This window comes from Vagococcus changpingensis, assembly GCF_058211775.1.
In genome coordinates this window covers 645,480-703,150 of record NZ_JBYVZB010000001.1, presented here as the reverse complement: position 1 = coordinate 703,150, position 57,671 = coordinate 645,480, and the positions used below count along the sequence as shown (strand labels likewise).

General features: G+C 34.2%; 57 protein-coding genes and 2 pseudogenes (2 of these 59 cut by a window edge). 51 read left to right on the top strand and 8 right to left on the bottom strand.

Translation table 11 applies throughout. The annotated features are described in order from the left end of the window. Positions 1 to 298: the 3' portion of a UDP-glucose 4-epimerase GalE gene (galE, locus tag AC37UB_RS03465; protein ID WP_241699161.1), read on the top strand. It extends 695 nt beyond the left edge of the window; 298 of the gene's 993 nt are visible here — the last part of the coding sequence; its start codon lies off the left edge, out of view; it ends in the stop codon at positions 296 to 298. Between the two features lie 45 nt (positions 299 to 343). On the opposite strand, the gene AC37UB_RS03460 is transcribed toward galE, so the two are convergent. Beyond that, positions 344 to 1,162 (bottom strand): metallophosphoesterase, encoded by an 819-nt coding sequence (locus tag AC37UB_RS03460; protein ID WP_242093642.1) that lies wholly within the window; start codon positions 1,160 to 1,162, stop codon positions 344 to 346. Positions 1,163 to 1,403: 241 nt separating this feature from the next. Between AC37UB_RS03460 and rimP the strand changes: the two genes are divergently transcribed. The 18 genes and pseudogenes from rimP to gnd all read left to right on the top strand — a co-directional run bounded on the left by rimP (position 1,404) and on the right by gnd (position 19,372). After that, complete coding sequence (gene rimP / locus AC37UB_RS03455; protein WP_241699159.1) at positions 1,404 to 1,877, top strand: ribosome maturation factor RimP; 474 nt, start codon at positions 1,404 to 1,406, stop codon at positions 1,875 to 1,877. A gap of 20 nt (positions 1,878 to 1,897) precedes the next feature. Then, entirely contained in the window at positions 1,898 to 3,112 is a 1,215-nt protein-coding gene (gene nusA, locus AC37UB_RS03450; RefSeq protein WP_117973026.1) for a transcription termination factor NusA, read from the top strand. A 25-nt stretch (positions 3,113 to 3,137) separates the two neighbouring features. After that, positions 3,138 to 3,437, top strand: coding sequence for an RNase P modulator RnpM (gene rnpM, locus AC37UB_RS03445; RefSeq protein WP_117973025.1), 300 nt, complete (start codon positions 3,138 to 3,140; stop codon positions 3,435 to 3,437). Beyond that, positions 3,427 to 3,732, top strand: a complete 306-nt coding sequence (locus AC37UB_RS03440; RefSeq protein ID WP_071456580.1) for a L7Ae/L30e/S12e/Gadd45 family ribosomal protein — start codon at positions 3,427 to 3,429, stop codon at positions 3,730 to 3,732. Before rnpM ends, AC37UB_RS03440 begins: the two co-directional genes overlap by 11 nt. 12 nt (positions 3,733 to 3,744) lie before the next feature. Then, positions 3,745 to 3,853, top strand: a pseudogene (locus AC37UB_RS03435) (translation initiation factor IF-2 N-terminal domain-containing protein); the annotation flags it as partial. 242 nt (positions 3,854 to 4,095) lie between these two features. Continuing rightward, positions 4,096 to 6,069: pseudogene (gene infB, locus AC37UB_RS03430) on the top strand (translation initiation factor IF-2); the annotation flags it as partial. Positions 6,070 to 6,100: 31 nt separating this feature from the next. After that, positions 6,101 to 6,448 carry a 30S ribosome-binding factor RbfA gene (rbfA, locus tag AC37UB_RS03425; RefSeq protein ID WP_490685330.1) on the top strand — a complete coding sequence of 116 codons (348 nt, stop codon included), beginning with the start codon at positions 6,101 to 6,103 and terminating at the stop codon, positions 6,446 to 6,448. Positions 6,449 to 6,573: 125 nt separating this feature from the next. Beyond that, positions 6,574 to 7,539 (top strand): Gfo/Idh/MocA family protein, encoded by a 966-nt coding sequence (locus AC37UB_RS03420; protein ID WP_158559438.1) that lies wholly within the window; start codon positions 6,574 to 6,576, stop codon positions 7,537 to 7,539. Positions 7,540 to 7,657: 118 nt separating this feature from the next. Continuing rightward, positions 7,658 to 8,575, top strand: coding sequence for a tRNA pseudouridine(55) synthase TruB (gene truB / locus AC37UB_RS03415; protein ID WP_117973020.1), 918 nt, complete (start codon positions 7,658 to 7,660; stop codon positions 8,573 to 8,575). A 13-nt stretch (positions 8,576 to 8,588) separates the two neighbouring features. Beyond that, a complete protein-coding gene (locus tag AC37UB_RS03410) occupies positions 8,589 to 9,542 on the top strand; it encodes a bifunctional riboflavin kinase/FAD synthetase (protein WP_117973019.1) in 954 nt (317 codons plus the stop codon). Next, a complete protein-coding gene (gene hemW / locus AC37UB_RS03405; RefSeq protein ID WP_117973018.1) occupies positions 9,539 to 10,675 on the top strand; it encodes a radical SAM family heme chaperone HemW in 1,137 nt (378 codons plus the stop codon). Before AC37UB_RS03410 ends, hemW begins: the two co-directional genes overlap by 4 nt. A gap of 289 nt (positions 10,676 to 10,964) precedes the next feature. Continuing rightward, positions 10,965 to 12,011, top strand: coding sequence for a heat-inducible transcriptional repressor HrcA (hrcA, locus tag AC37UB_RS03400; protein WP_117973017.1), 1,047 nt, complete (start codon positions 10,965 to 10,967; stop codon positions 12,009 to 12,011). Between the two features lie 16 nt (positions 12,012 to 12,027). After that, complete coding sequence (grpE, locus tag AC37UB_RS03395; RefSeq protein WP_117973016.1) at positions 12,028 to 12,600, top strand: nucleotide exchange factor GrpE; 573 nt, start codon at positions 12,028 to 12,030, stop codon at positions 12,598 to 12,600. Positions 12,601 to 12,647: 47 nt separating this feature from the next. Next, complete coding sequence (gene dnaK / locus AC37UB_RS03390) at positions 12,648 to 14,477, top strand: molecular chaperone DnaK (RefSeq protein WP_117973015.1); 1,830 nt, start codon at positions 12,648 to 12,650, stop codon at positions 14,475 to 14,477. Positions 14,478 to 14,619: 142 nt separating this feature from the next. Next, on the top strand, positions 14,620 to 15,783 hold the full coding sequence (gene dnaJ, locus AC37UB_RS03385) for a molecular chaperone DnaJ (protein WP_117973014.1): 1,164 nt from the start codon (positions 14,620 to 14,622) through the stop codon (positions 15,781 to 15,783). Between the two features lie 131 nt (positions 15,784 to 15,914). Then, entirely contained in the window at positions 15,915 to 16,847 is a 933-nt protein-coding gene (locus AC37UB_RS03380) for a metal ABC transporter substrate-binding protein (RefSeq protein WP_242093639.1), read from the top strand. An 88-nt stretch (positions 16,848 to 16,935) separates the two neighbouring features. Continuing rightward, positions 16,936 to 17,835, top strand: a complete 900-nt coding sequence (locus AC37UB_RS03375) for a DMT family transporter (protein WP_117973012.1) — start codon at positions 16,936 to 16,938, stop codon at positions 17,833 to 17,835. A gap of 109 nt (positions 17,836 to 17,944) precedes the next feature. Beyond that, the gene (gene gnd / locus AC37UB_RS03370) at positions 17,945 to 19,372 is read left to right on the top strand and encodes an NADP-dependent phosphogluconate dehydrogenase (protein ID WP_117973011.1); all 1,428 of its coding nucleotides are present in this window, start codon (positions 17,945 to 17,947) and stop codon (positions 19,370 to 19,372) included. A gap of 45 nt (positions 19,373 to 19,417) precedes the next feature. Here gnd and yidA read toward each other — a convergent pair whose 3' ends face one another. The 3 genes from yidA to AC37UB_RS03355 are packed head-to-tail and all read right to left on the bottom strand — an operon-like array spanning position 19,418 to position 22,432. Further along, positions 19,418 to 20,236, bottom strand: coding sequence for a sugar-phosphatase (gene yidA, locus AC37UB_RS03365; RefSeq protein WP_490685329.1), 819 nt, complete (start codon positions 20,234 to 20,236; stop codon positions 19,418 to 19,420). 3 nt (positions 20,237 to 20,239) lie between these two features. Then, positions 20,240 to 21,577, bottom strand: a complete 1,338-nt coding sequence (locus AC37UB_RS03360; RefSeq protein ID WP_117973009.1) for an HD domain-containing protein — start codon at positions 21,575 to 21,577, stop codon at positions 20,240 to 20,242. Beyond that, positions 21,578 to 22,432 (bottom strand): lipoate--protein ligase family protein, encoded by an 855-nt coding sequence (locus AC37UB_RS03355; RefSeq protein WP_490685328.1) that lies wholly within the window; start codon positions 22,430 to 22,432, stop codon positions 21,578 to 21,580. Between the two features lie 137 nt (positions 22,433 to 22,569). Between AC37UB_RS03355 and AC37UB_RS03350 the strand changes: the two genes are divergently transcribed. The 26 genes from AC37UB_RS03350 (at position 22,570) to AC37UB_RS03225 (ending at position 49,319) form a co-directional block, all read left to right on the top strand. Next, entirely contained in the window at positions 22,570 to 23,016 is a 447-nt protein-coding gene (locus tag AC37UB_RS03350; protein WP_241699152.1) for a YwiB family protein, read from the top strand. Positions 23,017 to 23,091: 75 nt separating this feature from the next. After that, positions 23,092 to 23,697: a DNA-directed RNA polymerase subunit delta gene (gene rpoE, locus AC37UB_RS03345; protein WP_117973006.1), complete on the top strand. Its 606-nt coding sequence runs from the start codon at positions 23,092 to 23,094 to the stop codon at positions 23,695 to 23,697. 57 nt (positions 23,698 to 23,754) lie between these two features. Further along, positions 23,755 to 24,096 (top strand): DUF1622 domain-containing protein, encoded by a 342-nt coding sequence (locus AC37UB_RS03340; protein ID WP_117973005.1) that lies wholly within the window; start codon positions 23,755 to 23,757, stop codon positions 24,094 to 24,096. Positions 24,097 to 24,198: 102 nt separating this feature from the next. Then, complete coding sequence (locus AC37UB_RS03335) at positions 24,199 to 25,677, top strand: aldehyde dehydrogenase family protein (protein WP_490685327.1); 1,479 nt, start codon at positions 24,199 to 24,201, stop codon at positions 25,675 to 25,677. 146 nt (positions 25,678 to 25,823) lie between these two features. Continuing rightward, positions 25,824 to 26,690 carry a class II fructose-bisphosphate aldolase gene (locus AC37UB_RS03330; RefSeq protein WP_117973003.1) on the top strand — a complete coding sequence of 289 codons (867 nt, stop codon included), beginning with the start codon at positions 25,824 to 25,826 and terminating at the stop codon, positions 26,688 to 26,690. 190 nt (positions 26,691 to 26,880) lie between these two features. Next, a complete protein-coding gene (murA, locus tag AC37UB_RS03325; RefSeq protein WP_117973002.1) occupies positions 26,881 to 28,158 on the top strand; it encodes a UDP-N-acetylglucosamine 1-carboxyvinyltransferase in 1,278 nt (425 codons plus the stop codon). A gap of 1 nt (position 28,159) precedes the next feature. Next, a complete protein-coding gene (gene rho, locus AC37UB_RS03320; protein ID WP_490685326.1) occupies positions 28,160 to 29,431 on the top strand; it encodes a transcription termination factor Rho in 1,272 nt (423 codons plus the stop codon). A gap of 90 nt (positions 29,432 to 29,521) precedes the next feature. Then, positions 29,522 to 29,785: a type B 50S ribosomal protein L31 gene (locus tag AC37UB_RS03315; protein WP_079347925.1), complete on the top strand. Its 264-nt coding sequence runs from the start codon at positions 29,522 to 29,524 to the stop codon at positions 29,783 to 29,785. A gap of 66 nt (positions 29,786 to 29,851) precedes the next feature. Next, the gene (locus AC37UB_RS03310; protein WP_490685325.1) at positions 29,852 to 30,247 is read left to right on the top strand and encodes an NUDIX hydrolase; all 396 of its coding nucleotides are present in this window, start codon (positions 29,852 to 29,854) and stop codon (positions 30,245 to 30,247) included. Positions 30,248 to 30,306: 59 nt separating this feature from the next. Continuing rightward, on the top strand, positions 30,307 to 31,140 hold the full coding sequence (nadE, locus tag AC37UB_RS03305) for an NAD(+) synthase (RefSeq protein ID WP_241699150.1): 834 nt from the start codon (positions 30,307 to 30,309) through the stop codon (positions 31,138 to 31,140). Continuing rightward, complete coding sequence (locus AC37UB_RS03300; protein ID WP_490685324.1) at positions 31,128 to 33,005, top strand: LTA synthase family protein; 1,878 nt, start codon at positions 31,128 to 31,130, stop codon at positions 33,003 to 33,005. The genes nadE and AC37UB_RS03300 overlap by 13 nt, the downstream gene beginning before the upstream one ends. Positions 33,006 to 33,247: 242 nt before the next feature. Next, positions 33,248 to 35,920, top strand: a complete 2,673-nt coding sequence (locus AC37UB_RS03295; protein ID WP_117972997.1) for a cation-translocating P-type ATPase — start codon at positions 33,248 to 33,250, stop codon at positions 35,918 to 35,920. 176 nt (positions 35,921 to 36,096) lie between these two features. Beyond that, on the top strand, positions 36,097 to 36,540 hold the full coding sequence (locus AC37UB_RS03290; RefSeq protein WP_117972996.1) for a hypothetical protein: 444 nt from the start codon (positions 36,097 to 36,099) through the stop codon (positions 36,538 to 36,540). A gap of 129 nt (positions 36,541 to 36,669) precedes the next feature. Further along, positions 36,670 to 39,006, top strand: a complete 2,337-nt coding sequence (locus AC37UB_RS03285) for an HAD-IC family P-type ATPase (protein WP_117972995.1) — start codon at positions 36,670 to 36,672, stop codon at positions 39,004 to 39,006. Between the two features lie 95 nt (positions 39,007 to 39,101). Beyond that, positions 39,102 to 39,563, top strand: coding sequence for a hypothetical protein (locus AC37UB_RS03280; RefSeq protein WP_117972994.1), 462 nt, complete (start codon positions 39,102 to 39,104; stop codon positions 39,561 to 39,563). Positions 39,564 to 39,677: 114 nt separating this feature from the next. Continuing rightward, entirely contained in the window at positions 39,678 to 40,208 is a 531-nt protein-coding gene (rimM, locus tag AC37UB_RS03275) for a ribosome maturation factor RimM (protein ID WP_117972993.1), read from the top strand. Next, the gene (trmD, locus tag AC37UB_RS03270) at positions 40,198 to 40,938 is read left to right on the top strand and encodes a tRNA (guanosine(37)-N1)-methyltransferase TrmD (protein ID WP_117972992.1); all 741 of its coding nucleotides are present in this window, start codon (positions 40,198 to 40,200) and stop codon (positions 40,936 to 40,938) included. Before rimM ends, trmD begins: the two co-directional genes overlap by 11 nt. Before the next feature lie 118 nt (positions 40,939 to 41,056). Beyond that, positions 41,057 to 41,404, top strand: coding sequence for a 50S ribosomal protein L19 (gene rplS / locus AC37UB_RS03265; RefSeq protein WP_117972991.1), 348 nt, complete (start codon positions 41,057 to 41,059; stop codon positions 41,402 to 41,404). A gap of 265 nt (positions 41,405 to 41,669) precedes the next feature. Then, positions 41,670 to 43,052, top strand: coding sequence for a M24 family metallopeptidase (locus AC37UB_RS03260; protein ID WP_117972990.1), 1,383 nt, complete (start codon positions 41,670 to 41,672; stop codon positions 43,050 to 43,052). Positions 43,053 to 43,138: 86 nt separating this feature from the next. Beyond that, positions 43,139 to 43,906: a threonine/serine exporter family protein gene (locus tag AC37UB_RS03255; protein WP_158559437.1), complete on the top strand. Its 768-nt coding sequence runs from the start codon at positions 43,139 to 43,141 to the stop codon at positions 43,904 to 43,906. 11 nt (positions 43,907 to 43,917) lie between these two features. Then, entirely contained in the window at positions 43,918 to 44,394 is a 477-nt protein-coding gene (locus tag AC37UB_RS03250; RefSeq protein WP_117972988.1) for a threonine/serine exporter family protein, read from the top strand. An 80-nt stretch (positions 44,395 to 44,474) separates the two neighbouring features. Further along, positions 44,475 to 45,416: an HPr(Ser) kinase/phosphatase gene (gene hprK, locus AC37UB_RS03245; RefSeq protein WP_117972987.1), complete on the top strand. Its 942-nt coding sequence runs from the start codon at positions 44,475 to 44,477 to the stop codon at positions 45,414 to 45,416. Next, a complete protein-coding gene (lgt, locus tag AC37UB_RS03240; protein ID WP_490685323.1) occupies positions 45,413 to 46,231 on the top strand; it encodes a prolipoprotein diacylglyceryl transferase in 819 nt (272 codons plus the stop codon). Before hprK ends, lgt begins: the two co-directional genes overlap by 4 nt. Positions 46,232 to 46,334: 103 nt before the next feature. Next, positions 46,335 to 47,345 (top strand): NAD(P)H-dependent glycerol-3-phosphate dehydrogenase, encoded by a 1,011-nt coding sequence (locus tag AC37UB_RS03235; RefSeq protein ID WP_117972985.1) that lies wholly within the window; start codon positions 46,335 to 46,337, stop codon positions 47,343 to 47,345. Positions 47,346 to 47,361: 16 nt separating this feature from the next. Beyond that, on the top strand, positions 47,362 to 48,291 hold the full coding sequence (galU, locus tag AC37UB_RS03230) for a UTP--glucose-1-phosphate uridylyltransferase GalU (protein ID WP_117972984.1): 930 nt from the start codon (positions 47,362 to 47,364) through the stop codon (positions 48,289 to 48,291). A gap of 35 nt (positions 48,292 to 48,326) precedes the next feature. Continuing rightward, the gene (locus AC37UB_RS03225) at positions 48,327 to 49,319 is read left to right on the top strand and encodes a nucleoid-associated protein (RefSeq protein ID WP_490685322.1); all 993 of its coding nucleotides are present in this window, start codon (positions 48,327 to 48,329) and stop codon (positions 49,317 to 49,319) included. Here AC37UB_RS03225 and AC37UB_RS03220 read toward each other — a convergent pair. The 4 genes from AC37UB_RS03220 to AC37UB_RS03205 all read right to left on the bottom strand — a co-directional run bounded on the left by AC37UB_RS03220 (position 49,316) and on the right by AC37UB_RS03205 (position 53,270). Further along, positions 49,316 to 50,077: an alpha/beta fold hydrolase gene (locus AC37UB_RS03220; protein ID WP_241699148.1), complete on the bottom strand. Its 762-nt coding sequence runs from the start codon at positions 50,075 to 50,077 to the stop codon at positions 49,316 to 49,318. The genes AC37UB_RS03225 and AC37UB_RS03220 overlap by 4 nt on opposite strands. Positions 50,078 to 50,181: 104 nt before the next feature. Further along, positions 50,182 to 50,943: a TPM domain-containing protein gene (locus tag AC37UB_RS03215; RefSeq protein ID WP_158559436.1), complete on the bottom strand. Its 762-nt coding sequence runs from the start codon at positions 50,941 to 50,943 to the stop codon at positions 50,182 to 50,184. 35 nt (positions 50,944 to 50,978) lie between these two features. Continuing rightward, positions 50,979 to 52,028, bottom strand: a complete 1,050-nt coding sequence (locus AC37UB_RS03210; protein WP_241699146.1) for a TFIIB-type zinc ribbon-containing protein — start codon at positions 52,026 to 52,028, stop codon at positions 50,979 to 50,981. Positions 52,029 to 52,049: 21 nt separating this feature from the next. Beyond that, positions 52,050 to 53,270, bottom strand: a complete 1,221-nt coding sequence (locus AC37UB_RS03205) for an SPFH domain-containing protein (RefSeq protein ID WP_241699145.1) — start codon at positions 53,268 to 53,270, stop codon at positions 52,050 to 52,052. A 178-nt stretch (positions 53,271 to 53,448) separates the two neighbouring features. On the opposite strand from AC37UB_RS03205, the gene dnaX reads away from it, so the two are divergent. The 6 genes in view from dnaX to AC37UB_RS03175 are tightly spaced (at most 60 nt apart) and all read left to right on the top strand, a layout consistent with a single transcriptional unit that may run on beyond the window. Next, entirely contained in the window at positions 53,449 to 55,173 is a 1,725-nt protein-coding gene (dnaX, locus tag AC37UB_RS03200; protein WP_241699144.1) for a DNA polymerase III subunit gamma/tau, read from the top strand. Between the two features lie 23 nt (positions 55,174 to 55,196). Next, positions 55,197 to 55,511 (top strand): YbaB/EbfC family nucleoid-associated protein, encoded by a 315-nt coding sequence (locus AC37UB_RS03195; protein WP_241699143.1) that lies wholly within the window; start codon positions 55,197 to 55,199, stop codon positions 55,509 to 55,511. A gap of 60 nt (positions 55,512 to 55,571) precedes the next feature. After that, a complete protein-coding gene (gene recR, locus AC37UB_RS03190) occupies positions 55,572 to 56,168 on the top strand; it encodes a recombination mediator RecR (protein ID WP_117972976.1) in 597 nt (198 codons plus the stop codon). Between the two features lie 17 nt (positions 56,169 to 56,185). Beyond that, positions 56,186 to 56,851: a dTMP kinase gene (gene tmk / locus AC37UB_RS03185; protein WP_117972975.1), complete on the top strand. Its 666-nt coding sequence runs from the start codon at positions 56,186 to 56,188 to the stop codon at positions 56,849 to 56,851. A gap of 5 nt (positions 56,852 to 56,856) precedes the next feature. Then, positions 56,857 to 57,186 carry a cyclic di-AMP receptor DarA gene (gene darA, locus AC37UB_RS03180; RefSeq protein ID WP_117972974.1) on the top strand — a complete coding sequence of 110 codons (330 nt, stop codon included), beginning with the start codon at positions 56,857 to 56,859 and terminating at the stop codon, positions 57,184 to 57,186. Positions 57,187 to 57,212: 26 nt separating this feature from the next. Continuing rightward, positions 57,213 to 57,671, top strand: the 5' portion of a protein-coding gene (locus AC37UB_RS03175; protein WP_490685321.1) for a DNA polymerase III delta subunit-related protein. It continues 462 nt past the right edge of the window; the window shows 459 of its 921 coding nt (coding positions 1–459); the start codon lies at positions 57,213 to 57,215; the stop codon falls past the right edge of the window.

Genomic DNA, 57,671 nt, shown 5'->3' with positions numbered 1-57,671 from the left:
CGCGCATATATTAGCCTTAAACTATTTATCCACACATGATGAAAGCCAAATTATTAATCTTGGTAGTAGCAATGGGTTTTCAGTAAAAGAATTGCTGACTGAAGCCATCAAAGTAACTGGAAAAGCTATTCCTTCTGAGATTGCACCAAGACGTGCAGGAGACCCGTCAATGTTAGTGGCTTCAAATGAAAAAGCGAAAACTATTTTAGGGTGGAATCCTCAATACACTGATGTGGAAACGATTATTTCCAGTGCGTGGCAATGGCATCAAAGTCACCCACATGGATACGAAAAATAGCGAGTAAATGTTAAGCCAAGGACGGTCATCGTTCTTGGCTTTTTTCTATGCCTGTTTAATAGTGGTAAAAATGAGGTGTGGATAGTTATTTAGTCTAATTGGGAATTTGCTGTTAGCTAGGCCACGACTGACAATAAGATTTGAGTCATTCTTAATGTATAAGCCATTTGTTAGTTTTGGTAACACCCCTTGATCAGGTGATAAAAGACCATCTGTTTTAGGTAAACGCCATTGTCCACCATGAGCATGACCGCTAAAAATAGCAAGAGGGCTATTAAAAGAGTTAATGTATTCATCAAATAGTTCAGGATGATGCGCTAAAACTAACGTCTCCTGATTAGTATTCATTTTCGCCATATCTTTACTTGAAAGTGAAGTGTGTCGATTACTTAATCCAACAAGGTTAAAGGCATTATTGTTGATGACTAAATTAGTGACATCATTTTCTAAATAAACCGCATCACTGGCTTTGATTTTTTGTCTCCATAAAGCATAATCTGGGTTTGTTTCTTCGTGGTTACCATTGATAACATAAGTTTGGTAGCGCGATGTTAATGTAGTTAAAAAATCAAAAAATTCGGTTGTTTCTACAGACTCAGTGCGATCAATCGTGTCACCAGTTAAAAACACGACATCAGGTTGTTCTTTTTCTAATTCATTTAATAATTGTGTTTGACTAACTCTTAATCTTGGAAACTGTAAGTCGGATAAGTGCGCAATTTTTACAGGATTATCATTAACCCGATTACTTGTGATGAAAATTGATTCAACATCAAGTTGTCTGTTTTCACGAATGCCTTCTGCCATGATAAAGAGAGGCAGTCCAATTAGTAATCCAGTAATAATTTTTTTCGTTCTAGTCATGTTAGTACTCCTTTGAAATAATCAATATCTTTAGTTAAATTAACAAAAATTTTTTAATAAAGAATTAAAAATAAAAATCTTAGAAAAATCTTAACCGTATTTTCAAAAAAAAGTTAGTAACATTGAATAGTTATGAAAAATATGCTAATATAACAATGTGTGATATGAGTGGAAAGAGTGAGCGTGTTGACGCTCACTCTTTTTGATGAATTTCTCGAAAATGTATAGGGAGGCGAAAATATTGGCAAATGTAGTCGAAATAGTCACTGACTTAGTTACTCCAATCTTGGAAGACTATCAATTTGACTTAGTAGATATTGAGTATGTTAAAGAAGGGAAAAATTGGTTCCTAAGAGTATTTATTGATAAAGATGGCGGTATTGATATCAACGAATGTGCACTAGTCAGTGAGGCGTTAGGTGAAAAACTTGACACAATCGATCCAGATCCGATTCCACAAGCCTATTTCTTAGAGGTGTCTTCACCAGGGGCAGAAAGACCTTTGAAAAAAGAAGAAGATTATGTCAATGCTATTGGAGAGTATGTAAATATCTCTTTTTATCAAGCTGTTGAAGGAGAAAAGCAGTATCAAGGTTTCTTAAAAGAAGTAACCCCAGAGACGCTCACCCTATTAGTAAAAATTAAAACGCAAGAAAAAGAAATGACATTTGATAGAAAAAATATTGCCAAAGCAAGATTGGCTATTCAATTTTAAAATGGAGGTTAAGGAAATACATGAACAAGGAAATGTTAGGAGCACTAGATGCTCTTGAACGCGAAAAAGGTATTTCAAAAAGTATCGTCATTGAAGCACTAGAAGCAGCAATGGTTTCAGCGTATAAACGTCACTATGGACAAGCACAAAATGTAGATGTTGAGTTTGATGAGAAAAAGGGGGATGTGCATATTTTTTCTGTTAAAGAAGTAACAGAAGAAGTCATGGATTCTCAATTAGAAGTTAGCTTGAAAGAAGCGTTAAAAATTAATGGTGCTTATGAAATTGGTGATATGATTCGTTTTGAGGTAACCCCAAAAGACTTTGGCCGTATTGCAGCACAAACAGCTAAACAAGTTATCTTACAACGTGTACGTGAAGCAGAACGCTCAATTATTTATAATGAATTTAGTGCTTACGAAAATGAAATTATGCAAGGAATTGTGGAACGTCAAGATAATCGCTATATTTATGTCAATTTAGGTAAAATTGAAGCCGTATTATCTAAACAAGATCAAATCCCAAATGAAGTTTATCAACCACACGATCGCATCAAGGTTTATATTTCAAAAGTAGAAAATACATCAAAAGGTCCACAAGTTTACGTTAGTCGTAGCCATCCAGATTTATTAAAACGATTATTTGAACAAGAGATACCAGAAGTGTATGATGGAGAAGTAGAGATTATTAGTATTGCAAGAGAAGCAGGAGACAGAGCAAAAGTCGCAGTGACAGCTGCTAATAAAGACATTGATCCAGTTGGAACGTGTGTCGGACCAAAAGGACAACGTGTTCAAGCCATTGTTAATGAATTAAAAGGCGAAAACATGGATATCGTGGAGTGGAATGAAGACCCTGCTGTCTTTATCTCAAATGCACTAAATCCAGCACAAGTATTAGATGTTATTTTTGAGCCAAACCAACGTGCTTGTACAGTCGTTGTGCCAGATTTCCAATTATCATTAGCTATTGGGAAACGTGGACAAAATGCGAGATTAGCGGCTAAATTAACTGGCTATAAAATTGATATTAAACCTGAATCCGAATGGGAAAAAATAGCTGCAGAAAATGAAGAAGAGTTACTTGAAGAAGTACTTGAAGCAAATGAAGAATTAGTCGTTGAAGATGTATTAGATGAAGCTGTGGAAGAAATATCAGAAGAAACTACATCAGAAGAATCAACAGAGAACGCTACAGAAGACATTGTCGTAACTGTTGAAGAAGATGAAGAATAATACCACTTTTTGGGAGGCGAAATAGATGAAACAAAGAAAAATTCCAATGCGTAAATGTGTTGTATCAAATGAAATGAAACCCAAAAAAGAAATGATTCGTATTGTTCGTTCTAAAGAAGGCGAGATTTCGATTGATCCAACTGGAAAAATGCCAGGTCGTGGAGCTTATCTATCTATGGAACCAGATGTCGTCCAAAAAAGTTGGGATCAAAAAATTTTAGACAGAGTATTAAACGATACATTAACAGATGACTTCTATCAAGAGTTGCTAGACTATGTGTCACATCAAAAAGCAAGGAGAGAATTATTCGGAAATGGAAAATAAACAACGATTTCTTAATCTCCTAGGTTTAGCAATGAAAGCCGGTAAACTTGTGACTGGTGAAGAAACAACCTTACAGTCAGTGAGAAAAAATACTGTAAATTTGGTGATTTTAGCAAGTGACGCAAGTGAAAATACCGAAAAAAAAATGAGAGACAAGTGTCATAGTTATCATACAAAATTGATTTCGCCATGCACCTCAGCCGAACTGAGTTCTGCTATTGGTAAAAATCGTATGATTGTCGGGGTATGTGACACCGGATTTTCTCGAAAGATGTGTGAACTAATGACAGAATAGGATGGTGAGAGAATGAGTAAAAAACGCGTATATGAATTAGCGAAAGAACTAAATGTTCCAAGTAAAGATATCGTAGAAAAAGCTCAGTCCGCAGGTGTTGATGTGAAAAATCATATGAGTACATTAAATGACTCAGATATTGACAAAGTCAAACACCTATTAGCACCTTCAAAAGCTAAGGGACAAGATAATAAAAAAACTGGTCAAGTACCAGCTAAAAAAAATAATCATTCTAATAAAAAGTTAGAAAATAATGATAACAGTAAGGGTAATCGAGTGAATAATCAGAATCAAAACAAACAACAACCAACGAATAAACAAAATAATCACCAAAAATCTTCAGCAAATGGAACAAAAAAACCAGCTGGAAATACATCTAATCAAGCAAATAGAAGCAATAATTCAACAGGTAATAACAATAACCAAAATAAAGGTGGAAACCGTAATAACAATGGTAACCGACCTTATCAAGGAAACCAAAACAATCGCTATAACAAAAATAATAAGCGACGTAACAATAAAAAAGGCAAACAGCAAACATCTAATAAGCCAGCTGTACCACCACGTAAATTTAAAGAATTACCAGAAGTGTTAGTTTACACTGAAGGCATGAATGTAGCAGATATTGCTAAGAAAATTTACCGTGAACCAGCAGAAATTATTAAAAAATTATTCCTATTAGGTGTGATGGTTAACCAAAATCAAGCATTAGATAAAGATACAATTGAATTATTGGCGGCAGATTATGGTATTGAAGCGGAAGAAAAAGTTCAAGAAGATGTGGCTGATATTGACAAATTCTTTGAAGCAGATGTTGTTGATCCTGATAAATTAGTCAGTCGTCCTCCTGTTGTGACTGTTATGGGACACGTTGACCATGGTAAAACAACCTTATTAGATACATTAAGAAATGCAAAAGTAACATCTGGTGAAGCAGGCGGGATTACACAACATATTGGTGCCTACCAAATTGATATTGATGGCAAACCAATTACATTCTTAGATACACCAGGACATGCGGCGTTTACTAGTATGCGTGCTCGTGGAGCAAGTATCACAGATATTACCATTTTGGTTGTAGCAGCAGATGATGGTGTCATGCCTCAAACAGTTGAAGCCATTAACCATGCTAAAGCAGCAGAAGTCCCAATTATTGTGGCGGTCAATAAAATTGATAAACCAAGTGCCAATCCAGATCGCGTGATGCAAGAATTAAGTGAATATGGCTTGATTCCAGAATCATGGGGTGGAGACACCATTTTTGTTCCAATCTCTGCCAAATTTGGGGATAATATTGAAGAATTATTAGAAATGATTTTACTTGTTTCTGAAGTGGAAGACTTAAAAGCTGACCCAACACAACGTGCAATCGGTACAGTTATTGAAGCACGCTTAGATAAAAGTAAAGGACCTGTTGTAACCTTATTAGTACAACAAGGAACACTACATGTTCAAGACCCAATCGTTGTTGGTAACACCCACGGACGTGTGCGTGTGATGACAAACGATATTGGTCGTCGTGATAAAACAGCTGGACCAGCAACACCAGTTGAAATTACCGGGTTAAATGATGTACCACAAGCTGGTGACAGATTTGTAACCTTCGAAGACGAAAAAACAGCTCGTGCAGCTGGAGAAGAAAGAGCAAAACGTGCTTTATTAGAACAACGTCAAGTGAGTCAACGTGTGACATTAGATAACTTATTCGAAAGTCTGAAAGATGGCGAAATGAAAGAAGTTAACGTTATTATCAAAGCGGACGTTCAAGGGTCAGCTGAAGCATTAGCTGCTAGTTTAACCAAAATTGATGTTGAAGGCGTTCGTGTGAAAATTGTCCATTCAGCAGTTGGGGCAATTAATGAAAGTGATATTACATTAGCTTCTGCAAGTAATGCGATTATCGTCGGTTTTAATGTTCGTCCAACAGCACAAGCTCGTACACAAGCAGAACAAGAACAAGTCGATATTCGTTTACACAGAATCATCTATAAAGTTATCGAAGAAATTGAAACAGCGATGAAAGGAATGCTTGATCCTGAATTTGTTGAAAAAATTACAGGACAAATGCAAGTTCGTGAAACTTACAATGTGTCTAAAGTTGGGACAATTGCAGGATGTTACGTAACAGAAGGCTTCATTCGTCGTGATTGTGGTATTCGTTTAATTCGTGATGGTATTGTTATCCATGAAGGTAACCTAGCTAGTTTGAAACGATTTAAAGATGATGCAAAAGAGGTAAAAATGGGATTTGAATGTGGTGCCACTCTTGAAAATTACAATGACGTAAAAGTTGATGATGTCATTGAAGGGTTCATCATGGAAGAAGTGAAAAAATAATTCAGCTCATTTATATGAGGAGGATAAGCATATGGCAAATTACCGAGATCGTCGTGTCGCTCAAGAAATATTAAAAGAAGTGAATGATATTTTACATAAAAAAGTGCGTGATCCACGTGTACAAGATGTAAGTATCACTGACGTAAAAGTAACTGGTGATTTACAAGAAGCAACTATTTTTTATAGCTTGTTGAGTGATAAAGAGTCTGATAAGCAAAAAGCGCAAGAAGGATTGGATAAAGCGACAGGATTAGTTCGTCGTGAATTAGGTCATAGATTAAGTATCTATAAAACACCTGAAATTACCTTTGCAAGAGATGAGTCAGTCGAATATGGAAATCATATTGATGAACTATTAAGAGGATTGCATAAAGATTAATTTAAAAAAGACTAGAGGAAAATTTATTTCTTCTGGTCTTTTTAATTTTTCATAAAATAGGAATGATTAACGCATAATAATGAAGTATGATACACTAAGGTTAGATTAATTAGGAGGCGATTCGATTGGTAAAAAATATCGGAATAGTTGGGACAGGTGTGATTGCAACAGAATTTGTAACGCAAGTAGATACGTCAAAATACACGGTCCATTCAGTGTATAATCGTAACCCAAGATCTCTTGAAACGTTTAAAGAAGCCCATCAATTACATAATGGCTACACAGATTATGATGAGTTTTTAAATGATGATACCCTTGAGTGTGTCTATATTGCAACACCAAATCAAACGCATTATGACTATGCTAAAAAAGCAATCGAAAAGGGTAAACATGTATTATGTGAAAAAGTGATGGTATTAAATGCTGACCAAGCACGTGAGTTATTTGAATTAGCGAAAAAGTATCACGTGGTTATACTGGAAGCTGTAACATTATTCTTCATGCCAATGTATCATGAAGTGAGCCATTTATTAGAACAAAATGTGTTAGGTAAAATTAGTGGGGCGAATATCACATTTGGTAGTTGTAAAGAATATGATGTAAATAATCGATTTTTCTCATTAGAAAAAGGCGGTGGGGCATTATTTGATATTGGACCATATGCCTTATCAGCAGCTGTTTATTTATTAGGGACAGACATTGAGTTAGTTTCTTCTGAGGTTGTCATGGCACCAAGTGGCGTTGATGAAAAATCAGTGACTACATTAAAAACAAAAAATAACGAACTAGCTAGTGTGATGTTATCGTTTAGAGGAAGATTACCAAAACAAATTTTAGTCACAGGTGATGAAGGCTATTTAATGATTAATGATTTTCCAAGAGCGACAACAGCCAATATCTTTTATAATGATGGAACAACACAAGTCATTGAAGCAGGCGATGGAAAAGATGTATTTACCTATGAGATGGATATGTTAAATCATTTGGCTAGTGAAAAAGACTTAGAGCATGTTCCTGATTGTCGAGAAGTCAGTCAACGAGTGATTGAGTTGATGGACGCCATGAGACATGAGTGGGGATGGAAATTATAATAGACACCTAAAAGGAGGGCGGCCTCCTTTTTTTATGTTTACAATCGCTTTTATCCTAATTAGGTCTTTAAGTATGCTATAATATTGAGGAAATGATGAAAAGAGTAGGAGAAGACAAATGGAAGGAATTATCCCTCTATGGAAACCACGTGGCATGACAAGTCATGATTGTGTTTTCCAGTTAAGAAAAATCTTAAAAACAAAAAAAGTTGGACATAGTGGCACACTTGACCCAGATGTTGATGGCATATTGCCTATTTGTGTCGGTAAAGCAACAAAAGTTGTTGAGTATTTGCAAGAATCCAATAAACTATATGTTGGGGAAATAACCCTTGGATTTTCAACAGAAACAGAAGATGCAAGTGGGGAAATTGTGGCAAAAAGTCCTATTACCAAGCCTTTAACAGAAAAAGAAATTGATGAAGCTATGTTATCTTTCACAGGTGATATTCAACAAATTCCTCCTATGTATTCTGCTGTTAAAGTGAATGGTCGACGATTATATGATTATGCGAGAAAAGGCGAATCAGTTGATCGTCCAGTTAGACAAACAGTTATTCATCGTTATAAACGCATCAGTCAACCAATCTTTTCAGAAGAAACACAGACACAGTCTTGGAAATTTGAAGTGGATTGTGCAAAAGGAACGTATGTTAGAACACTTGCTGTGGATACAGGAAAAAAATTAGGTTATGAGGCACATATGTCAGATTTGACGAGGTTATCAAGTGGAGGGTTTGACGTGAAAGAAGCCATTACGTTAGAAAGAGTAAGAGAACTTGTTGAAGATAATCAATCATCAGAAATATTCTATCCGCTTGAGAGAGCTGTCGAGACGTTTCCTAAAAAACGATTAACACCAGATGAGTATCAATTAATCAGAAATGGATTAGTGATGCCAGATTCTTTTTTTGAGGGATATGATGACACACCGTTGATTGCATTATTCTACAATCAACAACTTGTTAGTTTATATGGTAAACACCCAAGTAAACCTGGCTTATTTAAGCCAGTTAAAGTGATTCGAAACGATTAAAGGAGTATATGTTATGCAAATTATTAATATTCATCATCCGTATGATCCATGTGACTTACCTAAGGATGATGTCGTGTTAGCTTTAGGTTTTTTTGACGGCGTTCATAGAGGCCATCAAGAAGTAATCCGAACAGCTAAGACTATAGCAAATGAAAAAGGATTAAAATTGGCTGTGATGACATTTAATCATCATCCTGCAGTTGTTTTCCAAAAAGTAAACTATAAGAAAATGAAATACATTACAACAATTGAGCAGAAAGAAGAAAAAATGAGGCAATTGGGTGTCGATTATTTATATATCATTGAGTTTACGTCTTCTTTTGCCAGTCTTTCGCCACAAGATTTCGTCGATGAATACATGGTAGGATTGCATGCTAAAGTTGTTGTAGCAGGATTTGATTATACCTATGGAAAGAAAGATATTGCCAATATGAGTATCTTACCTACCTATGCAAAAGGTCGATTTGAAGTAGTTGAAGTTGAAAAATTAAGTGAACATGACGAAAAAGTTAGTTCAACAGCTATTCGTGAATGCATGAAGATAGGTGATATGTATGCAGCGAACAAATTATTGGGCTATGCTTATGAAACAACGGGCATTGTAGTACACGGAGATAAACGCGGTCGATTATTAGGGTATCCAACTGCTAATATTAAAGTGCCAACATATTCGTTATTACCTACTGGTGGGGTATATGTTGTGAAGATAAAAGTAGCAAATAAATGGTATATGGGTATGGCGCAAATAGGATACAATATCACATTTGAGAGCAATCGTCCAATGACCATCGAAGTCAATATTCTAGATTTTTCAGATGATATTTACGGTGAACAAGTGAGTGTTGAATGGCTACACTTTTTACGTGGAGAGCAAAAATTTGATAATGTGGATGGACTAATTGCTCAATTAAAACAAGATGAACAAAATACAAGGGATTATTTTGATGCAAGAGGAGGACTAATATGACGTCAGCCTATATACATATTCCTTTTTGTGAACATATCTGTTTTTATTGTGACTTCAATAAAGTATTTATTGAAGGACAACCTGTTGATGAATACATTGAGGCTTTGTTGAAAGAAATCAAGTTAACAAAAGAAGCTTATCCATCAGATACAACTGAAACCATTTATATTGGTGGTGGTACACCAACGTCTTTATCTGCTAAACAGCTCGACCGTCTATTAAGTGGTATAAAAGAATTATTACCGTTTAACCCAAGTGATGAATTTACTGTAGAGGCTAATCCAGGTGATTTGACAATGGATAAAATAAAAGTTCTTCAAACACATGGGGTCAATCGATTGTCTATGGGAGTTCAAACGTTTGATAATAGGTTATTAAAAAAAATTGGTCGAAAACATTCAGCACAAGATGTATTTGATACGATGTCTCTTTTAGAACGTGCTGATTTTTCCAATGTTAGTATTGATTTAATTTATGCTTTACCAAATCAAACAATGGAAAGTTTTGAAGACACGCTGGATAAAGCTTTGGCACTAGATTTACCTCATTATTCTATGTATTCATTGATTTTAGAAAATAAAACCATGTTTTATAATTGGGCAAGGCAAGGCAGATTGCATTTACCAGGAATTGATGTTGAGGGAGATATGTTTGAGCGAGCTATCGAACGCATGACGTTAGCTGGAAAACATCAGTATGAAGTGAGTAATTTTGCTGAAGTAGGAAAAGAGAGCAAACATAACTTGGTTTACTGGAATAATGATCATTATTATGGATTGGGCGCAGGAGCAAGTGGTTATTTAGGCAATATTCGTTATAAAAATCATGGACCTATCCAACATTACTTAGAACCCTTAAGACAAAATAACTTACCTACTATTACAACAGAAAATTTAACGATTAAGCATCAAATGGAAGAGGAAATGTTTTTAGGATTACGTAAAAAACAAGGTGTTTCTCTATCTAATTTTGAACAAAAATTTGGTCAAACATTTGAATCTATTTATGGAAGTGTCGCTGAGCGTTTAATAGAGGAAGAAATGATTCAAATAAGAGATGGCTTTATTTCGTTAACGGATAAAGGATTAATTTTAGGAAATGATGTTTTTGAGAAATTTTTATTAGAAAAATAAGTATGAAACAGTCTAAAGAGAAAAAATTAGGCTGTTTTTTTGTTATTCTCGTTTTTTTGACAAAATAAATTGACATATTCTTGTGATTACTCATTTATAGATTTGTCATAATATAGATGAATCCTTTGTTTATTAAGCTTTATTAATATGGTATCGTTAGATTTAGCACTCTATAACAAAGAGTGCTAAAAAGGAGAGGCTTTTAGTTGACAAAAAAATTAATCCTTGTTATATTAATAATGTAGTTAGCACTTAGTGTGAATGAGTGCTAATAAGGAAGGTGATTCGCATGTTGAGTATGAGACAAGAACACATCTTACAATTATTAGTTCAGCTCTATACTGAAACAGGACAACCTGTTGGATCGAAGACCTTGATGAATAACGGGATTACAGTTAGTTCAGCAACCATTCGAAATGAGCTGTCGAAATTGGAAGATTTTGGTCTTATTCAAAAAATGCACACGTCTTCCGGTAGAATTCCTTCAATGAAAGGATATCGTTATTATGTGGATCATTTAATGGATCCTAGTAAGATTAGTTCTACCGATGTTCAACGTATCAAACGATTGTTTAATCGCAAGTTTAACGCCACAAATGAAATCATTGAGTGGTCTGCTAATATTTTATCCGATTTAACAAGTTATACAGCCTTTTCGTTAGGGCCAGAGGTAAAAGAACGTCGATTAACTGGGTTTCAAATTGTTCCGTTGAATACTCGCCAATTAATGGCGATTATTGTGATTGATCAAGGATATGTTGAAAGTCAAGTGTTCTCAATTCCAAGTTCAGTGTCAACTGAAGATATCGAAAAAATGATTCGAATCATCAATGATCGATTGTTGGGAGAAACACTTTTGACAGTTTACCATAAGCTTCGAACGGAGATTCCATTAGTTCTCCAACGTTATTTTAATAATTCAAGTAATATTTTATTCTTATTCGAAGATGTGTTTAATCAAGCTTTTGATGAACAAATTTATGTGGGTGGAGGGATGAATTTATTAAATTCTGCTGCTATTACAAACCCAAATGAGTTTCAGTCAGTGTATTCCTTAATTAGTGATACAGATAAATTGACTGAGCTTCTTATATCGGATAAAGATGAAAAAATTGATATTAAAATTGGAGATGAACTAAACAATGAATTGTTACAAAACATGAGTTTAGTAACTGGATCGTACGATGTTTTTCAACGAGGCAAAGGATTAGTAGCTGTTTTAGGACCTGCTAACATGTCTTATTCGAAACTGTTAGGAGTTATGGATGTTTTGACGGATGAGCTATCTAGACATCTAGAAACATATTATCGACATTTGGAAAATAGTGGAGAGTGAAAGGAGACTGACTAAAGTGAAGAAAGACGAATCAGTTGATAAAGTTAACGAGGAAGAAAAAAAAGACGAAGAGTCGATAGCTGAAACAAATGAGGCTGTTGAGACCGAAGAAGTGGTAGAAGAAAACGAAACGGAAGAATCGTTAGAACAAACATTACAGGAAGATTTAGATAAGATGGAAGATCAATTCCTAAGAGCTCAAGCAGAAATTGCGAATATGCGCAATCGACATAAAAAAGAGCGTGAGGAAGCTTCTAGATATCGGGCACAAGAATTAGCAAAAGAGTTATTACCAGCTTTGGATAACTTAGATCGTGCGTTAGCAATTGAAGTGAGCGATGAGCATGGTGAGGCGATGAAAAAAGGAATTGAGATGGTGAGAGAAAGTATGTTACATGCTTTTAAAGAATCTGGTATCGAAGAGATAAAAGCTGAAGGTGAAAAATTTGATCCAAATTTACATCAAGCCGTCCAAACAGTTCCCGCTGAAGATGGTCAAGAATCAGATGTGATTGTTCAAGTGTTACAAAAAGGTTATATATTGCATGATCGTATTTTAAGACCATCAATGGTTATCGTGACACAATAATATAAATGATATTTAAATAAAATAATTAGATAAAGGAGATTTTTAATATGAGTAAAATAATTGGTATTGACTTAGGAACAACAAACTCTGCAGTAGCTGTATTAGAAGGCGGAGAAGCAAAAATTATTACTAATCCAGAAGGTAACCGTACAACACCATCTGTTGTATCGTTTAAAAATGGTGAAATCCAAGTTGGTGAAGTAGCAAAACGTCAAGCAGTAACAAACCCAAATACAATTTCTTCTATTAAACGTCATATGGGTGAACCTGGATATAAAGTAGAAGTTGAAGGAAAATCATATACTCCACAAGAAGTTTCAGCGATGATTTTACAATACATCAAAGGATTTGCTGAAGATTACTTAGGCGAAAAAGTTGATAAAGCAGTTATTACTGTTCCAGCTTACTTCAACGATGCTCAACGTCAAGCAACAAAAGATGCTGGTAAAATCGCTGGTTTAGAAGTTGAACGTATTGTTAACGAACCAACTGCAGCAGCTTTAGCTTATGGTTTAGATAAAACTGACCGTGATGAAAAAGTATTAGTATTTGACTTAGGTGGTGGTACATTTGACGTGTCTATCCTTGAACTAGGTGATGGCGTATTTGATGTATTATCAACTGCAGGTGACAACAACTTAGGTGGGGATGACTTTGACGAAAAAATCATCGACTACTTAGTAGAAGAATTCAAAAAAGAAAATGGCATTGATTTGTCTAAAGATAAAATGGCAGTACAACGTTTGAAAGATGCTGCTGAAAAAGCGAAAAAAGATTTATCAGGTGTAACAAGCACTCAAATTAGCTTACCATTCATCACTGCTGGAGAAGCTGGACCTCTTCACTTAGAGTTAAACTTAACTCGTGCGAAATTTGATGAATTAACATCTGATTTAGTTGAAAGAACTAAAATTCCAGTTCGTCAAGCAATTAAAGATGCTGGTATTTCAACTTCAGAAATTGATGAAGTTATCTTAGTTGGTGGATCTACTCGTATTCCTGCAGTAGTTGAAGCTGTAAGAAAAGAAACTAAAAAAGAACCTAACAAATCAGTTAACCCTGATGAAGTAGTCGCAATGGGTGCTGCTATCCAAGGTGGAGTAATCACTGGTGATGTTAAAGATGTTGTCTTACTTGATGTTACACCGTTATCATTAGGTATTGAAACAATGGGTGGCGTGTTTACTAAATTAATCGACCGTAACACAACAATCCCAACAAGTAAATCACAAGTCTTCTCTACAGCAGCAGACAACCAACCAGCCGTTGATATCCATGTTTTACAAGGTGAACGTCCAATGGCAGCTGACAACAAAACATTAGGAAGATTCCAATTAACAGATATTCCTGCAGCTCCACGTGGTGTGCCACAAATCGAAGTATCATTTGATATCGATAAAAATGGTATTGTTAACGTAAGTGCAAAAGACTTAGGTACTCAAAAAGAACAAACTATTACAATCAAATCATCTTCAGGTCTAACAGATGAAGAAATTGAACGTATGGTGAAAGATGCTGAAGCAAATGCTGAAGCAGATAAAGAACGTAAAGAAGAAGTTGATTTACGTAACGACATCGATGCGTTATTATTCTCAGTTGACAAAACTTTAGGCGAGTTAGAAGGAAAAGTTGATGCGGACGAAGTGAAAAAAGCGGAAGATGCTCGTGATGAATTAAAAGCAGCTGTAGAAGCTAATAACATTGAAGACATGAAAGCTAAACGCGATGCATTAAATGAAATTGTCCAAGCTTTAACTGTTAAATTATATGAGCAAGCGGCAGCACAACAAGCACAAGAAAATCCAGAAGCAGCACAAAGTGGCGCGGATGATGTTGTTGATGCAGACTTTGAAGAAATCAACGACGACGAAAAATAATGATGAGTCAAGAAAAAAGCCAAAGCATTGTGCTTTTGGCTTTTTCTCTTGATTATTACGATAAAGCATTCTAAAATTGACTGATTTGTGGTATGATTTAAACGAATTTAGACGTTTTAGAAAAATGGGGGGTTAGTTATATATGGCCAAAAGAGATTATTATGAGGTTTTAGGAGTATCTAAAACAGCAACAGATGATGAAATAAAAAAAGCCTATCGTAAACTATCCAAAAAATATCATCCAGACATAAATAAAGAACCCGATGCAGAAGAGAAGTTTAAAGAAGTATCTGAAGCATTTGAAGTATTAAGTGATGCACAAAAACGTGCAGCTTATGACCAATATGGCCATGCAAGTACTGATCCAAACTTTGGTGCTGGTGGTTTTGGCGGTGGTGGTTTCCAAGATTTTGGTGGTAGTTTCGGAGGGTTTGAAGATATTTTTGAATCATTCTTTGGCGGTGGAGGACGTTCTAGTAATCCTAATGCGCCAAGACAAGGTTCTGATTTGCAGTATACATTAGATTTAACGTTTAATGAAGCAATCTTCGGGTTAGAAAAAAATATTCGTTATAATCGTGAAGACGAATGTGCGACATGTCATGGAACTGGAGCAAAACCAGGAACTCATCCAGAAAACTGTCCTAAATGTCATGGTTCAGGTGTTATTAATGTTGAAAGACAAACGCCACTTGGACGTATGATGAGTCAACAATCATGTGATGAGTGTCAAGGGACAGGTAAAATCATTAAAGAAAAATGTGAAACATGTCATGGTGCTGGACGTATGATTAAGTCTCATTCTGTTAAAGTGACTGTTCCAGCTGGTGTTGAAGATGGACAACAAATGCGTTTATCTGGACAAGGGGAAGCAGGTTATAATGGTGGACCTTATGGTGATTTATATGTAGTCTTTAGTGTGGAAGAAAGCCCAATCTTTGAAAGAGATGGTTCTGAAATCTATTATGATCACCATATTACATTTGTTCAAGCAGCGCTTGGAGACGAGATTGAAGTCCCAACTGTTCATGGACGAGTGAAGTTAAGAATACCAGCAGGGACCCAAACAGGTACAACCTTTAGACTTAAAGGAAAAGGTGCACCAAGATTACGTAGTAATGGAAATGGCGATCAACAAGTAACGGTTCATGTTGATACACCAACTAAAATGAATGAAGAGCAAAAGAAACTTCTACGTCAATTTGCTGAATTAAATGGTGAAAAAGCAGTAGTTGAACAAGAAGAAGGTTTTTTTGATAAAATGAAAGATGCCTTTTCTTCAGGTCATAAGAAAAAGAAAAAATAAGTAAGACGAAAAAAGTAAAACAGTTTATTTGTTTTACTTTTTTTATTTTTACTTGAAATAACTATAAAAAACATGTAATATATATTGTTAGATAGTAATGTTTACGATTTGAGCGAAAGTGAGGATATACCATGAAACGCATAACGAAAATTATTTTAGGTGTCGCTTTGACTAGTTTACTTGTTGCATGTGGTAATACGGTAAAAGAAGATAAAAAAGAAGCAGATAAACTACAAGTGGTAACCTCTTTTTATCCCATGTATGATTTTGCGAAAAAAGTTACGGGAGACAAAGCAGAGGTGACGGTTTTAACAGAAGCTGGTGTAGAACCGCATGATTATGAGCCCAGTGCAAAAGATTTGGCAAAAATTCAAAATGCTGATGTATTTATTTATAATTCAAACGAGATGGAAACATGGGTAAGAGATGTCCTTGCATCTATTGATACGAAAAAAGTGAAAGTGATTGAAGCAAGCCAAGGTATTGACTTGATGGAAGCAACTGAAGAACATGAGCATGAAGGAGAAGCCTCACATGATCATCAATTAGATCCGCATGTGTGGTTAGATCCTGTTTTGGCTAAAAAAGAAGTAGAGACGATTACAAAAGGCTTAGTTGAAGTTGATACACCAAATAAAGATATCTATGAAAAGAATTCAACTGACTTTACACAGAAACTAAATAAATTAAATGAAGCTTACGTGGATGCAACAAAAGATGCCACTCAAAAAACATTTGTCACACAACACACTGCCTTTTCATATTTAGCTAAACAATATGGATTAAAACAGGTGGCAATTTCTGGCATTTCTCCTGATCAAGAACCTACACCTAAAGAATTAAAAAATATTGAAGACTTAGTCAAAAAAGATAATATTAAAGTGATATATACAGAAAGTAGCGCGTCATCAAAAGTAGCCGAAACCATTACTAGCGCAACTGGGGCGACACTTTCAGAACTTAATCCGTTAGAGAGTTTGACTAAAAAAGAGATGGATGGGGGAGAAGATTATCTGTCTGTTATGTATACGAATTTAGAACACTTAAAATTAACCATAAAATAAACGATGGAAACCTAGAATATTTCTAGGTTTTTATTGTTTTTATAGGCCTTAAAGCTGTAGAATAAAGCGATAAGGGGGAGGTGAAAAAATGGAAAAAAGAAGTAGTAAATTAAAGGGTATGATTTTAGCTATTTTAGGTGGAGTTTTTTGGGGAGCATCTGGAGTAGTGGCTGAATATTTGATGACAACAAAACACGTATCAGCTAGTTGGCTTGTAGCCGTTAAAATGATTGTGGCAGGTTTTTTAATTTTAATGTATCAAATGGGAAAAGGGAATAAAGATAGCTTATCTCCTCTAAAAAATAAAACTGAATTAATTCAATTAATTATTTTTAGTGTACTGGGAGTACTTGGGTTACAGTATTCTTTTTTCAAAGCTATTCAAGTTAGTAATGCAGCGACTGCAACGATATTACAATATCTATCACCAATATTATTAGTCGTTTATTTTATTATCGAAAAGAAAGAGCTACCAAATAAATCAAGTGTGGTCAGTATTGTGCTATCATTATTGGGGACTTTTTTATTAGTAACTAAAGGAAACCTAAATGAATTAGCTATGTCACCGAATGGGTTGTTTTGGGGATTATTATCAGCATTTTTAGGTGCTTTTTATATTATTCAACCAAGAAAACTTATGGCAAAATATGGAACAACACTTATTATAGGATGGGGTATGCTAATAGGTGGGGTGTCTTTTCAGGTTTATCAACCGATTTGGCAAGATGTACCTACTTTTACACCTGGTGTGTTACTAGGGATTTTAGTTATAGTGATTATTGGTACCGTTTTTTCATATATCTGTTTACTTAAAAGTACAGAATATATACCACCACAGTTTTCGAGTTTATTAACATCATTTGAACCACTAAGTTCAGCTTTATTTTCAGTTTTATTTTTAGGATTGGTTTTAAAACCTATCGAGATAGTCAGTATGTTATTGATTATTTTTGCTGTTTTTCTTTTGTCTAGATGTGATATCTCATAAGAAAAGTCATGTCTATTTATATTTTAGGTAAAATAAGCTATAATTATTAGCAAGATATAATATAGATAAAAAAGTATCATTTTTTGAAAAAAGAATTGGAGGAAGATGTATGTCTAAACAACAAATTGGTGTTGTCGGTATGGCAGTCATGGGTAAAAACTTAGCGTTAAATATAGAAAGTAGAGGATACACTGTTTCTATTTTTAACCGTACATCATCAAAAACAGAGGAAGTAATCAAAGAGTATCCTGATAAAAATTTAGTTGCAACTTATTCTATCGAAGAGTTTGTTAATTCTCTTGAAACACCAAGACGAATTTTATTAATGGTAAAAGCAGGTAAAGCGACTGATTTAACAATCGAAAGTTTACTACCATTTTTAGATGAAGGGGATGTGTTAATCGATGGTGGGAATACTTACTTCAAAGATACTATCCGTCGTAATGAAGCGTTAGCAACTTCTGGTATTAACTTTATCGGTACTGGTGTATCTGGTGGAGAAGAGGGGGCGTTAAAAGGGCCTTCTATGATGCCAGGTGGACAAAAAGAAGCGTATGAATTAGTAGCCCCAATCTTTGAACAAATTGCAGCAAAAGCAGAAGATGGTGTGCCATGTGTGACGTATATTGGACCAAATGGTGCAGGTCACTATGTAAAAATGGTACATAATGGAATCGAGTATGGAGACATGCAATTAATTGCTGAATCATATGACATCTTAACTCGCGTTTTAGGTTTATCAGTTGAAGAAGTTGCTGACATTTTTAAAGAATGGAATACAGGTGAGTTGGACAGCTACTTAATCGAAATCACGTCAGATATTTTAACGCGTAAAGATGATTTAGGAACCGGTAAACCAATTGTTGATGTTATCTTAGATGCTGCTGGTAATAAAGGAACTGGTAAATGGACAAGTCAAAACGCACTTGATTTAGGAACACCACTACCGCTTATTACAGAATCTGTTTTTGCTCGATATATCTCAGCATTAAAAACTGAGCGTGTAGCGGCAAGTGAGATTATTCCTGTACCACCAGTGAAAGAATTTACTGGAGATAAAAAAGAATTTGTAGAAAAAATTCGTCAAGCATTATACTTTAGTAAAATCATGAGTTACGCACAAGGATTTGCTCAAATGCGTATGGCTAGTGAAGAATATGGTTGGGATCTAAATTATGGTAATATAGCGAAAATCTTTAGAGCAGGATGCATTATTCGTGCCCAATTCTTACAAAAAATTACGGATGCCTATGAACGAAATCCAGAAATTAAAAATCTTATTTTAGATGATTATTTCTTAGATATCACAACAAAATACCAACAATCAGTTCGTGATGTTGTTGCCTTAGCTGTTGAAACAGGTGTACCTGTTCCCACATTCTCATCAGCTATTTCTTACTACGATTCTTATCGTACAAAAGATTTACCTGCTAACATCATTCAAGCACAAAGAGATTACTTTGGTGCTCATACTTACGAACGTAAAGATCGTGATGGCGTGTTCCATTATGATTGGTATGGGGAAGAAAACAAATAAGTAAATGAAAAATCCAGTTACTAGAAAACTAGTAACTGGATTTTTTTAGTTATTGTTAAGCACCCATTCGTTAATGGCATATGCTACACCATCTTCATCATTTGTTTTAGTTATTTTGTTTGCAATGCTTTTTACACTGTCTACAGCATTTCCCATCGCAACCCCAATACCTGCATATTCAATCATAGATAAGTCATTTTCATTGTCACCAATTGCCATGACTTCTTCTTGTTTAATGTTTAGATGCTCAGCCAGTTCTTTGACTGATTCTCCTTTAGTTGCTTTAGGATCTAGTATCTCTAGATAGTAAGGAGCACTTTTAACGATGGCAAAGCGTTCATGAAATTCTTGTGGAATTTTTTTAATTGCTGCATCAAGAATATCTTCATGATCAATCATCATTGCTTTTACAAGTTTGATATCTTTTGTCATGTCATTTACCGGTTTATATTGTAGTGGAATACCTGTGATTATTGCTTCGTTAATGGTATAGGGACTAATATCAGGATTAGCTGTATACATTGTATCAGCATCTTGTACATGGAAATGAACGCCTAGTTTACGTGATAATAGTTCGACATCTTGATAGTCATCTAATGACAGTGAATGACGTAAAATAATTTCTTTTGTTCCAGCATTTTGAATCATGCCACCATTATATGTAATAATAAAACTGTGGTCATTTTCTAATTCAAGTTCTTTTACTAAATCAATTACGCCAATAGTTGGTCTTCCTGTTGTTAAAACAATATCAATCCCACTATCAGAAGCTTTTTTAATTGTTTCCTTCACTTTTGGTGTTAATTTTCTTTCTGAATTGACTAAAGTGCCGTCAATATCAATCGTGACCATTTTAATTCCCAAATATTACACGTCCTTTTTAATTATTTCTCCATTTTTTATGGAGTTGTTAAAAGTGTTAATAGAGTCTTCAAATAAAGTATAATTGTCTAATGTAGAGGATGCAAGCATTTCATCAGGGAAATAAAAGCGTTGATCTCCTTTAGTTTCTCCTGCAATTGCTCTAACTAACTCACTAGCACTAGATAGTTCAATCAGTTCACCATCCGGATATATAAGCTCAATTTGTGTTTTATTTTGTGATTTTTCTGGTTTATAAAAATCATAAGGTAAATCAAAACTGGAATTAATGGCAGTATAATAGGTATGATTAAAACCAACTTTTTCAACTAAATCTTGCAAATCTGGTAACATGATAAAGTTCTCAGTTGAAAAGGCTGCTGATTTAAATGGAACACGATTTAAAAATCGTTTAGATAAATCATTTAAAATAGCATCATCTGAATGGCTCCATAAATGAAATGCCGTAGTTAATACACCATCATCTAACACAAGATAATCGTTTAAATCAAAATCATGTGCAAGGAAAGGAACTAAAAGAGGCGACGTTTTATTAAAATATGATTTATTATCATGGTATAAATCTTGAGCTCGTTGTAATAAACGATCTAATACCATTTCCATTCCTCGAGAGACAGGATGAAAATAAATTTGCATGTACATCTGATAGCGGCTAACAATGTAATCTTCAACAGCATGCATGCCACTTATTTTAAAAACAATCCCACTTTTATGAGGTCTGATGACGCGTAAAATACGTGTTAAATCAAATGTACCATATTCTGTTCCAGTAAAATAGGCGTCTCGTAATAAATAATCCATCCTATCTGCATCGATTTGACTAGAAATCAGTTGAACGACTTGTTTATTTGGATAGGTTTTAGCAATCACACTCGCTACTTTGTCAGGAAATTCTTCTGACACTTGTCGTAAAATACGATTGATCTCAGTTTTTTTTGAGGTAATGATATCAACGGTTACTTGTTCATGATTTGTTTTAAAAATCGCTTCAAATGTATGTGAAAAAGGTCCGTGACCTAAATCATGTAATAATGCCGCACATAGTGTAACAAGTCGTTCTGAATCATCCCATCCATACTCCCCGTACTCTTTCACATCATAATTTCGTTTAAAATAGTTGCAAATGCGGCGAGTAATTTCGTAGACCCCTAAAGAGTGACCAAAACGAGAATGCTCTGATGTGTGAAAGGTTAGAGATGTTGTTCCAAGTTGCTTGATTCGTCTTAGGCGTTGGAATTCTTTGGCATTAATTAATTCTAAAATAATTGGGTGTTCCACTTTAATATCGTGGTGTATAGGATCTCTAAATACTTTTTCAATCAATTAATCCACCTCCTTTAAAATAGTATTAATCCTCTCATTTCGCTGTTCCATTCTTTGGTAGCCCTTGTCGTAACTTTCTTTAAATTCATCAGAAGTTAAAAAATGGTTAAATTTGACTTGAGCAGTATCGTCAATTGTCCAGTTTTGACTAATGGCTTCAATAATGAGCATTTGCATTTGTTCAACGTTCAGTTTTTGTTGTAGTAAGTCCGATAAATTTCGCATAGAGTTTGGATCAACTGGAGGAAAAGTTTCTTTTCCAAATTTGTCTTTTAAACCCGCTTGATAAAATTGTTGGACTAGGTTTCCTCTTTTTTCTTGGTTACCATTAACGCTGATATAAATCATAATGCTTAAGCCTTTTTTTATTCGACGTTGGGCAATACCGGCAAATTTTTTTTCATTAATACTTAAATCGTATTCACCAGGACAGTAGGAATTTACTACCTCGAAAGAGTCTATAGTAACATTGAATGAAGATAAAGCATTTGAAATGATGGCTTTCATTGTGTCATATCCATGATTAATACTGGTTTGATTAGTAAATTCTTGTGGTAAAATCATTGAAAAGTTTAAAATCCCATCATCCGCTACTACAGCTAAACCGCCAGAATTTCGTACAACAGGATGATAGTGATGGGATCTAACCGAAGAGATGGCATCACTTAAGTCTGTGACACGAGTATCTTGCATTCCTAATATTAGTTGATTTGTCATCGTCCAAAAATGAATGATAGGCATCCCATGTTTACCTGAGTAATCAGCCAAAATATCTGTTACGATAAATGGATCATATTTATTTTCATTTGTTAGATGATGTTGTTCAAACAGAACAATTGCTTGTTTTAACGACATATATACAACTCCTTTTTATACTTTCCTTATTATACCGATTCTTTTGTGAAACGGAAAGGATTTAAGAACAATGATAAAGGTTTGACAAACCTTTTAAAAAAGACCAAAATATATAAAAAAGTAAAGAGGTGGAATGGGTGTCAAAAAGAGAAAAAACACCAATTAATATTTTGGTGAAAACTGAGGTTACACAAGAGCAAGAATTGAAAGAATTTTTAGTAGAAGTCAAAGGTAATATGGTAGTAATTAATGATGTCATCTATTTAAGATACGAAGAATTACTGGAAGGAATTGATAAACCTGTTCCTGTTACAATAAAAATTTTACCAGATGAAACGGTAACATTGATTCGCTCAGGTGATGTTAAAATGAAATTAAATTTTTCCTATGAGGAAAAGCGGGAAACAACATATGCTACTCCTTATGGCATGATGAGTATTTCAACCATGACTAATCATTTACATATTAGTCTAAAAGATAATCCACAATCAGGTGATTTAACAATTGATTATGATTTATTTGCTGGAGAAGAAAAGTTAGGGACATACCATTTGATGATTAATTTTAGTGGGGAGAATAGATGAAATAAAAATTTTAAATTGCAAAGAAACGCTAGTTATTGTATGATAGAGAGTAGACTGTGAAAGGACGTGTGTCAGTTGGAAATTAAAGCTTTTGAAGGCGTAAATAAAAATGAATTGTCGATGATTGAAGTTGCACATGCAATTTTAAATCAACGTGGAGACATTATTGATTTTAGTGATTTAGTAAATGAAATCCAAAACTACTTAGAAAAAGCAGATAGTGAAATTCGTGACATCTTGCCACAATTTTATACAGACTTAAATATTGACGGAAGTTTTATTTCTTTAGGAGATAATCGTTGGGGCCTGCGTAGCTGGTATCCAATCGATTCAATTGATGAAGAAGTTTCTGGTGTGGATGAAGACGAAGAAGAAACACCACGTCGTAAAAAACGTAAAAAAGTAAATGCTTTTATCGCAATGGATGACGATGCCATTGATTACAATGATGATGATCCAGAAGATTTGGACTTAGTCGATCATGATGAAGATGATGATGAGTTGTATGAAGATGAAGAAGATGAAACAAAAGAAATCAAAGAATACACAACTGATTTATCAGAAATCGGTGCTGACAATGACGTTGATGATGACGTGCCAGAAGGTGTAGAAGAAGATCTAACCATCGTTGAAGAAGATGATTTATACGAAAATGATGATGAAGAAGACGAAGAATTATAATAAAAAGAGTGTCATTTGATGCTCTTTTTTGTTTATTATAGAATAGGAGGGATAGCAATGATTAGTGAGGTAGTAGATAAAATAATTTTTGTATTAAATGCTTTTTCAGTGATTATTCTCTTAGTGGGTGTGGCAAAAGCCGTCATCGATTTTACTAAAAATGAATTTGGAAGCGGCACAAGGGAAGAAATATCTTTCAGAAATAATAAAATTAAATTATATTTAGGATCTTATATATTACTAAGTTTAGAAGTGCTTATTGCGTCAGATATTATTGAAACTATTTTAAACCCATCAACACAAGATATTGTTATCTTAGGTGGAATTGTCGTGATCAGAACTGCTATCTCTTATTTTTTAGGAAAAGAAATTGAACAAACACATAATGAGGAAGAGTAGAGATACTCTTTTTTTTTTATAAGCATAACGCTTGAATTTTAAAATGAAAGCAGATACAATTTTAACTATACCGAAATAAAAAAATATCAAAGGAGAATTGTTATGACAGCTTTTAAAGATATATACAAAGAATATAATTTATTTATTAATGGAGAGTGGACAAAAGGCGCTAAGGGAGAGATGTTAGATACTTTTTCGCCTGTAAATGGAGAAAAAATTGGCTCATTTGTTGATGCCGTTGATGCCGACGTTGATGCTGCCGTTGATGCCGCACAACAAGCATTACCTGAATGGCGTGATTGGTCACTTGTGGATAGAAGTAATTTATTATTAAAAATTGCAGATGTTATTGATGAAAATATGGAACATTTAGCCTATATAGAATCTATTGATAATGGAAAACCAATTCGTGAGACCAAATCGGTGGATGTACCACTTAGTGCCGATCATTTTAGATATTTTGCAGGTGTCATTCGTAGCGAGGAAGGCTCAGCGCAAGCGTTAGATAAAGATACTTTAACACTTATCTTAAGAGAACCAATCGGGGTGGTTGGACAAATTATTCCATGGAATTTTCCCATTTTGATGGCAGCGTGGAAATTAGCTCCAGCTCTAGCTGCTGGAAATACTATCGTCATTCATCCATCATCTTCCACTTCTTTAAGCTTATTAGAATTAGTTAGGTTGATTGGTCCAATGTTACCAAAGGGTGTGTTAAATTTAATTACAGGTAAAGGATCTAAATCAGGCGATTATATGTTAAAATATGATGGATTTAATAAACTAGCCTTTACCGGATCAACTGAAGTTGGTTATAAAGTTGCTCAAGCTGCAGCGGATAAATTAATTCCTGCAACCCTTGAATTGGGTGGAAAATCAGCGAATATCTTCTTTGATGATATGCCATTTGAAAAAGCAGTTGAGGGAGCACAACTTGGTATTTTGTTTAATCAAGGACAAGTATGCTGTGCAGGATCAAGGATTTTCGTGCAAGAAGGAATCTACGATAAATTCGTAGCAGAATTAAAAGAAAAATTTGAAGCCGTAGTCGTTGGGGATGCGTTGGATGAAAATGTCCAAATGGGTGCCCAAGTGAATGAGGGACAAGTAAATAAAATTTTAGAAGCAGTTGAAGTAGGGCGTAAAGAAGGTGCAACGATTTTAACAGGTGGAAAACGCCTTGATGGAGACTTAGGAAAAGGATGTTACGTGGCACCGACACTTTTAACTGATGTGACTAATGATATGGAAGTGGCTCAAGAAGAAATCTTTGGTCCAGTTGCAGTAGTGATTAAATTTAAAACAATTGATGAAGTGATAAAAATGGCAAACGATTCTGAATATGGTTTAGGTGGGGGTGTTTGGACTAAAAACATCAACACAGCTCTTAAAGTGAGTCGAGGAATTGAAACCGGACGTGTATGGGTTAATACATATAATCAAATTCCCGCCGGAGCACCTTTTGGTGGATACAAAAAATCTGGTATTGGACGTGAGACGCATAAAGCTATCCTTGATGCTTATAGTCAATTTAAAAATATTTACATCGATACAAAGGAAACAGGATTCAATCTTTATTAAAAAAGGACTGTAATAAAATTTTCTGAAAATAGCATCAAAGATTGTGATTTGACTAGCAAAAATAACTAAAGAGTGTTAAAATGATGGTGTTAGTTAAGTATCACCTATACCAAATAGAGTGATAACATAATAGGAGGAATTTAATTATGGCATTAGTATCAGCAACAGAAATGTTAAAAAAAGCTAAAGAGGGCAAATATGCAGTTGGTGCATTCAACACAAACAATTTAGAATGGACTAAAGCTATCCTACAAGGGGCTCAAGAATCTAATTCTCCAGTAATGATTCAAACTTCTATGGGTGCTGCAAAATATATGGGTGGTTACCAAGTATGTTATGATTTAGTTAACGACTTAATTGACTCAATGGGAATTACAGTTCCAGTAGCATTACACTTAGACCATGGTGAATACGAAGATGCATTAAAATGTATCGAAATTGGTTACACATCTGTAATGTTTGATGGTTCTCACTTACCATTTGAAGAAAATTTAGAAAAAGCAAAAGATGTTGTTGCTAAAGCTCACGCTAAAGGTGTTTCTGTAGAGTGTGAAGTTGGATCAATTGGTGGAGAAGAAGACGGCATTATCGGTTCTGGTGAATTAGCAGATCCAGCTGAATGTAAAGCAATGTCTGAAACAGGAATTGATTTCTTAGCTGCAGGTATTGGTAATATTCATGGTTCTTACCCTGAAAACTGGGCTGGTTTGAGCTTTGATCGTTTAGCTGAAATTGCTGAAGTAATCGATGGTAAACCAATGGTATTACATGGTGGTTCTGGTATTCCATTAGATCAAATCCAAAAAGCAATCTCTTTAGGCGTATCAAAAATTAACGTTAATACTGAATGTCAAGAAGTATTTGCAGCTGCAACACGTAAATACATTGAAGAAGGCAAAGACTTAGAAGGTAAAGGATTTGACCCTCGTAAATTATTAGCTCCAGGTACTACCGCAGTAACTGAGTTAGTTAAAGAACGTATCCAATGGTTTGGATCAAACGGTAAAGCATAATTTTAAAGCTTGAATGAAAAAAGAGTGTCTGACTTTGTCAGTCGCTCTTTTTTTACGTATAAATTTACCAAGTGCTTTTTTTCATTTATATTGTGTGATAGAATACAACTATATTATGCATAACGAAACTTATTTGGCTGCTTATTTTAAGCGGCTTTTTTAAAGACTAAAGTGAGGTCATTAAGACAAAATGAAAAAATTAATTATAAATGGTGGAAAAAAATTAAAAGGCACTGTCACAATTAGTGGTGCTAAAAATAGTGCTGTTGCTTTAATTCCTGCTGCTATTTTAGCTGATACTCCTGTTATTTTAGAAGGAGTACCTGATATTAAAGATGTGCACTCTTTAAAAGAAATTTTAGAAATTATGGGTGTGAAAGTAACTTTTGATAATCATACTATGATAATTGATCCAACCAACATGGTATCCATACCAATGCCAAGTGGAAAAATTAATAGTTTACGTGCCTCATATTATTTTATGGGAGCGTTACTAGGTAAATTTGGTGAAGGTGTTGTTGGTCTTCCAGGTGGCTGTTATTTAGGACCAAGACCTATCGATTTACATATCAAAGGGTTTGAATCACTTGGAGCTGAAGTAACAACTGAACATGGAGCAACTTACTTAAAATCACCAAATGGGTTAGAAGGCACACGTATTTATATGGATATGGTGTCAATTGGTGCAACAATTAATGTGATGTTAGCGGCGGTAAAAGCAAAAGGTCGAACAGTGATTGAAAATGCCGCAAGAGAGCCTGAAATTATTGATGTCGCAACATTATTAAATAACATGGGAGCTAAAATTCGTGGCGCTGGTACGAATGAACTTCGGATTGATGGCGTGACAGAATTAAAAGGATGTCGTCATTCAATCATCCCAGATCGTATCGAAGCAGGGACTTATTTATCAATGGCAGCTGCTCATGGTGATGGTGTTATAGTCCAAAATGTTATTTATGAGCATTTAGAAAGTTTTATCTCAAAATTAGAAGAAATGGGTGTGCCAATGACTATTCGAGAAGATAGTATTGAAGTACATCCAGCTAAAAACCTAAAACCAATCAACGTTACAACGGTTCCTTATCCAGGATTTGCAACAGATTTACAACAGCCTATTACCCCACTATTATTAAAAGCCAATGGAAAAAGTATTGTGACAGATACAATATATGAGCAGCGAGTCAATCATATTCCAGAATTAGTTCGCATGGGAGCAAACGCAAGTATTGAAGGGAAAATGATTGTATTAAATGGTCAAGATGATTTAGAACTTGTAGGAGAAGATGTTACGGCGAGTGATTTACGTGCAGGTGCTTGTTTGGTAACTGCTGGTATCATGGCAAGTGGAACAACTCGCATTTCTAATGTGGATAATATTTTACGTGGGTACGATAATATCATTGATAAATTAACAAATCTAGGTGCTGATATTCATATGGAAGAAGGCACGGATAAAGAGGGATAATATGCGTGATTATTTAACAATGGGTGAATTAGAACATAAAACCCTAAAAGAAATATATACTTATGCAAAAGATTTTAAGATACCTTATTATAGTCAAATGAATAAAAAAGAATTATCATTGGCTGTCATTCGTGCACAAGCAGAAAAACAAGGCTTTTTTATGGTGGAAGGTGTATTAGATATTATATCAAATGATGGATATGGCTTTTTACGACCTATTAATTATACACCCAGTAAAGAAGATATCTATATTTCCTCATCACAAATTAGACGATTTGGATTACGAAACGGGGATAAAGTATCAGGAAAAGCAAGACCACCAAAAGAGAGCGAGCGTTATTATGGATTGATGCATGTTGAAACGGTTAATGGAAAAAATCCAGAAGATGCCAAACAACGTCCACATTTTCCAGCGCTTACGGCACTTTATCCTGATACAAAATTAGTATTAGAAACAACAAAAACAGGTTTATCAACACGAATGATTGATTTGTTTGCACCAGTTGGTTTTGGTCAACGTGGTCTAATTGTCGCACCACCAAAAGCTGGTAAAACGAGTGTCATAAAAGAGATTGCTAATGGCATTTCAAAAAATTATCCAGAAGTGGAGTTAATTGTCTTATTAATTGATGAACGTCCGGAAGAAGTAACTGATATTGAAAGAAGTGTTGATGGTGAAGTAGTATCCTCTACCTTTGACCAGATGCCTGAAAATCATACTCGTGTCGTTGAACTTGTGTTAGAAAGAGCGTTACGTTTAGTGGAAGATAAACGTGATGTGGTGATTTTAATGGACAGTATCACTCGTTTGGCCAGAGCATACAACTTAGTTATTCCACCAAGCGGACGAACACTTAGTGGAGGGATTGACCCTGCAGCCTTTTATAAACCAAAACGTTTCTTTGGAGCTGCACGAAATATTGAAGAAGGCGGAAGCTTAACTATTCTGGCGACTGCTTTAGTTGATACAGGAAGTCGAATGGATGATGTGATTTATGAAGAGTTCAAAGGAACAGGTAATATGGAACTTCATCTATCAAGAGAATTATCAGAACGCCGTGTGTTTCCGGCAATCGATATTAAACGATCAGGAACGAGACGTGAAGAATTGCTTATGTCTCCAGAACACTTGGAAGAAATATGGAAATTACGCCGTCATATGAAAGGTGACTCGATTAATTCAACACATCAATTATTAACTTTTTTAAAGAAAACAAAAAATAATGAAACCTTTTTTGATACATTTAAAGACGTTTCTTTTTTAAAAAAATGAATTGCTAAAAATCATTGAACATGTTAATATAGTATCGTTGTAATAATAACTCTGTTTCAGCACATGAATCAGGGCAAAGGAGAGAGAAATATGAAACAAGGAATTCATCCAGAATATCATCCAGTAGTATTTATGGACTCACAAACAGGGTTCAAATTCTTATCTGGATCAACTAAAACATCTGAAGAAACAATTGAATGGGAAGATGGTAACACATATCCAGTTATTCGTGTGGAAATCACTTCAGATTCACATCCATTCTATACTGGACGTCAAAAATTTACACAAGCAGACGGACGTGTGGATCGTTTCAACAAAAAATATGGTCTCAAAGACGAAAACGCTGCAGAATAATCTTCAGTGTCGAAAAGATTTCTGGTATTTTATCAGGAGTCTTTTTTTATTGAAAGGATTGGTGAAATGAATTGTTCAACAAATAATCAACCGTTTAAAATAGTAATATGGATTGAACATAATGATCATTGTTTGGTTACCACTAATAAAGATGGTGATAAACATCTTCTTGAAGTCCAACCTGAATTTGCAGAAACAACACTTGAAGCAATTGAAAGATATGGTAAAGATATATTAGGTTTATCATTTAACACAATTGAATATGTCGATATTATTGAGCAAACGACTCATCAACATGTTGAACGAACCGAAACGGTATTTTTATATCGTGCTGAGATAAGTGAACAGGAAGTATTACCCAAATTGACCCAAAGTCAAATTATATTTTGGTTACCTATCGAAAAATTAAGACAAAACGTTTCTAGTAATTTTTTATCAAAATTTACTAAAGTAAACAAATGATAGTATGTCATTTGTTTTTTTTATGGTAAAATAGGGGTTAAATGTAAGGAGAGATGGATATGACAGAGTTACAACAATTGATTATAAGGAATTTACAAGTTAAGCCATATATAAAAGCTAAGGAAGAAATTGCCATACGTGTCGCCTTTTTAAAAGACTACATGTTAGCGCACCCATTTTTAAAAACGTATGTTTTAGGTATTAGCGGCGGACAAGACTCTACTTTAGCAGGTAAACTAGCACAACTAGCAATCAGTGAATTACGTGAAGAAACTGGTGATACTGATTATAAATTTATTGCCGTTCGTTTGCCTTATGGCGTGCAAAAAGATGAAGATGACGCACAAAAATCATTACATTTTATTCAACCAGATGAGTCATTAGTTATAAATATAAAATCTAGCGTGGATGCTTTAGTGAAAGAATTAAATGAAGGTTCAAATATCGTGGTGAGTGATTTTAATAAAGGAAATATTAAAGCTCGTCAAAGAATGGTATCGCAATATGCGGTGGCCGGTCAAAGAAGTGGCGCGGTAATTGGGACAGATCATGCCGCTGAAAATCTAACAGGTTTTTTCACCAAATTTGGTGATGGCGCAGCAGATATTTTACCTTTATTTGGATTAAACAAAAGACAAGGAAAAGCCTTGCTAAAAGAACTGGGTGCTGATAAATCATTGTATGAGAAAATTCCAACAGCTGATTTAGAAGAAAATAGACCAATGATAGCTGATGAAGATGCTTTAGGTGTGACTTATGAGGCAATTGATGATTACTTAGAAGGTAAAGAAGTTAGTGATAAAGATAGAGAAACAATTGAGAGATGGTATCAAAAGTCAGAACATAAACGTCATTTACCGATTACGTTAGGAGACACGTTTTGGGTAAAATAGAATCAAGGGTTCAAAGACGAGTAGAGCAAACCCAAAAAAAATCATGGCTAAGAAGGATTTTTACTAGTCCAATTACCAAAATCTTACTAACTTTAATCATTGTTTACTTAAGTAATTTCTATTTACAATTAAGTCAAAATACTTGGAGCTTCTCGCTTGCGTGGAAGTTTGCGTTGGAGTGGCATGTTGAGAAATTTTTACTAGGAACGCTTGTATTACTATTTTTAGATATGTTTCTTATTAGTCTGAGTGGGTCATTTTTAATGGGAAATATCATTTATATCACGAGTATTGGGTTACTTGGTATTGCTAACAGTCAGAAAATGGCATTGAGGATGGAACCTATCTACCCAGATGATTTAAAAATGATTTTTGAGTTTACGATGATGAAAGATATCATTGGAAATACGTATTTTATTTTAACGTTAGTGCTGATATTTTTAGCATTAGCAGGACTAGTCTACGCCTTATATCGCTCAATTCGTTTAAGTAAACGTCAACAAGTCATTCGTTTAGTATGTTTTGTTGTCTCAATCGCAGGGCTATTTTATGCCAGTTTATTTAACCAACCAAACAATCTATTACGAAAAGAGTACAATAAAACTGCGCTATGGATTCCATATAGTCAAAAAATGAACTACTATAATACAGGTTTTATGGGTGGCTTTTTATATAATTTAAAAGTTGAAGCCATGGATAAACCAAAAAATTATTCGAAAGAAACAATCGACAAAATCGTCAAAAAATATGATACAAAAGCAAAAGAGAATAACGCTAAAAAGAAAAACAAGGAAAAACCTAATGTGGTATTTATTATGTCTGAAAGTTTTTCTGATCCTGAAAAGTTAGATGGCATTAAATTAAATAAAAGTCCTATTACTGATTTTAGGAGTGTGGCACGACAGTCTGTTTATTCTGGCGAGATGTTGTCGCAAAACTATGGTGGTGGGACAGCAAATATCGAATTTGAAGCATTGACAGGAATTTCAATGGGATTACTTAACCCTCAAATGACGACACCATATACTATGATGTTACCTAAGAAAACGGAATTTCCATCGATTGTCTCGAGTTTAAAACAACAGGATTATCAAACAGTAGCTATCCATCCTTACAATACATCCATGTATAAACGCAAAGATGTTTACAATGTTCTTGGATTTAATCGGTTTTTAGATGAAAATACCATGACTCATAAGGAAAGGTTGTCAAATAATGGTTATATTTCAGATGCCTCAGCGTTTAGTGAAGTGCTAGATGTAATGGAGAAATCTGATAAAGCGTCTTTTGTCCATCTTGTGACAATGCAAACGCATATGCCATATAATAATAAATACACGGATTCACCTTATACATTAACGAACTTAGCATCTAGCGCCTCAATTGATAATTATGCGTTAGATATTTCATACACATCAAACGCATTGAAACAATTTATTGAGGACATTAATAAATTAGATAGACAGACAATTGTGGTTTTCTGGGGGGATCATTTACCGTCAATTTACCCAGACAATATTGTAGAAAAAAATAATCCATTTACAACACATTTAACAGAGTATTTAATTTATGATACTTTAAATAAAACGATTCATCACCAAGAAGTGATGAGCCCATTTTATTTTTCTAGCTTGATTACCGATTTTTCATCTGTTGAGCAGACAGGATTCAATGCCATGTTATTGGAGTTACAAAAAATTCTTCCGGCATTTGAAAAACAAATGTATTATGTAAATGGAAAATGGGAAAAAGAAGTATCTTTTACTAAAGAAGAAAGAGAGCTCTATGAGGACTATCAGTTAATGGTTTATGATTTGATTTCTGGTGAAAAATATGGTCAACAAATGTTTAATGTCGAATCATAATCATGAATTTTTTAAGAAAATAGTGAATTAATTGTAAGTTAAAAATTTTCATGATATAATCAAGTGGAATTATTCATAAGGGAGTAACTGGCAGTTCTACATACTGCGGTAATGCCACCAATCGAAATCACGACGCATTTCTGGTGTTACCTTAAATAGTGAGACTTATGTATGTAGTTAAGCATACATAGGTCTTTTTTTATTTGACTTATGTATAGCGACAAATAAAAGGAGGAAAAGAGATGTCAGAGCAAAAAAAGAAGCAGTTGAACGATGCATTTTATGTTGAAGATGAGAAACAAGTGTTAGAAAAATTGCAATCAACTCCTAATGGGTTGAGTGCTACGGAGGTGGAAAAACGCCTTAAGGAGTATGGTCATAATCAATTGGATGAGGGAAAGAAAAAAAGTTTATTTAGTAAATTTTTAGACCAGTTCAAAGATTTTATGATTATTATTTTATTAGCAGCAGCTGTTCTTTCATTTTTCATGGGGGATCAAGTTGAAGCGGTTATGATTATTGTTGTAGTTTTCATCATGGCGATATTTGGTGTTTTCCAAGAGTCAAAAGCAGAAGAAGCAATTGAAGCATTGAAAGATATGTCCACACCAAATGCTAATGTACGTCGTGATAATACAACTAAAACAGTGAAAAGTACAGATTTAGTGCCTGGTGATATTGTGTTACTTGAAGCAGGTGATGTGATTCCAGCTGATATGCGTTTGATTGAAACAGCGTCGTTAAAAATTGAAGAAGCAGCCTTAACTGGTGAGTCTGTCCCCGTTGAAAAAGAAGCAGTTGTGTTAGAAAAAGAAGATATTGGTATTGGTGATCGAATCAATATGGCTTATATGAATAGTAATGTGACATATGGTCGTGGAGTTGGTGTGGTAACTGGTACAGGTATGAACACCGAAGTTGGTAAAATTGCTAACATGTTAGCTCAAGCTGACGAAACGAATACACCATTGAAAGAAAACCTAAATAAATTAGGTAAAGTATTATCAATTGCTATTATTTTTATCTGTATTGTGATGTTTGGTGTTGGGATGTTACGTGGTGGCCATGATTGGATGGAAATGTTATTAACATCTGTATCATTAGCCGTTGCTGCGATTCCAGAAGGATTACCAGCGATTGTAACGATTATTTTAGCTTTAGGAACACAAAAAATGGCTAAACGTAATGCGTTAGTTAGAAAATTACCAGCTGTTGAAACATTAGGTAGTACTGATATTATCTGTTCAGATAAAACTGGTACATTGACGTTAAACCAAATGACAGTTGAGGAAGTCTTTACAAATAATAAATCAATACGTGATTCAAAAGATATCCCCTTAGACAATACCACATTAAAAATCATGACATTTTGTAATGATACAAAAATTTCTGACGATGGCACATTAATTGGTGACCCAACAGAAACTGCTTTAATTAAATATGGTGAAGACCGTGGTTATGATATTGCATCAAAATTAAAAGACGAACCACGTTTAGCCGAAGTACCATTTGATTCTGATAGAAAATTAATGTCGACATTCCATAAATTACCTGACGGTCGTTTCTTTGTAGCTGTAAAGGGTGCGCCTGATGAATTATTGAAACGTTGTACAAACTATGACGTCAATGGCGACATTAAACCAATGGATAAATCAGAAGAAGATTTGATTTTAAAGACTAATAAACAATTAGCGACGCAGGCATTACGTGTACTTGCTATGGCTTATAAAATTGTAGATGAGATTCCAAGTGAATTAACAAGTGAAACTGTTGAGACAGATTTAATCTTCTCAGGTTTAGTCGGGATGATTGACCCAGAACGTAAAGAAGCAGCTGAAGCTGTACGTGTTGCCAAAGAAGCTGGTATTCGTCCAATTATGATTACTGGTGACCATAAAGACACTGCTGAAGCAATCGCTGTGCGTCTCGGTATTTTAAAAGAAGGTCAACATGATGCTGTTATTACTGGTGGCGAATTGAATAATATGTCAGATGAGCAACTAGCTAATTCTATTGAACAATATTCCGTTTACGCTAGAGTGTCACCTGAACATAAAGTACGTATTGTTAAAGCATGGCAAAAAGATGGAAAAGTAGTGGCGATGACTGGAGACGGAGTAAACGATGCACCAGCTCTTAAAACTGCTGATATTGGTATAGGTATGGGTATTACTGGTACGGAAGTATCTAAAGGTGCAAGTGATATGGTCTTAGCTGATGATAACTTCTCCACTATTATCGTTGCCGTTGAAGAAGGACGTAAAGTATTTTCAAACATTCAAAAAACAGTTCAATACTTACTTGCTGCAAACTTAGGGGAAGTTTTAACCTTATTTATTGCGACAATGCTCGGTTGGGATACATTATTACCAGTCCACTTATTATGGATAAACGTAGTAACTGATACATTCCCAGCGATTGCATTAGGATTGGAACCTGCTGAAAAAGGTATTATGAAACACAAACCACGTGGTCGAGATTCAGACTTCTTTTCAGGTGGTGTTATGAGTAGTATTATTTATCAGGGGATTTTAGAAGCAGGATTGACACTTGGTGTGTACATGTATGCCATTAATAACCCGGTTCACTCAAGTTATGATGCTATCCATGCAGATGCGTTAACGATGTCTTATGCTACACTGGGATTAATTCAATTAATCCATGCCTTTAACGTAAAATCTGTTCATGAATCAATCTTTAAAGTAGGAGCATTTAGAAATAAAATCTTCAATTACGCGATTTTACTTTCATTTGTTTTACTAGCATCTACAATTGTGATACCTGGATTTAATGATTTGTTTAAAGTGGCTCATTTAGATGGACATCAATGGTTAGCTGTATTTATTGGATCATTTGCTATTCTACCAATTGTAGAATGTGTCAAATGGGTTCAAAGAAAAACAATTTATAAATAGGACATTAAAACTATCCAATCTCTTTTGGATAGTTTTTTGTTTTTATTGACAAACTAAAGGTATCTATATAATATTGAATTAATGTGTTGCAATGTCTAGTAGAGTTATTGTAACTGATCCTTTAACATTTATTTAAAAAAGGTAAAATAAATAAGAATGGTTGAAAGAGGGGAATTATGTTGAAGAAACCAAATATAGGGCAATATTTACAAGTAATTAATGCCATTGTGACTGAATCTGAAAAAGTGGGAGAAAAAATGAATCCGTCATATGAAATTATTCGTACGGCAATTGATGAGGGAAATTTATCAGATTTGACGGTTGAACAATTAACAGATATTAAGAGCCGTTTTTCTGAAGGCACAGAAGAATATAGGGTAATGGAAAACACTTTGAGCCACCTAAAAGCACCTGTTAGAGTTTTAGGGATTCATAAAAAATTGGAAAAAGCATTTAAAGAATATGTTGAAGGTTGTCAAGAAATGATTGATTCGATTGATGCTGAAAATGCTAGAGTTGATAGTGAAGTATTTGATGTGTCAGAGCTTAAACAAGATGCAGCAACTGATGGTATTTCATTTTGTATTCAACGTATTACTCAAATTATTTTGAATAAGTAGTTAAAAAGAGATGAGAGATCGTCTCTTTTTTAACTATATCTAAATAGTGAAAAATTTAGTGTCTCAAGCAGACAGTTTTTTTAATAAATGGTATTCTTATTGTATAACAAGTGTTAGGAGTGGGATGATATGTCAAAAAGAAAATCCTATCCAGGACTGACAGATGAAGAAGTGTTAAATAGAATAGCTAGAGGAGAAGTAAATCAAGCAATCCCTAAGACAACACGTTCATTTAAACAGATTCTATTTGAGAATAGTTTTACATTATTTAATTTTATTAATTTAGTCATAGCTGGTTTTATTATCTATACTGGAAGTTATAAAAATTTACTGTTTTTGGGTGTGATTGTATCCAATACTTTAGTCGGCGTTTATCAAGAAATCAAAGCGAAAAATAATATTGATCGGTTAAGCTTACTTAGTGAATCAAAAGTAATGGTAATAAGAAATCATCAAACATTTGATATTCCACAAAATGAGGTTGTCAAAGATGATTTAATCATAGTTAAACGTGGACAGCAAATTGTTGTAGATGGAACTATTTTAGATACTGAAGGAATGGAATGTGATGAGTCTCAATTAACTGGTGAATCTGATCCTATCATAAAAACTATTGGGTCTTCTGTTTATTCAGGAAGTTATATTGTCAGTGGTAGTGGGGTGATGCAAGCAACGCACGTTGGAGAAGATAGTTATAACTACAAACTTAGTATGGAAGCCAAGCAAACTAAAGGCATTTATAGTGAATTAATTCTGTTGATGAATCGTCTAATCCGTTTGCTTACCATGGTAATCATACCAATCGGTGCTATTTTAATGATAACCAGTTTAACAAGTGGAACTCAGTTGAATGAAGCGATTTTAGGCAGTACAGCAGCCATTATGGGGATGATTCCAGAAGGCCTTATTTTATTAACAACTGTTGCACTAGCTGTTGGTGTTATCAAATTAAGTCGTAGGCAAGTGTTGGTACAAACAATGGGTGCTATAGAAACATTGGCTAGAGTAGACGTTCTTTGTTTAGATAAAACAGGAACGTTAACAAGCGGACAACTAAAAGTTGTAGAATATGATACAGTGGACACAACTCATTTGACAGATGAAACCTTTTCTATTTTAGTTGGTTCAATGATTAAAGGGTTGAATGAAGATAATGCGACTGGACTAGCTTTAATGAACTATTTTAATCAAAGCGACGAAAATTTACTTAAACCGGTCAAACAGATACCTTTCTCTTCAGCGAGAAAATGGAGTGCTATTACATTTCAAGAAAACGGTACGTATTTTATGGGAGCCCCTGAGTATTTATTTGAAGGCTTTTCTGAAGATCAAACTAAAAAAATGGGATTGGCTTTTGAAAAAGGATTACGAATTATTGCGGTGGCTAAAAGTAATGATATTGAGATATCCCAGGTATTACCAGATCAATTAGAATTATTAGGATTTATTTACCTTGAAGATGAAATTAGACCAGAAGCACCTCAGACGCTTGATTATTTTAAGCAGGAGAAAGTGGATATATGTATTATATCTGGAGACCATCCAGAAACGGTCTCACAGATAGCTAAACGATCTGGCGTATCGCATGATGAAGAATCAATTGATATGAGTAAAGTACCAGATGAGAAAATTCCGGAAATTGTGAAGACACACCGTATTTTTGGGCGAGTTTCACCAGAACAAAAGAAAAAGCTAGTCATAGCACTTCAGGAAGAAAATCATGTTGTCGGGATGACAGGAGACGGAGTGAATGATATTTTAGCGTTAAAACAAGCTGATTGTAGCATCGTTATGGCAAATGGGAGTGACGCTGCAAAGGGGATTGCTGATTTCGTTTTATTAGATTCTAATTTTGATTCCATGATAGATGTTGTATTAGAGGGAAGACAAGTTATTAACAATATTCAACGAGTGTCTTCTCTGTACTTGACTAAAACAGTTTATTCATTGTTTTTAGCAGCAATTTATATTTTTGTCAGTTCAGCATATCCTTTTCAACCTATTCAATTAAGTCCAATTAATGCTTTAACAGTGGGCATACCCTCTTTCTTTTTAGCACTTAGACCAAATACGCAGCCGATCAAGGGAACTTTTTTGAAAAATGTATTTGAACCACCACTAGCTAGTGGGTTAACAGTCGTCATTATGACTTTATTGATTGAGGTGTTAGGAAATATATTAGGGTGGTCTTATGAACAAAAATCAACCGTAACAGTCTTATTGACAGGATTTATTGGTTTCATTGTTCTTAGGGAAATAGCTAAGCCTTTGACGAAAAAGATTATAGAACTTTTAAGTGTTTTAATCGTATTGTTTTTATTCATTTTTACATTTTTTGATAACATTTTCTCACTGGTAAGCATATATAACAGTCAGTTAGCTTTTGTGTATTTACCATTAATGAGCGTGTCAGTACCGATTTTTTATCTTATTCGAAAAGTCATTCATAAGTTATTAAAAAAGTAAATTAACACAAATTTCACACTTTATTACTAAAAAAGATATATTTACTATGTAATATAAAATTGTGTTGTAGACATCAGTTTGTTATGGGGGGTAAAATGAAAAAAATAATCTTAAGTAGTATGTTGATTAGTAGTGTATTTGTTATCTCTGGTTGCTCATCTGGAGTGAATACTACAGCAAGTGCAGGACAAACTACTAAAAGAACTGGTGAAATTTCTTCATCAACTTCAGCTGTTAGGGAATCTAACCAAAAAAGCCGTCCCATCTTTGAAGGAAGGTTAACAATGGATCCGATTATTGAAAAAGATACGGTTATTTTATCATTTGAGTCGGTTGATGTAGTATGTGACCCTGACGCTATTCATGATGTTCTTGATTCTAATGGCGTAGTGTTAAATGTGGATAAAAAACTATATGATAAAACTAAAAACAAAGATAAAGTGAGATATGGGGCAATAATCGAGTTCACTTTGACCCCAACACCAGCTCTAACTTTTTCAATACCACCACAAGTGCCTGGAGATTCGATTGAATCAATCAAAGTGTTAGATAAATAGAAATGATTAGAGAGCATTGGTTAGTTTTTTAGCCAATGCTTTTTAAAATGTTTCGCTTTGGCTTAAGCAAAATGTTACAATAATAAAATGAATATGTGAAATGAGGGAATAAAGGTGACAGAGTATTTAAATGTTGGAAAAATTGTTAATACACAAGGAATTAAAGGGGAAGTCAGAGTAATTTCTCAAACAGATTTTCCAGAAAAACGCTATAAAAAAGGGAATATATTGTACCTATTTCAAGATGGAAAAGACATGGTTGAGTTAATGATAAAATCTCACAGAAAACATAAAAATTTTGATATTGTTAGTTTTGAGGGTCATCCGAATATTAATGACGTTGAGAAGTATCGTAACGGCATTTTAAAAGTTAAAAAAGACGAAATCGGTCAATTAGAGGAAAATGCTTTTTATTATCATGAAATTATTGGGTGTGAAGTAGTAGATGAAACAGGAGAACTATTAGGAACCATAAAAGAAATATTATCTCCAGGAGCCAATGATGTGTGGGTAGTCAAACATAAAGAACATGGGAAAAAGGATATCTTGTTACCCTATATTGAATCAGTTATTTTAAATGTAAATGTGGATGCGAAGAAAGTGACTGTTGATATTCCAGAAGGGTTGATTGACGATGAGAATTGATGTTTTAACTCTTTTTCCAAAAATGTTTGAAGGTCCGCTAACTGAATCTATTTTAGGAAAAGCCATCACTAAAGAGTTGCTGGATGTTCATGTAAGAAACTTTAGAGAGTTTTCGACAAATAAACACCAACAAGTAGATGATTACCCGTATGGTGGGGGAGCAGGAATGTTGTTGAAAGTTCAACCTATCCATGATGCACTTACTTTCATTGAAGAAGACGCAAAAACTAAACCTCGTGTGATTTTACTTGATCCAGCAGGCAAACGATTTAATCAAGAGATGGCGGAAGAATTTTCTAAAGAGGAACACTTGGTTTTTATTTGTGGTCATTATGAAGGCTATGATGAAAGAATTCGTTCTTTAGTAACCGATGAAGTGTCACTTGGTGATTATGTGTTAACAGGTGGAGAGCTTGGCGCAATGGTGATGATTGATGCAACAGTGAGGTTATTACCAGAAGTTTTGGGTAATGATCAGTCAGCCAAAACCGATTCTCATTCAACAGGTCTTTTGGAGCATCCACAATACACACGTCCGGCTAATTATGAAGGAATGGAAGTTCCTCACGTATTAACCAATGGAAATCATAAATTAATTGAAGAATGGCAGTTAAAAGAATCGCTTAGAAGAACCTACTTAAGACGACCTGATATGTTAGAATCGATTGAGTTAACAAAAGAGATGGAAAGATTACTAGAAGAAGTGAAAAAGGAAGAAAAAAGTATTTAGCCTCTTTACTGAAAAGAGTAATTATGCTATTATTATTTAGTGAGTCAAATGGCTCATCTATCACAACATTCCGCTGTGTAAGACTCATATGAATGTTTAGAATAAGGAGAATGTGGACATGAATCCATTAATAGAAGAAATTACAAAAGAACAATTGCGCTCTGATATCCCAGCTTTTAGACCTGGTGACACTGTACGTGTACATGCTAAAGTTGTTGAGGGTACTCGTGAACGTATCCAGTTATTTGAAGGTGTTGTAATCAAACGCCGTGGAGCTGGAATTAGCGAAACTTACACTGTACGTAAAATTTCTAATGGTGTTGGTGTGGAACGTACTTTCCCAATTCATACACCACGTGTTGCTCAAATCGAAGTAATTCGTTATGGTAAAGTTCGTCGTGCGAAACTTTATTACATCCGTTCATTACATGGTAAAGCAGCAAGAATTAAAGAAATTCGTCGTTAATGAGTCATTATTAACTAAAAAAGAACTCTATGAATATAGGGTTCTTTTTTTGTTTGAATTCAAGTAGAGATATGAAAGTAAGTTTATCAATTAATAAACCTAATAGTAGCTCAATGAGCATTGGTTGTAACGTTTAAAATCAAGATATTGTCATAAATAAATCGCTAAATTTTGTTAATCTATCATTATCCTATAATGTATAGTAGTCATTAACTTATGTTATGATATTGAATAGATAAATAAAAATAGGAGGTTTATTGTATTGATGAATATAGATTTAGATATAGTAGAGGAATTAGTAGTTGATAGAGAGCTTCAACCTGTACCGTTAACAGATGATACGATAGGAGAACGCTTGGATAAAGTAATTAAAAGAATGTCAGATAAAAACTTAGATGCTATTGTTGTTTATTGTGACTTGGAACATGGTGGAAATTTTGAATATTTGACAGGATTTGTGACACGTTTTGAAGAAGGTATGTTAGTGTTACATAAAACAAAAGAGGCCTATTTAATACTAGGAAATGAAAACTTAAATAAAGTTTCTAAATCACGTATTAAAGCTAAGGGTATTCACATGCCTCATTTATCTTTAGCAAATCAACCAATGGATAATGACAATCCAATTACAAATTATTTTAAAGAAGCTGGATTGTCAAATAACATGCAAGTTGGTGTAGTAGGTTGGAAGTTATTCACTAGTCACTATTGTGATAATAACAAACTATTTGATTTACCTAACTTTTTAATACAAGGATTAAAAGAAGTAGTAGATGAAAAAAATCTATCCAATCAAACGGGATTATTTATTAGTAGTGACAATGGAGCAAGAGTTACAAATAACAGTAATGAGATTGCTCACTATGAATTTTGGGCTCAGCTATCTAGCCAAAGCATGTCAAAGGGTTTGCAAACATTTGATGTTGGTATCTCAGAAATGGAGATTGGGGACGTGATGCAAGAGCTTGGACAACCAAGAAGTGTGGTAACAATTGCTGCAACCGGTGAACGTTTTGAAAAAGCCAATATGTACCCAACTAATAAAAAAGTGACTTTGGGAGATCCAGTATCTATGACTGTAGGATATAAAGGCGGACTCACTTCTCGTGCAGGCTATGCTGTTTCGACCGCTAAACAGTTACCAACAGGAGTAGAAGATTATTTAGATGTCTTAGCAAAACCGTATTTCAATGCTATTGCCACATGGCTTGAAACAATAAAAATTGGTATGACTGGGCATGAGATGTACAGTATCATAGAAGACATTTTGCCACAAAAAACGTATGGATGGCATTTAAATCCTGGACATTTATTTGCTGATGAAGAATGGTTATCTTCACCAATCTATCCAACATCTGATATCGTATTAAAAAGTGGGATGATGTTTCAAACAGACATTATACCCTCGATGGCAGGTTATGCAGGAACAAGTTGTGAAAGTGGTATTGTTTTAGCAGATAGCACCTTACAACGCGATATAAAAAAACATTATGTTGATTTGTATGAAACATTTATGATTCGTAGAAAATTTATTGAAAATCAACTGAATATAAAATTAAGTGAAGATGTCTTACCTATGACAGATACTGTGGCCTATTATCGTCCTTTCTTTTTGGCTAAACATCACGCATTAAAACGAATTAAATAAAAAATCATGTTTTATTCCTATTATGTCTGTATAATAGGAATTTTTTTTCGTTATAGTAAATGGGATACATTTTAGGAAAGAAGGAAATGAAGATGGATTCTCAACCTAATTTTGATGATATTGTACAAGTATGTTTGTTATATGGAAAGATTTTACAAGAAAGTAATGCGACAAGTGATATGATTAATGCCAATATACATAAGATTATTAGTCATTTAAATATAGAAAATAATGAGTTATCAACCTTTAATGCAGAAACGAGCTTTGTCATTATAAATAGACATGATAATACGGTTAAAATGATTCCCGTAGAAAAATCGGGATATAATTTTGAAAAAATACTGCGAGTTGAACGAGTATTAGATGACTTTTTAGCTAATAAAATGGATACTCAGAGCTTTTTAAATGAGTTAAGAGTCATTAATCAAAAAAACTATTCTTTTCCTGAAAAAACACGAATTATTAGTGCAGCGCTTGTCTGTGGTGGGATGAATGTCATTATGAACGGCTTAAACTGGAGTTTTTTTACAACGTTTTTTCTAGGAATTATTGGATATTGGTCGTATTTAAAAATAAAAGAAACAACAAAAATAAATATCTTTTCTATTCTGTCTTATTCAACTATTATTTGCTTTTTTATTGTATGTCTAGTTAAAGTACATGTGGTGAGTGAACCATATTCTATTTTATTTAGTTGCATTATGCCATTGTTACCTGGTACGACATTTGTTAATGCTATTAGGGCAATGATGGACGGTAATTATTTGACGGGAATGATTCAAACTATGGATGCTTTTAGTACAGCCTTAATGCTAGGACTACCCGTTGCTATCATTTTTTCTAGTGCTTTATAAGGGGTGATTCGATGATTATAAAATTATTTTTTAGTTTTATTGCTGGTTGTGCCATTGCTGTTCTTTATAACATTGAGAAAAATTATACTTTGCTATGTGGGTTATCAGGGATGTTTACATGGTTTGTATATTATGTATGTACAAAATTGTCTTTTAGTGAAGCCTTGTCTTCTTTAATAGCATTGCTTGCTTTAGTATTTTTTTCTCACATACTAAGTAAGTGGAAAAATGTATCCAGTCTAGTATTTAATATGCCAGGAATTATGCCGATTGTACCAGGTGGACTGTTATTTAAGACCTTTAATAATTTGACAGAAAAACATTATGAAGTCGCTCTCCATTATGGCTTTCAAGCGTGTTTAGTAGGCGGGGCAATAGCCATTGGGTTTATTATTAATGAAGCAGTATCTAAAATTTTATTGGCAGCTAAAATAAAAATTGAAGAAGAATCATTTATAATCAAAAAAAATAAATCGAGTGAAAAGTAAAACGGTATCAAAAGATAGTCACTTAGCAAATTAAGTGTTAAAATAGACAAGATGAGTACTTAAAGTAAGGAAGTGAAAAAATGGTTCAAATCAAAGATATTGTTAATCAACTACATCTGGATGTCTATTCAGGTGATGATTTTTTAAATCGCACTGTTTCTTCCAGCGAAATTTCACGACCAGGATTGGAATTGACTGGTTATTTTAATTATTACCCATATGATAGAATACAATTATTAGGTATGAAAGAAATTACGTTTATTGAAAAGATGACAGTAGCTGAAAAAACAATTATTTTTAAAAAATTATGTAATGATGATACCCCTTGTTTTGTTGTAGCTAGAGGATTATCCGTGCCACAAGAATTGGTTAAGGCGGCAAATAAACAAGCAATACCGATTATACAATCTACTATTTCTACTTCTCGTTTATCTGGTATGATTTCAAACTTTTTGGAAAGTCAACTAGCCGAACGGGTTTCTATTCATGGTGTATTAGTAGAAGTATATGGTTTAGGTGTATTAATTCAAGGTAGCAGTGGTATTGGTAAAAGTGAAACAGGTTTAGAATTAATTAAAAAAGGGCATCGTTTAATTGCGGATGATCGCGTGGATATTTACCGTCAAGATGAACGAACTGTTATTGGAGAATCTCCTAAAATTTTGGAACATTTGATGGAAATTCGTGGAGTGGGTATTATTGACGTAATGAACTTGTTTGGAGCCAGTGCAGTTAGAAATCATGCTCATATCTCTCTTGTTGTACATCTTCGAGATTGGAGTGTTGATAATACATTTGATAGATTAGGTTCAGGTACTGAGTCAATTGATTTAGCACATGTTCCCGTACCTAAAATTAGTATTCCAGTTTCTACTGGTCGAAATGTTGCGGCAATTATTGAAGTTGCAGCAATGAATTTTAGAGCAAAAACAATGGGATATGATGCAACGAAAAAATTTGAAAATAATTTAGCAGAATTGATTGCTGAAAATTCAGATAATGGCAAGGAGTTTGATAAATGATAGCAACAATTAATCCGACAGCTTTTCATATTTTCGGTATAGCGATTCAATGGTATGCAATTATTATTGTGTCTGGTATTGTATTAGTTTCATGGCTTGCTACCAAAGAAGCTGTTCGAGTAGGACTTAAAGAAGATGATGTCGTGGATATGATGCTCTGGGCTCTTCCAATTTCGATTGTTGGGGCTAGATTGTACTATGTTATATTTGAGTGGCAATATTATGCGCAACATCCAATTGAAATATTTGCTATTCGAAATGGTGGACTTGCTATTTATGGTGGATTAATAGCGGGTGGATTAGTATTATATCTTTATACACGTCATCACTTCATTAATACTTGGACGTTTTTAGATGTCGCAGCTCCGAGCGTTTTATTAGCACAAGCTATTGGTCGATGGGGAAATTTTATGAATCATGAAGCATTTGGAGAAATAACAACCAAAGTTTTTTTAATGAAGTTACATTTGCCTAATTTTATTATTGAGAATATGTACATTGATGGTGCATACAGACAACCAACTTTTTTATATGAAAGCACGTGGAATTTGATTGGATTTATCGTGATTATTTTATTAAGAAGAAAAAATCAATTTTTTAAACGAGGAGAAGTTGCCTTGACGTATATTTTATGGTATTCATTTGGACGCTTTTTTATCGAGGGAATGAGAACAGATAGTTTAATGTTTTTCGGTGGTTTAAGAATATCACAAATTCTTTCAGCTGTATTATTCATTGGTGCGCTTATCTTAATTGTCATTCGACGTAAAAATAAGAATTTGCCATATTATAATCGATCATATAGTCTTAAATAAGAAGTAAGATGTGTGGCGGAAAACGTCTCGCATCTTACTTCTTTTAGTAACCTATGATAAAATAAAGATACTAATGTTTTTTTAAAAGGAGAAATTTAATTCGATGAAACAAAAAATTGCTGTTTTAGGGGCAGGATCTTGGGGTACTGCTTTAGCGATGGTACTCGTTGAAAATGGGCATGATGTGATTATTTGGGGACATAAAGAAACTCAAATTAATGAAATAAACACTCATCATACTAATGCTCATTATTTGAAAGAAATTACGTTACCCAGTGAGTTAAAAGGAACATCAGATTTAAAGGAATGTGTGAAAGATGCAGATGCTGTGTTATTTGTTGTACCAACAAAGGCTATGCGTGATGTATCACATCAATTTAACCAAGTATGTAACAATCAACCGGTTATTATTCATGCAAGTAAAGGGTTAGAACAGGATAGTCATAAGCGTATCACAGAAATACTTGAAGAGGAAATTTCTCCAAATCATAGACAAGCGATTGTTGTATTATCTGGTCCTAGCCATGCAGAAGAAGTAGCTGTAAAAGATGTCACAACTATTACAGCAGCATCACATTCAATGCATGCTGCTGAGTACGTTCAACGTTTATTTTCAAATGACTATTTTAGAGTATATACTAATAGTGATGTCGTTGGAGTAGAAATGGGTGCGGCTTTAAAAAATATTATTGCACTTGGTTCTGGAGCTTTACATGGATTAGGTTATGGAGATAATGCTAGAGCAGCGATTATGACTCGTGGATTAGCTGAAATTAGCCGTTTGGGTGTTGCAATGGGTGCTGATCCTTTGACATTTATTGGATTAAGTGGCGTAGGGGATTTAGCAGTAACATGTGCGAGTGAACACTCACGTAATTTTAGAGCTGGGTATTTACTTGGAAAAGGTAATTCATTAGATGATGTACTAAATAATATGGGCATGATTGTTGAGGGTGTTTATACAACTAAAGCAGCTTATCAATTAGCTCAAGAAAGACATATAGAAATGCCTATTACAGAAGCTATTTATGACGTTATTTATAATCATACTGACGTTCCAACAACAGTAAAAAATATAATGCTTAGAGAACATAAATCTGAGCAGGAATTATAAAAGGAGAATAATACATATGTCTAAAGTGAAGAAAGCAGTTATTCCAGCAGCTGGATTAGGAACGCGTTTTTTACCTGCAACCAAAGCGATGGCTAAGGAAATGTTACCAATTGTTGATAAACCTACTATTCAATTTATTGTTGAAGAAGCTCTTGCTTCAGGAATTGAAGATATTTTAATTATTACAGGAAAAGCAAAACGTCCGATTGAAGATCATTTTGATTCTAATTTAGAGCTTGAAACTAACTTGAAAGAAAAAGGTAAGTTAGAATTACTTGAATTGGTTGAAGAGACAACTGGATTAAATTTACACTTTATTCGGCAATCACACCCACTTGGTTTGGGTCATGCAGTATTACAGGCAAAATCATTTGTTGGCAATGAGCCATTTGTTGTAATGCTTGGAGATGATATCATGGAAGATGATATTCCATTAACCAAACAATTAATCAATGATTATGATGAGACGCATGCTTCTACTATTGCGGTTATGGAAGTACCAAAAGATGATGTATCTAAATATGGTATTATTAATCCTGGTGGTGAAGTAGAAAAAAACTTATTTAATGTAAAAAACTTTGTCGAAAAGCCAGCTGTTGATAAAGCACCAAGTAATATGGCTATTATTGGCCGTTATCTGTTAACACCAGAAATTTTTCATGTGTTAGAACAACAAAAACCAGGTGCTGGTGGAGAAATCCAATTAACGGATGCTATTGATACTTTGAATAAAACGCAACGTGTTTTTGCTCATAATTTTAAAGGGACTCGTTATGACGTTGGGGATAAATTTGGTTACATGAAAACAAGTATTGAGTATGGTTTGAAGCACCCTCAAATCAAAGATGATTTAGCTCAACTTATTTTAGATTTGAGTGAAGACATCAAAAAAGAAAAAGGTATAACAACAAAAAAAACTGAGAGCAAAAAAATTGAGAAGGAATAATTCCCTTCTCTTTTTCTTGTTTAAAGGAGAATACTATGGAAATAATAAAAGCGATTTTACACATTATTGATAAAGATTCTGGACAATTAATTTGTTCACAAGTAGAACTTGATTTACGTGATTTTTATGTGAGTCAATATATGGAAACAGTGTTAAATCGATTGGATAAAGGAGAGTATAAGCATGGCATTCTATCAGGAAATAATGCTATTGTTCCTTTTGTGCAAGAAATAGAAACTGATTTTATAAAAGCAACACAAGATATTTCTCAAAAGATGTTTGATGTATTAGCTATTAGTGAGGATGCACCTAGTGGGGATGTCTTGTTTCTAGAGACTAAAGATTTAGAAGAAGATCATTATTTGGTCGTGATTAAATTTAATTATAAACCTCAATTTACACATCATGTGACGTATGTGGATGATGTGATGCAAAATAGCATTATTTTAAATCGAACTGTTTTTCCTGGTGTCACACAAAAAATTGATGAATGTTTTATGATTAATTTAGCAGATTTATCTACTAAAGTTATAGAAAAACGTTATATGTTTGAAGGGGAAAAGCGTTACTATTTTACGGAACGTTTGCTGCAACTTGATCCACTACCGACAGTTAGTGAAAAGTTAAATATTGTGAAAAAAGCAGTGAAACAAGTTGCTAAACGCTATAATGAAGAAGAGTACGTGAGTATGAGTCAAGCACAACAAGCAATTTTTGAAAGCATTGAATCAGATGGCATTATTGACACACAAAAAGTAGCTGATGTTGTATTTAAAGATAATATTTCAGCAAAAGAAGAATACCGAGAAATAATTGAAAAAACAAAATTTACTGAGGATATTCCAGAAAATATTGTGAAATACGAAAAAAAATACAGTAAACAAAAATTTAAATTAGCTAATGGAATTGAACTATCTATTCCAAGCGATGTGTTTAATGATGCGAATATGGTTGAGTTCATCAACAATCCTGATGGAACCATCTCTGTCATGATAAAAAATATTGAGGAGATTACCAGTAAATTCTAATGATGAAACTGATTCGTTAAGAAATTCGCCATGTTCTCCATCGTAGGGATGGTTAAGATATGGGGTTCATCTATTCCAGTCTCAAATCTCATATGTTTACCAAAAGTTTCATGTTTGTATAAGTTATAAAAATCGTGGCTAGCAGAATACGGAATTTTGGCGTCTTTTGTTCCATGCCAAAAATAGATTGGTCGACTGTTTATTTTTTCGGGTTGTTTATTGAGGTCGTAGGATGATGTCCAAGAGAGACTATCTTCTAAATCAATAGGTAACGTGAGTTGTTTTTCTTTACTATAATAAATCAGACGATCAATAAAACCTTGATAATTGGGAGTACCCATTAAGATAGCAGCAGCTGTAATATCAGGATGTTTTGTTAGAAGTCCGGCACTCGTCATTCCCCCCATTGAAAAGCCACCAACAGCAATTTGATTGTCTAAAACAAATTTTTTGTTGTAAAGATATTCTTTGATTAAATTAAATTCAATAAGGTTATGTTGGATACTAGACCAAAAAGCAAAAGAAGGAATGACAGATCGATTTTCAACGCGTCTCGTTCCATGAAACATGGCATCCGGAACAATCACACGGTGATTTAACTGAGCTACTTTTCTAGCAGGTGTCAAGGCCAATTCTTTTGATGTTTGCCAGCCATGATAAAAAACAACACATGGAAGTGGATCATATTGATGAGTTTCAGGAACAACTTCTAAAACAGGAATATGTTGAATCATTCTTTCTTTAATTAAGCATTTCATAAGTTTCCTCCTTTAGTTAAGGGTATCGATTGTTTGAAAATAAAGCAATCATTACAACTCAAAAAAATGCTATAGACAAAAAACAAATTGTCTACAGCAATTTTTTAGAAGCTTCCACCACCACCGCCGTGGCTTGTTCCGCTACTTCCGGTATGAGTACTGGACCCATTACTTGGAGGTGGTTTTGGAATATGTCTAGTTGTCGTAATATCAAATATTTTTGATGTATGAGATTCTGTTAAATCAAGTGAACTCATTTCATAATAGGGGTAATGATAAGTCGCTTTTTTTAACAAATAATTTCTAGAGATATACACATAAAAACCAATAGTTGACCCAATACCTGCTATACTGGCAATGATGATTGTCAGTATTGAGAATGCTTTTGAATTATCTCGTGCAACACGATGTGTATTAGCAGCTGGACCATCTTTAATATAATTTTCTGAAGCAGTTAAGACATATTTAATGGCATCATAAAAGCGATCATCTTTCATATCTTCAGTGCTACTATTTATAATTTGATCGATACGATTGTCATTTAAAATATCTATCATATTTCCTGTTGTCGAAATATGAAATTTTCGATGTTCCATATCAATTAAAAATAGCATGCCACTTTTATCATCACCGAGTCCAAAATCATTATTATCATAGAAATCATCAGCATATGCTTCCGGTGTTTTTCCATCAGTATTTTCTGTTGAGACAAAAACAAAATCTTGATGATTTTTTTCTTTGAATTCATTGATAGCTTGTTCAAGGGAATTTTTTTCGTCAGTTGATAATAAATTAGCTTGATCAAATACTCGTTCTGATGTTTCTGCTACTGTACAAATAGAAAAGCTAAATAGACTAAATAACAAGATAATAGTGAAAAAAATGAGTGAGTGATATTTTTTTAAAATAGCAAATACCCCCCAACTAGGATAAGCGTGGTCACTAAAATACCTAATGCAACAGAAGTCCCGATTAATTTTGGTTTATTAATTGGCAACTTCCCACTTGTTTTTCCAGTGACACCGTTCATCGCATAATAAAATGGTTCATCACTTGTCTCAGACTGATAGGTTACAACCCAAACAGGTAATAACAAATATTTATTCGATTGACTTAATACGTGACTTTCGTGATGATTGGTCGATAGAGTTGTAAATCCTTGCATGTCATGTTCTAAAATAGTCTGAGTATAGTGAGAAAGTTCTCCAATGAGAGAGGGTTCTAATGAAGAAAATTCAATATCTCGTTTTTCTGCTTGAAAGCCAGATAAATATTTAGAGTCAAAATTTGTGACATCATTTAATGGAAAGGGCTGAACCGATTCAATCATGAGTTGTTTGGTATTTTTTTGAAGGGCATTTTTAATTAAATCTCTAAAATGAATGGTTCCTCCACGCGTTAGTTTATATTTTCTTGTTCGAGTGTACTCGGTATCGCCAACGCGCCAGACAGTAATTTTAGTTCCTGTTGCATCAACGCGCCCTTTTGTGGTTGCATCCGTTTTCCAATAAGGGAAATAAATGCCGGTAATTTTTTCTATTTGGGATTCATCAAAAAAGTCTTTTGGTATAAATTTTTTGGATTTTGCCCAAGATAAAAATTGTTCTTTTGCATCATCTTTGGAAATTTTAAAAGGTAAAATATTATTAGGTAAAAATTCACCAGAAACACGGTCTTTTAACACAACAGGATTATGACAGTAATAGCAAAATGTCGCGGCAGTCGTATCATCGGTCACGATTTCAGCTCCGCAAGACGGACAATCATAAAGATTGAACTTCTCTTGGCTCGTTTGGTCAAGATTTTCAGCAGCTTCTTTTAGTTCTGTTGAATCTAAATCCCCTTCATTAAAAACACTTAAACAATATTCACAATGAAAGGTTTGATTGCTAGGGTCAAAGAGTAAGGGCCCATCGCAATTTGGGCATTTATGTGAAACCACATCTGACATTGGATCACCTCATTTCTAAATTTATAAAGGCAATCCTTGAAAAGGAGCCCCACACTCTGGACAGAATTTTGGCATTTGATTAGTGATGGTGACAACATTTTGACAGTTAGCACATTTCATTTGAATACCAGACGTTTGTGGTGCAGGTTTTGATTGTCCACATTCTGAACAGAATTTGCCAGTGTTTTCTGTCTGGTCATTTGGGCAAATCCAAGTATCACCCGGTATTTGTTTGTTTTGTTGTTGTATTTGTTCTTGATTTCCTCTAGAGCTTTGGCTTAAATAGTCACCTGTCGTATTCATTCCCATGCCGACACCCATAAAGCCATTAACGCTACCATTAGAATTACTACCAGCATCCTGTAGTCCTTGTGCAACGGATCCTTGCACAAATCCTTCGCGAATTGATGCATCAGACAGCATGGCACCTTTATTTCTCATGTTAATTAATTCTTGAGAGTCATCCGTATAAGAAATACTTGCAACCCCAACACTAACAATTTCCATTCCGCGAAGATTTGTCCATTCTTCATCTAGAGCAGAGGACATAAATTTACTTAATTCCATACCTTTAGATGGAACGTATGAAATCCGTTCACCCATCATAGACATTTGATTAATGGATGTTTGGAAGGCAGATAAAAATTCAGATAAAAATTGGTCATTGATTTCTGAGATGGTGACATGGTTTTTATTTTTTGGTAAGACATTTTTATAAAATAGAATTGGATCAACGACTTTGACAGAATAGGTTCCATGAGCACGTAAAAATAACTCAGCATTATAGAAATTATCAAAATAATTTAACGGACTTGGTGTACCAAACTTAATCCCCTTAATTTCTTGTAGATTAATGTAAATAACTTGTTGTGTTTGTGGCGGTAGACCACCAAATTTAAATCGATTAAATGATTCTTCAATGGCTCCTTTTAGGTTTCCTGTAAACATAGATGGTGCACTAGCGTTGTTGACAGTGTAATAGCCTTCTTCAGCTGTGAAGTCGATAATCTTACCCCCATCAACTAGTAACATCATAGTATTTGGGTAAACATAAACAACGGAACCATCTGTAATAAATCCTTCGGTACCTTTTTTATTTCCTTGACGTTTATTATCTTTTCTGACTGGTACCCCAGTTGTCATGACAGTGTCATCACTTAAATTATATGGTTCAATGACTTCTAACCATTGGTCGGCTAATCCACCGCCAACAGAGTTAATTGCAGCTTTTATTAATCCCATTATTATCCCTACTTTCATTTTTGTAACCCGATTTAGATAAGTTTACCATAGATAAAAATATGCGACAATCGGGCGAAAGAATGATTTATAATAGTAGCTGATTGTGTGAGTCATGGCTAGAAATTTCTGAACTTTTAACATATAATAGAGAAGATTGAAAATAGAGAGGAGTGTTGATGTGGCATATCAAGCATTGTATCGTGAGTGGCGACCACAAACTTTCGATGATTTAGTTGGTCAAGGCATCATCACACAAACGTTAAAACATGCCATTATGCAACAAAAAGTATCACATGCTTATCTCTTTACTGGCCCTAGAGGAACAGGGAAAACCAGTGCCGCTAAAATTTTTGCAAAAGCTATAAACTGTGAACATTCGACGAATGGTGAACCTTGTAATGAGTGTGATAATTGTAAAGGAATTACAGAAGGTCGAATTAACGATGTATTAGAAATAGATGCTGCAAGTAATAATGGTGTCGAAGAAATTCGTGATATACGAGATAAAGTAAAGTATGCACCAACACAAGTGCCGTATAAAGTGTATATTATTGATGAGGTACATATGTTATCAACAGGAGCATTTAACGCCTTATTAAAAACACTTGAAGAACCACCTGAACATGTTATTTTTATTTTAGCAACAACTGAACCGCATAAAATACCGGCTACAATTATTTCAAGGACGCAACGATTTGATTTTAAACGGATTAATACACGAGATATCGAGCAACGCTTAGCTTATATTTTGCAAGAAAAAAATATTTCGTTTGATGATCAAGTGTTGAAAATTGTCGCTCGCTCTGCAGAAGGTGGCATGCGAGATGCGTTAAGTATTTTAGATCAGTTGATTTCATTTAGTGATGGAACATTGAGTATGGCAGATGCTTTAGAGGTAACAGGAAGCTTAACAAGTCAAATGATGGATGATTATTTTTTCGCTTGTTTTCACTCTGATACTCAAAAATCATTAGAGTTAGTTGATAGCATGCTAAATGAAGGCAAAGAAAGTAACCGGATTGTTGAAAATTTGTTGATTCATTGCCGAGATATCTTAATGTATCAACAAGCACCACGAGTAGTGGAAAATCAATTGCCTTCTATTAGTGAGTCATTTAAGTCGTTGAGTGAAGCGATTGATAGTCGTGTGTTGTATCAATGGATTGAAGAGTTGAATGAGATGCAAAAAAACATGAAGTTTACGTCACAACCATCCATTTATTTAGAAGTATTAACCATTAAACTATCAGAAATAATGGCAGTAAGACCAAAAAAACAGGTGGATGATTTGTCTACTCAGTCAGTTACTTCGCCTGATATAGAAGGCGAAAATTATCAAGAGCTTATCAAAAAAATTCAACAATTAGAGAAAAAATTGGAGCTATTACAAGAAAAAGGAAGTATTCAACAAGAAAAAAAAGTTAAAAGTAGTTCATCTAAAGCAAAACAGCCTCTTTATAAAGTACCAACTGAACGAGTCTACCAAGTGTTAGAAAATGCAACAAAAGAACACCTGGTAAACGTCAGAGACGTTTGGGTTGATTTACTTCAATTGTTATCTGTTACACAGCGAGCTATGTTAAAAGCATGTGAACCGGTAGCAGCGAGTGAAACAGGATTAGTCATAGCGTTTGATTATGATATTTTGTGCCAAAAGGCAAGTAATGATGAAGAACTTCAGCAAGCAGTGTATAATGGTTTAAATCGATTGATTGAGTATACACCTAGTTTGATTAGTATACCAAAAGATAGTTGGCAAGAATTAAGACAACAGTTTATCTTGCAAACTGATAGGACATATGAAGCTGGTGAGGATAAGGTAGAGCAAGTTGAGGAAGATGTGCTAATCAGTGAAGCAAAAAAAATGTTTGGAGAACAAAATATTCAAATAATAGAAGATTAAAAATAGAAATGGAGACGATAATGATGATGCGTGGAATGGGAAATATGCAAGGAATGATGAAACAGGTTCAAAAAATGCAAAAAGAGATGGCAGCAGCTAAAGAAACATTAGATGCACAAGTCTTTGAAGCTGAAGCAGGGAATGGCCTAGTAAAAATTACGATGACCGGCGAAAAGAAAGTGACCAGTATTGAGATTAACCCAGATGTGTTAGATCCAGAAGATCCTGATATGGTGCAAGACTTAGTACTTGATGCAACGAATAAAGTCATTGAAAAAATAGACGTTGAAACGGAACGAGTAATGGGTAAATACGCAAAAGCTATCCCAGGATTATAATAAGTAAGGAAAAACAGGAGGGAGACTTCCTGTTTTTTGACAGAAAAAGGAGGGTTTTGCATGCAGTATCCAACCCCTATTGCAAAATTAATTGATAGTTATATGAAATTACCAGGTATCGGTGCCAAAACGGCAACTCGTTTGGCATTTTACACACTCAATATGAAAGAAGAAGATGTGACAGATTTTGCCAAATCATTAATCAGTGTGAAGCGTGATTTGCATTTTTGTGAGATATGTGGAAATATCACAGAAGAAAAATCATGTGATATTTGTCGTAATCCAAATCGTGACCAATCAACGATTTTAGTAGTAGAAGAAACCAAAGATGTTATGTCTTTAGAAAAGGTAAGAGAGTATAAAGGACTATATCATGTACTACATGGTGTCCTTTCTCCTATGGATGGGACTGGACCAGATGATTTAAACATTGCTAGCTTAATTAAAAGATTACATAACAATGAAGTAAAAGAAGTCATTATTGCAACGAATGCCACAACCGATGGTGAAGCAACGGCTATGTATTTGTCTCGTTTAATTAAGCCTTCAGGAATAAAAGTGACACGCTTGGCACATGGATTATCTGTTGGTAGTGATATAGAATATGCAGATGAGATTACATTGTTAAAAGCAGTTGAAGGACGAACGGAATTGTAATGGAGGATAATGAATAAATGTCACGAAATGGAGTATTTATTACGATAGAAGGCCCAGATGGTGCTGGAAAATCAACAGTTATAGAAGAATTAATAAAAAAAATGTCTCATGAGTTAAATGTTGACATAGTGACAACAAGAGAACCAGGAGGCATCCCGATTTCTGAAAAAATCCGTGAGGTTATTTTAAATCCAACTCATACAATGATGGACGAGCGAACAGAAGCATTATTATATGCAGCCGCTAGAAGACAACATTTAGTTGAAAAAATTTTACCAGCTTTAGAAACAAATCATTTGGTTGTTTGTGATCGATTTATCGACAGTTCTATCGCTTATCAAGGCGCAGCAAGGGGTATCGGAGTTGAAGAGGTTCGTCAGATTAATGACTTTGCTATTGAAGGAAACTACCCTGATTTGACACTATATCTAGATGTTGAAGCATCAGTTGGGTTAAGTCGTATCAACAAGGGACGTAGTGAAGCTGAGTTGGACCGCTTAGATAAAGAATCATTGGATTTTCACGAACAAGTTCGATTAGCCTATTTAACTTTACTGGAATTAGAACCAAATAGAATAAAAAAGATTGATGCAAGTCAATCAATAGAAAACGTTGTAGATACTTGTTATAATTTAATTAAAGAAACTTTTTCAAGTATGTTTATTAAATCAAGTAAAGGGTGATAACAATGAAATTATTATTAGCAATTATTCAAGATAAGGATAGCTCACGTTTACAAAACCATTTTAATAAAGAAAATATACGTGCAACAAAATTATCTACAACAGGGGGCTTTTTAAAATCCGGAAATACTACATTTATTGTTGGGATTGAGGATGAACGTGTTGAAGAAGTCCTATCGATTATTAAATCAGTGTGTCATTCTAGAGAGCAATATATAACCCCTCCTATTTCTTTAGATATCGCGATGGATGCTCATTCCACTCATCCTATTGAAATACAAGTTGGGGGAGCCACTGTATTTGTTCTACCAGTAGAAGGGTTCTATCATTTTTAATGAGTGCCATAAAAGAAAAAATATTAATGACACAACCTATACTATATCAAAAATTTAGTCAGGTTTTTAAAGATAAAAAAATGAGTCACGCTTATATTATTCAAGGTAGTGATGTTAAAGAAGAAAAAGATTTCGCTTTGTTTCTTTGTCAGGGGTTATTTTGTGAGTCTCTTGACAGTAATGGTATACCTTGTGGAAAGTGTCGTTCTTGTTTACGTATCGAGCAGGATGAACATGCAGATATTGCCAAAATAGAGCCGGATGGACAGACAATCAAAGTAGATCAAATTAGGCAAATAAAATCATTTTTTACAAGTAGTGGGGTAGAATCAAGAAGGAAAGTCTTATTGGTTTTGGAATCTGAAAAAATGACTGTGCAATCTGCTAATAGTCTATTAAAGTTTATTGAAGAGCCAGATGGAGAAATATCTATTTTTTTCTTGACGAATAACGCTATGTCACTATTACCAACTATCCAATCAAGA

Coding starts and splice junctions, on each gene's coding strand:
- AC37UB_RS03460 (WP_242093642.1), bottom strand. CDS start 1,162: ATGACTAGAACGAAAAAAATTATTACTGGATTACTAATTGGACTGCCT.
- nusA (WP_117973026.1), top strand. CDS start 1,898: ATGAACAAGGAAATGTTAGGAGCACTAGATGCTCTTGAACGCGAAAAA.
- rnpM (WP_117973025.1), top strand. CDS start 3,138: ATGAAACAAAGAAAAATTCCAATGCGTAAATGTGTTGTATCAAATGAA.
- AC37UB_RS03440 (WP_071456580.1), top strand. CDS start 3,427: ATGGAAAATAAACAACGATTTCTTAATCTCCTAGGTTTAGCAATGAAA.
- rbfA (WP_490685330.1), top strand. CDS start 6,101: ATGGCAAATTACCGAGATCGTCGTGTCGCTCAAGAAATATTAAAAGAA.
- truB (WP_117973020.1), top strand. CDS start 7,658: ATGGAAGGAATTATCCCTCTATGGAAACCACGTGGCATGACAAGTCAT.
- AC37UB_RS03410 (WP_117973019.1), top strand. CDS start 8,589: ATGCAAATTATTAATATTCATCATCCGTATGATCCATGTGACTTACCT.
- hemW (WP_117973018.1), top strand. CDS start 9,539: ATGACGTCAGCCTATATACATATTCCTTTTTGTGAACATATCTGTTTT.
- hrcA (WP_117973017.1), top strand. CDS start 10,965: ATGTTGAGTATGAGACAAGAACACATCTTACAATTATTAGTTCAGCTC.
- dnaK (WP_117973015.1), top strand. CDS start 12,648: ATGAGTAAAATAATTGGTATTGACTTAGGAACAACAAACTCTGCAGTA.
- dnaJ (WP_117973014.1), top strand. CDS start 14,620: ATGGCCAAAAGAGATTATTATGAGGTTTTAGGAGTATCTAAAACAGCA.
- AC37UB_RS03380 (WP_242093639.1), top strand. CDS start 15,915: ATGAAACGCATAACGAAAATTATTTTAGGTGTCGCTTTGACTAGTTTA.
- AC37UB_RS03375 (WP_117973012.1), top strand. CDS start 16,936: ATGGAAAAAAGAAGTAGTAAATTAAAGGGTATGATTTTAGCTATTTTA.
- gnd (WP_117973011.1), top strand. CDS start 17,945: ATGTCTAAACAACAAATTGGTGTTGTCGGTATGGCAGTCATGGGTAAA.
- AC37UB_RS03355 (WP_490685328.1), bottom strand. CDS start 22,432: ATGTCGTTAAAACAAGCAATTGTTCTGTTTGAACAACATCATCTAACA.
- AC37UB_RS03340 (WP_117973005.1), top strand. CDS start 23,755: ATGATTAGTGAGGTAGTAGATAAAATAATTTTTGTATTAAATGCTTTT.
- AC37UB_RS03335 (WP_490685327.1), top strand. CDS start 24,199: ATGACAGCTTTTAAAGATATATACAAAGAATATAATTTATTTATTAAT.
- AC37UB_RS03330 (WP_117973003.1), top strand. CDS start 25,824: ATGGCATTAGTATCAGCAACAGAAATGTTAAAAAAAGCTAAAGAGGGC.
- murA (WP_117973002.1), top strand. CDS start 26,881: ATGAAAAAATTAATTATAAATGGTGGAAAAAAATTAAAAGGCACTGTC.
- rho (WP_490685326.1), top strand. CDS start 28,160: ATGCGTGATTATTTAACAATGGGTGAATTAGAACATAAAACCCTAAAA.
- AC37UB_RS03315 (WP_079347925.1), top strand. CDS start 29,522: ATGAAACAAGGAATTCATCCAGAATATCATCCAGTAGTATTTATGGAC.
- AC37UB_RS03310 (WP_490685325.1), top strand. CDS start 29,852: ATGAATTGTTCAACAAATAATCAACCGTTTAAAATAGTAATATGGATT.
- nadE (WP_241699150.1), top strand. CDS start 30,307: ATGACAGAGTTACAACAATTGATTATAAGGAATTTACAAGTTAAGCCA.
- AC37UB_RS03295 (WP_117972997.1), top strand. CDS start 33,248: ATGTCAGAGCAAAAAAAGAAGCAGTTGAACGATGCATTTTATGTTGAA.
- AC37UB_RS03290 (WP_117972996.1), top strand. CDS start 36,097: ATGTTGAAGAAACCAAATATAGGGCAATATTTACAAGTAATTAATGCC.
- AC37UB_RS03285 (WP_117972995.1), top strand. CDS start 36,670: ATGTCAAAAAGAAAATCCTATCCAGGACTGACAGATGAAGAAGTGTTA.
- AC37UB_RS03280 (WP_117972994.1), top strand. CDS start 39,102: ATGAAAAAAATAATCTTAAGTAGTATGTTGATTAGTAGTGTATTTGTT.
- trmD (WP_117972992.1), top strand. CDS start 40,198: ATGAGAATTGATGTTTTAACTCTTTTTCCAAAAATGTTTGAAGGTCCG.
- rplS (WP_117972991.1), top strand. CDS start 41,057: ATGAATCCATTAATAGAAGAAATTACAAAAGAACAATTGCGCTCTGAT.
- AC37UB_RS03260 (WP_117972990.1), top strand. CDS start 41,670: ATGAATATAGATTTAGATATAGTAGAGGAATTAGTAGTTGATAGAGAG.
- AC37UB_RS03255 (WP_158559437.1), top strand. CDS start 43,139: ATGAAGATGGATTCTCAACCTAATTTTGATGATATTGTACAAGTATGT.
- AC37UB_RS03250 (WP_117972988.1), top strand. CDS start 43,918: ATGATTATAAAATTATTTTTTAGTTTTATTGCTGGTTGTGCCATTGCT.
- hprK (WP_117972987.1), top strand. CDS start 44,475: ATGGTTCAAATCAAAGATATTGTTAATCAACTACATCTGGATGTCTAT.
- lgt (WP_490685323.1), top strand. CDS start 45,413: ATGATAGCAACAATTAATCCGACAGCTTTTCATATTTTCGGTATAGCG.
- AC37UB_RS03235 (WP_117972985.1), top strand. CDS start 46,335: ATGAAACAAAAAATTGCTGTTTTAGGGGCAGGATCTTGGGGTACTGCT.
- galU (WP_117972984.1), top strand. CDS start 47,362: ATGTCTAAAGTGAAGAAAGCAGTTATTCCAGCAGCTGGATTAGGAACG.
- AC37UB_RS03225 (WP_490685322.1), top strand. CDS start 48,327: ATGGAAATAATAAAAGCGATTTTACACATTATTGATAAAGATTCTGGA.
- AC37UB_RS03220 (WP_241699148.1), bottom strand. CDS start 50,077: ATGAAATGCTTAATTAAAGAAAGAATGATTCAACATATTCCTGTTTTA.
- AC37UB_RS03210 (WP_241699146.1), bottom strand. CDS start 52,028: ATGTCAGATGTGGTTTCACATAAATGCCCAAATTGCGATGGGCCCTTA.
- AC37UB_RS03205 (WP_241699145.1), bottom strand. CDS start 53,270: ATGGGATTAATAAAAGCTGCAATTAACTCTGTTGGCGGTGGATTAGCC.
- AC37UB_RS03195 (WP_241699143.1), top strand. CDS start 55,197: ATGATGCGTGGAATGGGAAATATGCAAGGAATGATGAAACAGGTTCAA.
- recR (WP_117972976.1), top strand. CDS start 55,572: ATGCAGTATCCAACCCCTATTGCAAAATTAATTGATAGTTATATGAAA.
- tmk (WP_117972975.1), top strand. CDS start 56,186: ATGTCACGAAATGGAGTATTTATTACGATAGAAGGCCCAGATGGTGCT.
- darA (WP_117972974.1), top strand. CDS start 56,857: ATGAAATTATTATTAGCAATTATTCAAGATAAGGATAGCTCACGTTTA.